The organism is Jannaschia sp. S6380 (assembly GCF_023015695.1).
Classification (GTDB): Bacteria; Pseudomonadota; Alphaproteobacteria; order Rhodobacterales; family Rhodobacteraceae; genus Jannaschia.
Genome location: NZ_JALKAS010000002.1, coordinates 279,781 through 333,871, shown reverse-complemented (window position 1 = coordinate 333,871; position 54,091 = coordinate 279,781). Strand labels below are relative to the sequence as shown.

At 69.3% G+C, this 54,091-nt stretch carries 61 protein-coding genes (2 of these 61 running past the window's edge); 27 read left to right on the top strand and 34 right to left on the bottom strand.

The window, feature by feature from the left end:
• On the bottom strand, positions 1–1,007 hold the 5' portion of the coding sequence (locus MWU52_RS14675) for an MFS transporter (RefSeq protein ID WP_246953545.1). The gene continues 328 nt to the left of window position 1, outside the view; only the first 1,007 of its 1,335 coding nucleotides appear in the window; it begins with the start codon at positions 1,005–1,007; its stop codon lies off the left edge, out of view.
• A gap of 78 nt (positions 1,008–1,085) precedes the next feature.
• A complete protein-coding gene (locus tag MWU52_RS14670; RefSeq protein WP_246953543.1) occupies positions 1,086–1,664 on the bottom strand; it encodes a thioesterase family protein in 579 nt (192 codons plus the stop codon).
• A gap of 109 nt (positions 1,665–1,773) precedes the next feature.
• On the opposite strand from MWU52_RS14670, the gene MWU52_RS14665 reads away from it, so the two are divergent.
• Positions 1,774–2,064 carry a YggT family protein gene (locus MWU52_RS14665; RefSeq protein ID WP_246953541.1) on the top strand — a complete coding sequence of 97 codons (291 nt, stop codon included), beginning with the start codon at positions 1,774–1,776 and terminating at the stop codon, positions 2,062–2,064.
• Here MWU52_RS14665 and MWU52_RS18060 read toward each other — a convergent pair.
• Entirely contained in the window at positions 2,061–2,192 is a 132-nt protein-coding gene (locus MWU52_RS18060; RefSeq protein WP_281494140.1) for a hypothetical protein, read from the bottom strand. The two genes, MWU52_RS14665 and MWU52_RS18060, sit on opposite strands and share 4 nt — an antisense overlap.
• Positions 2,193–2,270: 78 nt before the next feature.
• Here MWU52_RS18060 and MWU52_RS14660 point away from each other — a divergent pair, with 78 nt between their 5' ends.
• Positions 2,271–3,167: a D-amino acid aminotransferase gene (locus tag MWU52_RS14660; protein WP_246953539.1), complete on the top strand. Its 897-nt coding sequence runs from the start codon at positions 2,271–2,273 to the stop codon at positions 3,165–3,167.
• 13 nt (positions 3,168–3,180) lie between these two features.
• Here MWU52_RS14660 and MWU52_RS14655 read toward each other — a convergent pair whose 3' ends face one another.
• A complete protein-coding gene (locus tag MWU52_RS14655) occupies positions 3,181–3,420 on the bottom strand; it encodes a hypothetical protein (RefSeq protein WP_246953537.1) in 240 nt (79 codons plus the stop codon).
• A gap of 342 nt (positions 3,421–3,762) precedes the next feature.
• On the opposite strand from MWU52_RS14655, the gene MWU52_RS14650 reads away from it, so the two are divergent.
• Complete coding sequence (locus MWU52_RS14650) at positions 3,763–4,758, top strand: alcohol dehydrogenase catalytic domain-containing protein (protein WP_246953534.1); 996 nt, start codon at positions 3,763–3,765, stop codon at positions 4,756–4,758.
• Positions 4,759–4,969: 211 nt separating this feature from the next.
• Positions 4,970–5,677 carry an HAD family hydrolase gene (locus MWU52_RS14645; RefSeq protein WP_246953532.1) on the top strand — a complete coding sequence of 236 codons (708 nt, stop codon included), beginning with the start codon at positions 4,970–4,972 and terminating at the stop codon, positions 5,675–5,677.
• Here MWU52_RS14645 and MWU52_RS14640 read toward each other — a convergent pair.
• Positions 5,623–6,693 carry a glycosyltransferase family 4 protein gene (locus MWU52_RS14640; RefSeq protein WP_246953530.1) on the bottom strand — a complete coding sequence of 357 codons (1,071 nt, stop codon included), beginning with the start codon at positions 6,691–6,693 and terminating at the stop codon, positions 5,623–5,625. The genes MWU52_RS14645 and MWU52_RS14640 overlap by 55 nt on opposite strands.
• Positions 6,694–6,757: 64 nt before the next feature.
• On the opposite strand from MWU52_RS14640, the gene MWU52_RS14635 reads away from it, so the two are divergent.
• The 5 genes from MWU52_RS14635 to MWU52_RS14615 all read left to right on the top strand — a co-directional run bounded on the left by MWU52_RS14635 (position 6,758) and on the right by MWU52_RS14615 (position 11,756).
• The gene (locus MWU52_RS14635; RefSeq protein WP_246953528.1) at positions 6,758–7,147 is read left to right on the top strand and encodes a hypothetical protein; all 390 of its coding nucleotides are present in this window, start codon (positions 6,758–6,760) and stop codon (positions 7,145–7,147) included.
• Positions 7,148–7,151: 4 nt separating this feature from the next.
• Complete coding sequence (locus tag MWU52_RS14630; RefSeq protein WP_246953526.1) at positions 7,152–8,312, top strand: MFS transporter; 1,161 nt, start codon at positions 7,152–7,154, stop codon at positions 8,310–8,312.
• A 43-nt stretch (positions 8,313–8,355) separates the two neighbouring features.
• Positions 8,356–8,997 (top strand): aspartate-semialdehyde dehydrogenase, encoded by a 642-nt coding sequence (locus tag MWU52_RS14625; RefSeq protein ID WP_246953523.1) that lies wholly within the window; start codon positions 8,356–8,358, stop codon positions 8,995–8,997.
• 55 nt (positions 8,998–9,052) lie between these two features.
• Positions 9,053–10,075, top strand: coding sequence for an aspartate-semialdehyde dehydrogenase (locus tag MWU52_RS14620; RefSeq protein WP_246953521.1), 1,023 nt, complete (start codon positions 9,053–9,055; stop codon positions 10,073–10,075).
• Between the two features lie 76 nt (positions 10,076–10,151).
• Positions 10,152–11,756, top strand: a complete 1,605-nt coding sequence (locus MWU52_RS14615; RefSeq protein ID WP_246953519.1) for a mucoidy inhibitor MuiA family protein — start codon at positions 10,152–10,154, stop codon at positions 11,754–11,756.
• A 45-nt stretch (positions 11,757–11,801) separates the two neighbouring features.
• Here MWU52_RS14615 and MWU52_RS14610 read toward each other — a convergent pair whose 3' ends face one another.
• The 3 genes from MWU52_RS14610 to MWU52_RS14600 form a co-directional block, all read right to left on the bottom strand.
• Positions 11,802–12,113 carry a DUF3240 family protein gene (locus tag MWU52_RS14610; RefSeq protein WP_246953517.1) on the bottom strand — a complete coding sequence of 104 codons (312 nt, stop codon included), beginning with the start codon at positions 12,111–12,113 and terminating at the stop codon, positions 11,802–11,804.
• 1 nt (position 12,114) lies between these two features.
• Complete coding sequence (locus MWU52_RS14605) at positions 12,115–13,092, bottom strand: sodium-dependent bicarbonate transport family permease (protein ID WP_246953515.1); 978 nt, start codon at positions 13,090–13,092, stop codon at positions 12,115–12,117.
• A 61-nt stretch (positions 13,093–13,153) separates the two neighbouring features.
• On the bottom strand, positions 13,154–13,807 hold the full coding sequence (locus tag MWU52_RS14600; protein WP_246953513.1) for a carbonic anhydrase: 654 nt from the start codon (positions 13,805–13,807) through the stop codon (positions 13,154–13,156).
• 152 nt (positions 13,808–13,959) lie between these two features.
• Between MWU52_RS14600 and MWU52_RS14595 the strand changes: the two genes are divergently transcribed.
• The 3 genes from MWU52_RS14595 to MWU52_RS14585 all read left to right on the top strand — a co-directional run bounded on the left by MWU52_RS14595 (position 13,960) and on the right by MWU52_RS14585 (position 16,672).
• Positions 13,960–14,349 carry a hypothetical protein gene (locus tag MWU52_RS14595; RefSeq protein WP_246953511.1) on the top strand — a complete coding sequence of 130 codons (390 nt, stop codon included), beginning with the start codon at positions 13,960–13,962 and terminating at the stop codon, positions 14,347–14,349.
• A 77-nt stretch (positions 14,350–14,426) separates the two neighbouring features.
• On the top strand, positions 14,427–15,824 hold the full coding sequence (locus MWU52_RS14590) for a leucyl aminopeptidase family protein (protein ID WP_246953509.1): 1,398 nt from the start codon (positions 14,427–14,429) through the stop codon (positions 15,822–15,824).
• Between the two features lie 17 nt (positions 15,825–15,841).
• On the top strand, positions 15,842–16,672 hold the full coding sequence (locus tag MWU52_RS14585) for a C40 family peptidase (RefSeq protein ID WP_246953506.1): 831 nt from the start codon (positions 15,842–15,844) through the stop codon (positions 16,670–16,672).
• A gap of 7 nt (positions 16,673–16,679) precedes the next feature.
• Here the strand turns inward: MWU52_RS14585 and MWU52_RS14580 are convergent, their stop codons facing one another.
• Both MWU52_RS14580 and MWU52_RS14575 read right to left on the bottom strand, forming a co-directional pair.
• Complete coding sequence (locus MWU52_RS14580) at positions 16,680–17,009, bottom strand: DUF2794 domain-containing protein (protein ID WP_246953504.1); 330 nt, start codon at positions 17,007–17,009, stop codon at positions 16,680–16,682.
• A gap of 303 nt (positions 17,010–17,312) precedes the next feature.
• A complete protein-coding gene (locus MWU52_RS14575; protein WP_246954610.1) occupies positions 17,313–18,182 on the bottom strand; it encodes a branched-chain amino acid aminotransferase in 870 nt (289 codons plus the stop codon).
• A gap of 135 nt (positions 18,183–18,317) precedes the next feature.
• On the opposite strand from MWU52_RS14575, the gene MWU52_RS14570 reads away from it, so the two are divergent.
• The 6 genes from MWU52_RS14570 to dxs are packed head-to-tail and all read left to right on the top strand — an operon-like array spanning position 18,318 to position 23,472.
• Positions 18,318–18,806 (top strand): MarR family transcriptional regulator, encoded by a 489-nt coding sequence (locus MWU52_RS14570; RefSeq protein ID WP_246953502.1) that lies wholly within the window; start codon positions 18,318–18,320, stop codon positions 18,804–18,806.
• A gap of 3 nt (positions 18,807–18,809) precedes the next feature.
• Positions 18,810–19,520: a response regulator gene (locus MWU52_RS14565; protein ID WP_246953501.1), complete on the top strand. Its 711-nt coding sequence runs from the start codon at positions 18,810–18,812 to the stop codon at positions 19,518–19,520.
• 9 nt (positions 19,521–19,529) lie between these two features.
• Positions 19,530–20,456, top strand: a complete 927-nt coding sequence (locus tag MWU52_RS14560) for a histone deacetylase family protein (protein ID WP_246953499.1) — start codon at positions 19,530–19,532, stop codon at positions 20,454–20,456.
• Positions 20,449–20,685: an exodeoxyribonuclease VII small subunit gene (locus MWU52_RS14555; RefSeq protein ID WP_246953497.1), complete on the top strand. Its 237-nt coding sequence runs from the start codon at positions 20,449–20,451 to the stop codon at positions 20,683–20,685. The genes MWU52_RS14560 and MWU52_RS14555 overlap by 8 nt, the downstream gene beginning before the upstream one ends.
• Before the next feature lie 47 nt (positions 20,686–20,732).
• Complete coding sequence (locus MWU52_RS14550; protein WP_246954608.1) at positions 20,733–21,551, top strand: polyprenyl synthetase family protein; 819 nt, start codon at positions 20,733–20,735, stop codon at positions 21,549–21,551.
• Between the two features lie 7 nt (positions 21,552–21,558).
• On the top strand, positions 21,559–23,472 hold the full coding sequence (gene dxs, locus MWU52_RS14545; RefSeq protein WP_246953495.1) for a 1-deoxy-D-xylulose-5-phosphate synthase: 1,914 nt from the start codon (positions 21,559–21,561) through the stop codon (positions 23,470–23,472).
• An 80-nt stretch (positions 23,473–23,552) separates the two neighbouring features.
• On the opposite strand, the gene MWU52_RS14540 is transcribed toward dxs, so the two are convergent.
• The 3 genes from MWU52_RS14540 to MWU52_RS14530 form a co-directional block, all read right to left on the bottom strand.
• The gene (locus MWU52_RS14540; protein WP_246953493.1) at positions 23,553–23,828 is read right to left on the bottom strand and encodes a hypothetical protein; all 276 of its coding nucleotides are present in this window, start codon (positions 23,826–23,828) and stop codon (positions 23,553–23,555) included.
• Between the two features lie 146 nt (positions 23,829–23,974).
• A complete protein-coding gene (locus tag MWU52_RS14535; RefSeq protein ID WP_246953491.1) occupies positions 23,975–24,634 on the bottom strand; it encodes a YjbF family lipoprotein in 660 nt (219 codons plus the stop codon).
• Positions 24,635–24,636: 2 nt separating this feature from the next.
• A complete protein-coding gene (locus tag MWU52_RS14530; protein WP_246953489.1) occupies positions 24,637–26,784 on the bottom strand; it encodes a YjbH domain-containing protein in 2,148 nt (715 codons plus the stop codon).
• A 161-nt stretch (positions 26,785–26,945) separates the two neighbouring features.
• Between MWU52_RS14530 and MWU52_RS14525 the strand changes: the two genes are divergently transcribed.
• Together MWU52_RS14525 and MWU52_RS14520 are read left to right on the top strand one after the other, a co-directional pair.
• Positions 26,946–27,746, top strand: a complete 801-nt coding sequence (locus MWU52_RS14525) for an NAD-dependent epimerase/dehydratase family protein (RefSeq protein ID WP_246953487.1) — start codon at positions 26,946–26,948, stop codon at positions 27,744–27,746.
• Positions 27,743–28,384, top strand: a complete 642-nt coding sequence (locus MWU52_RS14520) for a sugar transferase (protein WP_246953485.1) — start codon at positions 27,743–27,745, stop codon at positions 28,382–28,384. Before MWU52_RS14525 ends, MWU52_RS14520 begins: the two co-directional genes overlap by 4 nt.
• Here the strand turns inward: MWU52_RS14520 and MWU52_RS14515 are convergent.
• Genes MWU52_RS14515 through MWU52_RS14480 form a run of 8 tightly spaced genes read right to left on the bottom strand, consistent with a single transcriptional unit; the run spans position 28,381 to position 37,473 of the window.
• Positions 28,381–29,148 carry an ion transporter gene (locus MWU52_RS14515; protein WP_246953483.1) on the bottom strand — a complete coding sequence of 256 codons (768 nt, stop codon included), beginning with the start codon at positions 29,146–29,148 and terminating at the stop codon, positions 28,381–28,383. The genes MWU52_RS14520 and MWU52_RS14515 overlap by 4 nt on opposite strands.
• Entirely contained in the window at positions 29,145–30,377 is a 1,233-nt protein-coding gene (locus MWU52_RS14510) for a class I SAM-dependent RNA methyltransferase (protein WP_246953481.1), read from the bottom strand. The genes MWU52_RS14515 and MWU52_RS14510 overlap by 4 nt, the downstream gene beginning before the upstream one ends.
• A gap of 32 nt (positions 30,378–30,409) precedes the next feature.
• A complete protein-coding gene (locus MWU52_RS14505) occupies positions 30,410–32,260 on the bottom strand; it encodes an ABC transporter ATP-binding protein (protein WP_246953479.1) in 1,851 nt (616 codons plus the stop codon).
• Positions 32,257–34,113: an ABC transporter ATP-binding protein gene (locus tag MWU52_RS14500; protein WP_246953477.1), complete on the bottom strand. Its 1,857-nt coding sequence runs from the start codon at positions 34,111–34,113 to the stop codon at positions 32,257–32,259. Before MWU52_RS14500 ends, MWU52_RS14505 begins: the two co-directional genes overlap by 4 nt.
• A 38-nt stretch (positions 34,114–34,151) precedes the next feature.
• Positions 34,152–34,733, bottom strand: a complete 582-nt coding sequence (locus MWU52_RS14495) for a LysE family translocator (protein ID WP_246953475.1) — start codon at positions 34,731–34,733, stop codon at positions 34,152–34,154.
• A complete protein-coding gene (locus tag MWU52_RS14490) occupies positions 34,730–35,887 on the bottom strand; it encodes a CCA tRNA nucleotidyltransferase (protein ID WP_246953473.1) in 1,158 nt (385 codons plus the stop codon). Before MWU52_RS14490 ends, MWU52_RS14495 begins: the two co-directional genes overlap by 4 nt.
• Positions 35,871–36,464, bottom strand: a complete 594-nt coding sequence (locus MWU52_RS14485; RefSeq protein ID WP_246953471.1) for a CoA pyrophosphatase — start codon at positions 36,462–36,464, stop codon at positions 35,871–35,873. Before MWU52_RS14485 ends, MWU52_RS14490 begins: the two co-directional genes overlap by 17 nt.
• A complete protein-coding gene (locus tag MWU52_RS14480; RefSeq protein WP_246953469.1) occupies positions 36,454–37,473 on the bottom strand; it encodes an Hsp33 family molecular chaperone HslO in 1,020 nt (339 codons plus the stop codon). Before MWU52_RS14480 ends, MWU52_RS14485 begins: the two co-directional genes overlap by 11 nt.
• A 105-nt stretch (positions 37,474–37,578) precedes the next feature.
• Here MWU52_RS14480 and MWU52_RS14475 point away from each other — a divergent pair, with 105 nt between their 5' ends.
• On the top strand, positions 37,579–38,031 hold the full coding sequence (locus MWU52_RS14475; RefSeq protein WP_246953467.1) for an NUDIX hydrolase: 453 nt from the start codon (positions 37,579–37,581) through the stop codon (positions 38,029–38,031).
• Positions 38,032–38,202: 171 nt separating this feature from the next.
• On the opposite strand, the gene MWU52_RS14470 is transcribed toward MWU52_RS14475, so the two are convergent.
• Entirely contained in the window at positions 38,203–39,423 is a 1,221-nt protein-coding gene (locus tag MWU52_RS14470) for a fused response regulator/phosphatase (protein WP_246953465.1), read from the bottom strand.
• A 186-nt stretch (positions 39,424–39,609) separates the two neighbouring features.
• On the opposite strand from MWU52_RS14470, the gene MWU52_RS14465 reads away from it, so the two are divergent.
• Positions 39,610–39,915 carry a hypothetical protein gene (locus MWU52_RS14465; RefSeq protein WP_246953463.1) on the top strand — a complete coding sequence of 102 codons (306 nt, stop codon included), beginning with the start codon at positions 39,610–39,612 and terminating at the stop codon, positions 39,913–39,915.
• Here MWU52_RS14465 and ilvA read toward each other — a convergent pair.
• Both ilvA and MWU52_RS14455 read right to left on the bottom strand, forming a co-directional pair.
• Positions 39,912–41,144: a threonine ammonia-lyase IlvA gene (gene ilvA, locus MWU52_RS14460; protein WP_246953461.1), complete on the bottom strand. Its 1,233-nt coding sequence runs from the start codon at positions 41,142–41,144 to the stop codon at positions 39,912–39,914. The two genes, MWU52_RS14465 and ilvA, sit on opposite strands and share 4 nt — an antisense overlap.
• Complete coding sequence (locus MWU52_RS14455) at positions 41,137–41,904, bottom strand: hypothetical protein (protein ID WP_246953459.1); 768 nt, start codon at positions 41,902–41,904, stop codon at positions 41,137–41,139. Before MWU52_RS14455 ends, ilvA begins: the two co-directional genes overlap by 8 nt.
• Before the next feature lie 136 nt (positions 41,905–42,040).
• On the opposite strand from MWU52_RS14455, the gene MWU52_RS14450 reads away from it, so the two are divergent.
• From MWU52_RS14450 to MWU52_RS14440, 3 genes are all read left to right on the top strand, one after another.
• Entirely contained in the window at positions 42,041–42,484 is a 444-nt protein-coding gene (locus MWU52_RS14450; protein WP_246953458.1) for a PRC-barrel domain-containing protein, read from the top strand.
• Between the two features lie 93 nt (positions 42,485–42,577).
• The gene (locus tag MWU52_RS14445) at positions 42,578–43,798 is read left to right on the top strand and encodes an argininosuccinate synthase (RefSeq protein ID WP_246953456.1); all 1,221 of its coding nucleotides are present in this window, start codon (positions 42,578–42,580) and stop codon (positions 43,796–43,798) included.
• A gap of 73 nt (positions 43,799–43,871) precedes the next feature.
• Positions 43,872–44,843: an AbrB family transcriptional regulator gene (locus MWU52_RS14440; RefSeq protein ID WP_246953454.1), complete on the top strand. Its 972-nt coding sequence runs from the start codon at positions 43,872–43,874 to the stop codon at positions 44,841–44,843.
• Between the two features lie 24 nt (positions 44,844–44,867).
• Here MWU52_RS14440 and MWU52_RS18055 read toward each other — a convergent pair whose 3' ends face one another.
• Both MWU52_RS18055 and MWU52_RS18050 read right to left on the bottom strand, forming a co-directional pair.
• A complete protein-coding gene (locus tag MWU52_RS18055) occupies positions 44,868–45,452 on the bottom strand; it encodes a Hint domain-containing protein (RefSeq protein ID WP_281494186.1) in 585 nt (194 codons plus the stop codon).
• Positions 45,401–46,063, bottom strand: coding sequence for a Hint domain-containing protein (locus MWU52_RS18050; RefSeq protein ID WP_281494135.1), 663 nt, complete (start codon positions 46,061–46,063; stop codon positions 45,401–45,403). Before MWU52_RS18050 ends, MWU52_RS18055 begins: the two co-directional genes overlap by 52 nt.
• Before the next feature lie 183 nt (positions 46,064–46,246).
• Here MWU52_RS18050 and msrA point away from each other — a divergent pair, with 183 nt between their 5' ends.
• The gene (gene msrA, locus MWU52_RS14430) at positions 46,247–46,873 is read left to right on the top strand and encodes a peptide-methionine (S)-S-oxide reductase MsrA (protein ID WP_246953452.1); all 627 of its coding nucleotides are present in this window, start codon (positions 46,247–46,249) and stop codon (positions 46,871–46,873) included.
• A gap of 10 nt (positions 46,874–46,883) precedes the next feature.
• On the opposite strand, the gene MWU52_RS14425 is transcribed toward msrA, so the two are convergent.
• Positions 46,884–47,204 (bottom strand): HNH endonuclease, encoded by a 321-nt coding sequence (locus MWU52_RS14425; RefSeq protein WP_246953450.1) that lies wholly within the window; start codon positions 47,202–47,204, stop codon positions 46,884–46,886.
• 10 nt (positions 47,205–47,214) lie between these two features.
• Between MWU52_RS14425 and MWU52_RS14420 the strand changes: the two genes are divergently transcribed.
• The gene (locus MWU52_RS14420) at positions 47,215–48,360 is read left to right on the top strand and encodes a TIGR03862 family flavoprotein (protein WP_246953448.1); all 1,146 of its coding nucleotides are present in this window, start codon (positions 47,215–47,217) and stop codon (positions 48,358–48,360) included.
• On the opposite strand, the gene MWU52_RS14415 is transcribed toward MWU52_RS14420, so the two are convergent.
• The 7 genes in view from MWU52_RS14415 to leuS are tightly spaced (at most 35 nt apart) and all read right to left on the bottom strand, a layout consistent with a single transcriptional unit that may run on beyond the window.
• Positions 48,351–49,094, bottom strand: a complete 744-nt coding sequence (locus tag MWU52_RS14415; protein ID WP_246953446.1) for a TIM barrel protein — start codon at positions 49,092–49,094, stop codon at positions 48,351–48,353. The genes MWU52_RS14420 and MWU52_RS14415 overlap by 10 nt on opposite strands.
• Entirely contained in the window at positions 49,091–49,738 is a 648-nt protein-coding gene (locus MWU52_RS14410; protein ID WP_246953444.1) for an aldolase, read from the bottom strand. The genes MWU52_RS14415 and MWU52_RS14410 overlap by 4 nt, the downstream gene beginning before the upstream one ends.
• Entirely contained in the window at positions 49,735–50,592 is an 858-nt protein-coding gene (locus MWU52_RS14405; RefSeq protein WP_246953443.1) for an NAD(P)-dependent oxidoreductase, read from the bottom strand. The genes MWU52_RS14410 and MWU52_RS14405 overlap by 4 nt, the downstream gene beginning before the upstream one ends.
• A complete protein-coding gene (locus MWU52_RS14400; RefSeq protein ID WP_281494134.1) occupies positions 50,589–51,182 on the bottom strand; it encodes a glutathione S-transferase in 594 nt (197 codons plus the stop codon). The genes MWU52_RS14405 and MWU52_RS14400 overlap by 4 nt, the downstream gene beginning before the upstream one ends.
• Positions 51,183–51,217: 35 nt before the next feature.
• A complete protein-coding gene (holA, locus tag MWU52_RS14395; protein WP_246953439.1) occupies positions 51,218–52,216 on the bottom strand; it encodes a DNA polymerase III subunit delta in 999 nt (332 codons plus the stop codon).
• On the bottom strand, positions 52,213–52,683 hold the full coding sequence (lptE, locus tag MWU52_RS14390; protein WP_246953437.1) for an LPS assembly lipoprotein LptE: 471 nt from the start codon (positions 52,681–52,683) through the stop codon (positions 52,213–52,215). The genes holA and lptE overlap by 4 nt, the downstream gene beginning before the upstream one ends.
• Positions 52,684–52,687: 4 nt before the next feature.
• On the bottom strand, positions 52,688–54,091 hold the 3' portion of the coding sequence (gene leuS / locus MWU52_RS14385) for a leucine--tRNA ligase (RefSeq protein ID WP_246953435.1). It continues 1,143 nt past the right edge of the window; the window shows 1,404 of its 2,547 coding nt (coding positions 1,144–2,547); the start codon falls outside the window, past its right edge — the gene reads right to left on this strand; the stop codon is at positions 52,688–52,690.

Sequence of the window (54,091 nt, the reverse complement as noted above, 5' to 3'; positions counted from 1 at the left end):
GTGTCGCGCGTGACCGTGACCACCAGCACCGTCACCACCAGCAATGTGACGATGCAGAACGTGATGACCGGCTTTGGCCCCCTTGCGGTGTCGGCGCGCCCCCCGATCCAGGCGAAGATCGCGCCCGTCACCGCCGCCAGGATGCCGAAGACGCCGATATCGACCACCGACCAGCCCAGCACCCCGGCGGTGTAGATCCCCCCGAAGGTGTAGAGGCCGTTCAACCCGTCGCGGTACAGCATCGACGCGCCCAGATAGCTTGCGAAGCTGCGCCGCGCCGGCAGCGCCCGGACCGTGCCCCAGAGCCCGCGCAGCGCCGGTCCCAGCGGCAGCGCCACACCGACCGGTCGCGCCACGGGGCGGACCCAAAGGAAGAACGGAACCATGAAGACCACGAACCAGAGCGCCGTGAACGGGCCCACGAAACGCGTTCCCTCGCGCATGTCCGGATCCAGCCCGAGGATCGGGGCGATGCCGATCAACGTCACGCCGTCCGCATTCTCGGCAAACAGGGTCAGCATCAGGATCAACGCGATCACCCCGCCGACATAACCCAGCGCCCAGCCCGAGCCGGAAATGCGCCCCAGGTCGTCGCGCGCGCCCAGGCCCGGCAGCATTGCGTTGGTGAAGATCGTCGCGAACTCCATCCCGATCAGGCCGAGGCAGAAGACCAGCAGCACGGGCCAGACCACCTCCGCGCCCGGCACGGCGAACCACAGCGCGCCCGAGCCCAGGACATAAAGACCCGAGAACAGCCAGATCCACCCCAGATGCCGCCCCGATGCATCCGCCAGCGCGCCCAGCACCGGCGCCAGCAGCGCGATGGCCAGTCCCGCGAAGCCGATCGCGAAGCCCCAGGCCGATTGCGCGGCGACGGGGTCCTCCATCACCGCGCTGGCGAAATAGGGGCCGAAGATGAACGTCAGCAGCAGCGTGTTGTAGGGCTGCGACGCGAAGTCGAACATCATCCAGCCACGCACCCGGCGCCCAAGCGCGATGTCGGTCATGCCCGTCCTCCCCCCTGTCCCACGGCGGACCTTGGGGGCGAAACCCGACCTGTGCAACCGCGCGGTGGCGATCGTGCGTCAGGGTGCGGGCGGGATGTGCCCTTCGGGCAGCGTGGCCCCTGCGTCCAGGTCAACGGGCGGCCAGGGCCGCGTCCCCTCGGCCGCGATCCAGGCGGCAACCCAGTCGGGCAGGTCCGGCGCATCACCCGTCCAGCCGATCTCGTCCACGACGTCGGCGGCGGGCACGGCGCGGCCCCGCGCGACGACGGCCGTTCGCAGCAGGGCCTGCGAACAGCAGGCGCCGTCGACCCACATCGACTGCAACACATAGAAGAACCGCGCATCCCAACCCGCGATCCGGGTCCGCATCTCGATCCTCTGCATCGCCGTGATCCGCCTGCGATAGCGGATGCTGGCCCCCGCCACGGCCAGACCCCAGCGCCGCCGTCGCAACGCCGCCAGGAGCCCGATGCGCACGCCCGACGTGAACCGACCCAGATCGTAGAGCGTCAGGACGCGTCCGTTGTTCAGCTCGCCGAAACCGTCCAGGTCCCAGGGCAGGCACAGGTGATGCGACACGTGCGTGTCCAGCGGCGAGATCGGCGGCAGGCGCCGCGCGCGGAACATCTGCCAGCCCAGGCGGAAAAACGGATACATGCGCCGCGCCTGACCCGGCGGGCCGCGCGCGTCAAGGCGGACACGGCGTCAGCTTGCGGCCGTGCCACCCCCGCCCTAGATGGGAAACAGCACAATCCGAAGGCCGCCCATGACCACGCTGATCGATATCGCCCTGCTGCTGCTCAATGTCGCGTGGTTCTTCGCCATCGCGCATATCATCATGTCGTGGCTGATCAACTTCGGCGTTCTGAACCTGCATCAGCCGATCGTGGCGCAGCTCTGGGACGGGCTGAACCGGATACTGGAGCCGGCCTATGCCCGCATCCGGTCGATCCTGCCGGCCACCGGCGCGCTGGACCTGGCGCCGCTGGTCTTCATCCTTGGCATCATCATCCTGCAGATGATACTGGCCGACGCGCGCGCCTCTCTGATGTTCTAGGCGCCGTCGACGACCGCGGCGCAGGTGTCGCAGGTCGCCACCGCGTGGCCGTCCGCCGCCTGCAGCCCCAGCCCCACGAGGATCGCCAGCGCCAGCAGGGCCAGCCGGATATCGTGTCGTCTGTCCATCGCACCCTCCATCCACCCGATCCTGCGCGCGGGTCTTGCCCCTTGCAAATCACGGCCCCGTGACGGCACCAATCCGCCATGGACAAGATCAGCACCCACGAGGCCGAGGAAGACGCCCGCAATGCCGACATCCTAATCTGGGTGAACGGCAAGCTGACGCCCCGGGCCGAGGCGACCGTCTCCGTGTATGACAGCGGCTTCATGCTGGGCGACGGCGTGTGGGAGGGGCTGCGCCTCTATGACGGGCGCTGGACCTTCGCGGACGAACACATGGCCCGTCTGTTTGAGGCGGCCAAGGCCATCGACCTGCAGCTCGGCATGACCCCCGACCAGGTCCTCGCCGCGCTGGAGGAGACGCGCGCCGCCAACGGCATGACCACCGACGCCCATGCCCGCCTGATGGTCACGCGCGGGGTCAAGCGCCTGCCGTTCCAGCATCCGCGCCTATCCACCCAGGGCCCGACCATGGTCATCATCATGGAACATTCGCGCCCCCGCATCCCACGCCCCGTGACGCTCGCCACGGTACCGCATCTGCGCGGCCTGCCGATGACGCAGGATCCGAAGCTCAACTCGCATTCCAAGCTCAACTGCATCCTCGCCTGCATCGCTGCCGAAAAGGCCGGCGCGGACGAGGCGCTGATGCTCGACATCCACGGCTTCGTGAATACGACCAACGCCTGCAATTTCTTCATCGTCCGACGGGGCGAGGTTTGGACCTCCACCGGCGACTACTGCATGAACGGCATCACGCGGCAGAAGGTCATCGACCTCTGCCAGGCGAACGGCATTCCGGTCTTCGAGCGGAATTTCTCCCTCGTCGATGCCTATTCCGCCGACGAGGCGTTCCTGACCGGCACATTCGGCGCCCAGACCCCGGTGGGCATGATCGACGGCCGGGTCATCGGCACCGGCGAACCGGGCCCGACGACGGCGCGGCTACGCGCGCTCTATCGCGAACTGGTCGCGGGTTGATCCGGCGCGGCATTCAGCCGTGGCTGACGACATGTCCAACAAGATTTCCGCGCAGGGTATAGCTCCGTCCGGCGGCCCAGCCATGCGCCGCGGCCGCCGCGCGCACCTGGTCGCTGCCGACGAACTTGTCGCGGGAGTTCCGGTCGCAGGTCACCACCATCACGCTTTGCGTCCCGTCGGCGTTCTTCGCCAGCCAGGTCCGGAGCTCCTGCTCGGAGGAGACCTTCACACGTTTCAGCCTTGGCACGGTCATCCGATCTCCTTCCCCTTGCCACGAGGATAGCGCATGCGGTGCCGGCAATCAAAGCCGGGACCCGGTCAGTCGCCCCGCCCGCCCCGCGCCGCACGCTGCTGCGACTGCCGCGCGCGCCCGGACAGCGGCAAAGCGCGACCAGCGCCTCCAGATACGTCGGGCCCTTGCCGAAGCGGGCCCTCGCCTCCGACAGGTCCGGGGGTGCGATACGGTCGAGATCGGCCAGATGTTTCGCGAGTTCGGCCCTCATCGCCCCGATCCTCGATGCCCGGCGCACGGTGGCACGGCCCCGCACGATGTCCTACACCGAAAGCGGACGGACCGGCGGAGAGGAAACACCGCATGCAGGCGATCACCTTCCCCGAACGTGGACGCGTCGCGTTCGGCCCCCGCGACCGGCGCGTTGCGGGCGACGGCGAGGCCGTGATCCGCGTGATGGCCAGCGGGCTTTGCCATACCGATTTCGAGGTGCTGAAGGCCAATTACGGAACCGGTGCCTTTCCCGTGACCCCGGGACACGAATTCGCCGGCATCGTTACCCAGGTCGGCCCCGGCGTCGACGGGCTGACCGAGGGCGACCGGGTCGTCGTCGACCCGAACATCGAATGCGGCCGGTGCCGCGCCTGCCGCCGCGGCCACGCGCATCTCTGCGAAACGCTTGGCGCGTATGGCGTGACCCGCGACGGCGGTTTCGCCGAGTTCTGCATCCTGCGGGCCGGTGCGCTGCACCCGATCGGCGACCTTCCCTTCGGACGCGCCGCGCTGGCCGAGCCGATGGGATGCGTCTTGAACGCGCTGGGTGCCGTCCATGACGCCAAGGTCGAGCGGGCGCTGATCTTCGGGGCCGGGCCGATGGGTCTGCTGATGGCCTTGGCGATGCATATGCGCGGGACGGCCGACATCACCTTCGTCGATACCGACGAAGCCCGCGTGGAGCTGGCCCGCGGCTTCGGCTTCGCGGCCCTTGCCGCCGATGCGGGCGAATTGACCGCCCATCGGCGCGCCGCCGACCTGGCCATCGACGCGACCGGCGTGCCGGCGGTGGCGGCCGGGCTGACCGATTACGTGGCCGATGGCGGCGGGGCGCTCTATTTCGGCATCTGCCCGGTCGAAGGCCGGATCGAGATCTCTCCATTCGAGGTCTTCCGCCGTCAGTTGACGCTGGCCGGGACCCATTCGCTCAACCACAACATCCCCGATGCGCTGCGGGCGATCGACGCCTGCGGGGAACCGCTCGACCGGATCGTGTCGCACCGGTTGCCGCTGGCGGAGATGCACCCGATCCTCTCGGGCGGGCCGCCCCGCGGCAGCCTCAAGATCCAAGCCGTGGCCGACTAAGCGCGGGCGCGCGCGTCGCGCCGCCGGGTACGGGAGCATGCCCAGGACCCATGGCACATCCACCCGCAGCCGCATGGCGGATGTGGTCCGCGGTCTGTCCCCGATACGGGATGCTCGGGGCGATTTGGCCAATCGTCCCGAAAATCTTCCTTGACCCTGCGCCCGGTGGCGTCAGACGTGCATTATCCGGCTTACATCTACGGAATTCGACATGCGCATCATCGCCTGGTCCGGCCCTCGCAACCTGTCCACCGCGATGATGTACTCCTTCGGCAACCGTCCGGATTTCGAAGTCATGGACGAACCGTTCTACGCCGCCTACCTGGCCGCCACCGGCCTCGACCATCCGATGCGCGACGCCGTCCTGGCCAGCCAGCCGACCGATCCCGCCGCGGTCGCGGACGGATGCCGGCGCGGGGGAAACCCCCATCTCTACCAAAAGCAGATGGCCCATCACATGCTGCCGTCCTTCCCGCTCGGTTGGGCCGAGGGCGCGGTGCACCTGCATCTTATCCGCCATCCTGCCCGGGTCATCGCCAGCTACGGCGCCAAGCGCGAAACGGCGACCGAGGCCGATATCGGCTTCGCCGCGCAGGCCACGCTCTATGACCGCTTCGGCGGCGTCGTCCTCGATACCGCCGACATCCGAAATAACCCACGGGGAATGCTCGGAAAACTCTGCGCCGAAATTGGACTGGACTGGTCGAACGCGATGCTGGAATGGCCCGCGGGCGGTCATGCCTCCGACGGGGTCTGGGCCGCGCATTGGTACGGCGCGGTCCACAGATCCACGGGCTTCGCCGGCCCCGAAGGCCCCTTGCCGCAGGTCGATCGCGACGACCTGCTGGCCGCCGCGCTGCCCTTCTACGACGCGCTGAAGTCCCGCGCGCTCCGGCCCTCCGACCAGAGCGCCTCGTAGACGCCGGCGATCCCCGCCGCCTCCGCCTCGATCGAATGCACCGCCACCGCTTTCGCGCGTGCCGCCACCGACATCGCCTCCAGCCGCGCGGCATCCGACAACAGCGCGTCGACGGCCGCCGCCGCGTCCGCGACCAGGTTCGCCTCCTCGACCACGATCCCGGCACCGCCTTCGGAGAACGTGCGGAAATCCCCGGTCGGCGATCCCACGAACGGCACGCCCGAGGCCATCCCCTCAAGCGGCGTGACGCCATAGGGCTCGTATCGCGGCAGCGGCACCGTCAACGAACACGCCCGGATCAGGGCGGGCATCGCGTCCGGTCCGACCTCGCCCGGGAACAGGAGGCGGTCCGCCAACCCCGCCGCATGCGCCTTCGCCTTCAACGAGTCCAGCCAGGCCTCGTCCTTCGGCCGCGCCAGACCCAGCACGAGCGCGGTCACGTCGGGATGTTTCGGCAGCACCCGCAGCATCGTCTCGACGAAGCGATCCGTTCCCTTCGACATCCGCACCCGCCCCACGGCCGCCACCCCGCGGCGCCCCGGAAACCCGGTCGCGGCCCAGGCGGCGGCGCGGTCCGCGGCCGGATGCCAGACGGTGCAATCCACCCCGTGGGGCACGACGGCGCGGACATGCGGCTTGCCTTCGGCCGCTGCCGGGATCGTCGCGATCAGCGCATCCATCCGCCGCATCAGCCAGCGGGGAAAGGCCGAGTGCCGATGCGTCCCGGCGGTCGTGAACACGATCCGGATTGGCAGGCGTAGCACGTCCCGTGCCCAGAGCGCCGCGCGCATCTCGTTGTTGCGGCGCACGTGCCAGATCGCGAAGGGCCGGCCCGGCGGCGGTACCCGCGTCAGGCGGCGCGCCTCAGCCAGGGTGACGGGCAGCGGGCATCCCGGCAGGGCATGGCCCGCGAGCGCCACTTCGTAGTCGCGCGCCTGGACCGGGATCAGCCGCGCCGCCGTCGACGACACGCCGGTATAGCGCGGGTTCATGTTGGTGACGACGATCTCGGTCATGCGACGACCCCTCGATGGCCCGTGCCAGCTAGCCCGGGCACGCGCGTGCGGGCAAGATGCGCCGATGGATTACATCCCGGGATATGCGGACGACAGCTTCTTCACCTTGACCGCATCGGGACAGGTGGGGCTGGCCGTCCTGTCGCTCGGGCTGGCCTGCCTGATGGGCCTGGCCGCCCTACGCCTGCATCGCGTCCTGTGGGCGCTGGCGCTGTTCGGGGCGTTCGTCTGGCTCTCGCCGCAGGTCTACTATCTCTACTACGTGGCCATCATCGACGGGTTGCCCTGGCAGATCGTCGTCGGGCGCCCGCCCGGTCCGGGCACCCTGCTGCGGCTTCTGACCTTCACGGGCGATGCCAACCTGTCCGATCACGGCAAGGGGGTGCTCGGCTGGGCGATGATCGCGCTTGCCGCCGGGTCGGCCGTCATGCGACGTGGCCGGCAAACGGGGTAGGTTCATGAAAATCGGCATCGCCATCCTCACGCTGGGCTACGTGCTCAGCCAGTTCTATCGCGCGTTCCTCGCCGTGCTGGCGCCGGACCTGCAGGCCGAGCTGGGCGTGACGCCCGCCGAGCTCAGCCGCGCGTCGGGCATCTGGTTCCTGACCTTCGCGGCGATGCAGTTGCCCATCGGCTGGGCGCTCGACCGGGTCGGGCCGCGGCGAACGGCCTCGGCGCTTCTGGGCCTTGCGGGCGGCGGCGGGGCCGCGCTTTTCGCAGTGGCGCAGGCCGGCTGGCAGATCGAGGTCGCGATGGCCTTGATCGGCGCGGGTTGCGCGCCCGTCCTGATGGCCAGCTATTACATCTTCGCGCGGGTCTATCGCCCCGCCGTTTTCGCCACGCTGGCCGCCGTGCTGGTCGGCGTCGGGTCCATCGGCAACATCGCGGCCTCGGTCCCGCTGGGCTGGGCGGCCGACGCGATCGGCTGGCGCGGCGCGATGTGGGCGTTGTCGGCGATCACGGTGGCGACGGCGGCCGGCTGCTGGATCCTGATCCGCGACCCCGAGGCCTTGGGCGGCGACGGGCGCGGCTCGCTCCTCGACATCCTGCGCATCCCGGCGATCTGGTTCATCGGGCCGATGATGCTGGTCAACTACGCGCCCGCGGCCGGCCTGCGCGGGCTTTGGGCCGGGCCCTATATCGCAGAATTCCACGGCGTGGCGCATGTCGGCACGGTCACCCTGCTGATGGCGCTGGCGATGATCGTCGGCAATTTCGTCTACGGCCCGCTCGACCGGGTCCTGGGCACGCGGAAATGGGTCGTGCTCATGGGCAACCTTCTGGGGGCGGCGGCCTGCGCGACGCTCTGGTGGATGCCGGTGCCCGGGCTTCTGGCCGCGACGCTCCTTTTCGCGGCGATCGGGGCGCTCGGCTCCAGCTACGCGGTGGGGATCGCGCATGGGCGCGCGTTCTTCCCGCCGCATCTGATCGGCCGGGGGGTGACGCTTCTGAACCTGATGTCGATCGGCGGCGTCGGACTGATGCAGTTCGCGACCGGCCCGCTGTTCGAACGCGCGGGGGGCGGCGTCGCCGGCTATCAGACGCTTTTCGGCGTCTTCGCGCTGGCGCTGCTGGCGGGCTGCGCGATCTATGCCTTCGCGCCCGACAAGACCGACTGAACCGATCGCCACCCGAACGGTTTCCCCTGGGAAGGAGGCCGACATGCCAGATGCGAAGCGAACCGATCCCGACCTGTGGGAGAAGGTGAAGGAGGAGATCACCGCCGGCGACAAGGGCGGCGACCCGGGCCAGTGGTCCGCGCGCAAGGCGCAGATGGCGGTGCAGGAATACAAGCGGCGCGGCGGCGGCTATGACGAGGATGGCCCGTCGCAGGAGGACACCCACCTGCACGACTGGACCGAGGCCGATTGGGGCACCAGGTCCGGCGACGAATCCGGCGAGACGGGCGAACGCTACCTGCCGCGGCGCGTCCGCATGCTGCTGACCGAGGATGAATACGCCCGCTCGACAAGAGCCAAGCGGGACGGCGACGAACAATTCGTGGATCAGCCCGAGGACGTGCGCGACAAGGTCGCCGCAATCCGTGCGGACGGCCCCACGAAGGACATGCTGGAGGAGCGTGCCCGCGACCTCGGGATCGACGGCCGCAGCACGATGACGAAGGCGGAGCTTCTGGACGCCATCGACGCGGCGACGGACGAGAACGGGCGCGGCAAGGGCGCGGCCGCGTCGCTCGCCGTGATGACGAAGGACGACTTGATGGAGAGGGCGCGGGATCGGGACCTGCAGGGGCGTTCCGACATGACCAAGAATAAGCTGGTCGAAGCGCTCGCGCAGGGTTGACCTTTACGCGGACGGCGACGGCGGCTAGGTCCCGCGCGTCCCTACGGAGGTCATCATGGGTTACAAGGTCGTCGTCTGCGGCGCCACGGGGAACGTGGGCCGCGAAATGCTGAACATCCTGGCCGAGCGCCAGTTCCCCGTCGACGAGATCACGGCGCTCGCCTCGCGCCGCTCGCTCGGGACCGAGGTCAGCTTCGGCGACAAGACCCTGAAGACGAAGGACCTGGAGCAATTCGATTTCACCGGCTGGGACATCGCGTTCTTCGCAATCGGCTCGGACGCGACGAAGAAATACGCCCCCGTGGCGGCCAAGGCCGGGTGCGTCGTGATCGATAACTCGTCGCTCTATCGCTACGACCCGGACGTGCCGCTGGTCGTCCCCGAGGTGAACCCCGAGGCGGTCGAGGGCTACGCCAAGAAGAACATCATCGCGAACCCCAACTGCTCGACCGCGCAGATGGTCGTGGCGCTCAAGCCGCTGCACGACCGGGCGCGGATCAAGCGGGTCGTGGTCAGCACCTACCAATCGGTCAGCGGCTCCGGAAAGGGTGGCATGGACGAGCTGTGGGACCAGACCAAGGCGGTCTACAACCCCACGTCCGAGGTCGCGCCCGACGTCTATACCAAGCAGATCGCCTTCAACGTGATCCCGCATATCGACAGCTTCATGGAAGACGGCTCCACCAAGGAAGAGTGGAAGATGGTCGCCGAAACCAAGAAGATCGTGGACCCGAAAATCAAGGTCACCGCGACCTGCGTCCGTGTGCCTGTCTTCGTCGGCCATTCCGAGGCCGTGAACATCGAGTTCGAGGATTTCCTGGACGAGGATGAGGCCCGCGACATCCTGCGCACCGCGCCCGGCGTCCTGGTCGTCGACAAGCGCGAGGATGGGGGCTACGTCACGCCGGTCGAATGCGTGGGCGACTTCGCCACTTTCATCAGCCGGATCCGTCAGGACAGCACCATCGACAACGGCCTCAACCTCTGGGTCGTCAGCGACAACCTGCGAAAGGGCGCCGCGCTGAACGCCGTGCAGATCGCCGAGACGCTGGGCGCGCGCGTGCTGAAGAAGGGTTGATATCGGATACGGGCTGACACCGCCCTGCCGGCACGACAAGATGGCCCCCGGACATATCCGTTCGGGGGCCTTTTCCATGCGATACGCGATCCTACTCACCTGCCTGCCGGGCCTCGCCCTGGCCGAGGACGTGCGCCTCGTGGCCCCGCCGGCCGAGGCGGTGATCTATGCCTCCGGCGCGACGATCACGCGGCGGGGTTCGGTGGACCTGCCGGCGGGGTCGCATCGCGTGCTCGTCCCGGTGCTGCCCGGTGCGGACGGCCCGCCCCGGATCGAGGTCGCGGGCGCGGCGCTCGGGGCGCAGGAGACGCTGGTCGGCGGCCTGATCGACGGGCGCGACCTGTTCACCCCCGCGCAGCAGACCGCCTACGACGCCTGGCAGGCCGCGCGCGAGGCGGAGGCGCGGGCCGAGGATGCCCGGCTCGCCGCCGCAGCCGCGCACGAGGCGGCCGGCGCACGCCTCGCATTCCTGCGATCCATCTCGGGCCAGGAACTCGCCGGGTTCGACGCGGCCGCGATCGCGGCAACGGCCACAGCCTTGGGCGACGGCGTACGCCGCGCCCAGCAGGACCTGTCGGAGGCCCGCGCCGCCCTTCGCGCCGCCGAACGCGAAGCCGAGGACGCAGCGCAGGACCGCGCCCAGGCGAAGCGGGACTTCGACGCGACCGGCGCCGATCTTGGGCCGGTGACGTTGTTGGCCGTGGCCGTGCGGCTGGACGCGCCGGGATCGGTGGATCTGACGCTGCAGGATTTCTCGCCGCAGGCCGGATGGACGCCCCTCTACGATGCGCGCCTTTCCGAGGAGAGCGGGCAGGTCACGCTCGACCGCAAGGTCCAGCTGTTCCAGTCCACAGGCCTGCCGCTGCAGGACGTCGTACTGCGGCTGTCGACGGCCGACCCGTTCGCGCAGGTCGCGCCGCGCCCGGTCGCGCCCGACTTGGTGACGACGCGGCCCGATGCGCCGATCGCGACGCGGGAGATGGCGGCCGCGGACATAGTCGAGATGCGGATGGCCCCCGCCGCGGCGGAGCCGATCCGCGGCCAGGTCGACGCCGACGGGCCGGTCGTGACCTACGATTTCCCGGTCCCGGTCGATATTCCGATGGATGGCGGTCGGGTCACGCTGGCGCTCGACACGCTGACCTTCGAGGCCCGCGTCTTCAACCGGGCCGCGCCCCGGACCGACCGCACGGCGTTCCTCATGGCGGAGCTGACCAACGATACGGCCGAGCCTATGCTCGCCGGCCCGATGGCGCTTTTCCGCGACGACGCCAAGATCGGCGAGGGGTTCCTGCCGCCGCTTCCTGCCGGCGACGAGGTCGAGATCGCCTTCGGCCCGCAGGAGCATCTGCAGCTGGAATTCCGGCTTCTGGACAACGAGACCGGGGATCGGGGGCTCATCTTCACGTCGGGCACGCGCGCGCAGGACATGGTGCTGCGGGTGCGCAACCTGTCCTCCGAGGTAGAGACGGTCGAGACGCGGTTCGCCCTGCCCTATTCCGAGGAAGAGGACCTGGACGTCACCATCGCGGCAGATCCCGCGCCCGATCTGCGCGATGTGGAGGAGCGGCGCGGCGTGGCGCAGTGGAACCTGAACGTCCCGGCCCGCGACGAGGCCGAAATCCGGCTTGGCGTGCGGATCGAATGGCCCGAGGGGGAGACGCTGAACTGGCAGCCCTGATGCCGCCGCGCCCGGCGTCGCCGCCAAGGGCAGCGTACGCGCGCCTCAAAAGCGTTCGGCCCGCAGGACCCCGCAATCGGTGACGCAGACGACGCCGATATGCTGCTCGACCACCGTGAAGGCGGCATCGAGGAGTTCGTCCAGCCGCTCGGGCCGCACGATGCAGACGACGGCCACCATTCCGCCGGCCCGACTGACCTGACCGGCGCGGCTCCACCTGCCCGACCGGCCGGACCCACCCTTGACGGGCAGGATCGTGAAGCCGGTCACGTCGGCGCCATGCAGGGCCTCGGTCAGGCGCCGCTCCATCATCTCCTCGATGATGATCTCGACGCGCTTGGCGGGGTGGGTCTGCATCTCAGCCTCCGGTGATCATGCGGGACACGGCCAGATAGATCGGCAGGCCCAGGGTCAGGTTGAAGGGGAAGGTAACCCCCAGCGATAGCGTCAGATAGATCGACGGGTTCGCCTGCGGCAGCGCCACGCGCATCGCCGCCGGCACCGCGATGTAGCTGGCCGAGGCCCCCAGCACCATGAAGAGCATCACGCTGCCCGTGCCCAGACCCAGCAGAAGACCGGCCACCGCGCCCGCCGCCGACCCGATCAGCGGCATGATGATGCCGAAGGCCAGCAGGCCCGGCCGGATCAGACCGCCCGCGCCACGCAGGCCCCGCCCCGCGACCAGCCCCATGTCCAGCAGGAACAGGCACAGCACGCCCTGGAACGGCGAGACGATGAAGCTCTCGATCCGGGCCAGGCCCTCGGCCCCGGTGATCCAACCGATGGCGAAACTGCCCAGCAGCAGGACAATCGACCCGTTGAGGAGGATTTCGCGCCAGAGGTCCGCATCGACCGTGCGCCCCTCGCCGGACCGGGCCACGAGCCACAGCGCCGAGAGGATCGCCGGTGCCTCCATCGCGGCGGCCACCGCAACCATCCAGCCATCCGAGGCGATGCCCGCGCTGTCGAGGACGCTGGTGCCCGCCACGAAGGTCACGATCGAGATGGAGCCGTAATGCGCCGCGACCGCCGCCGCGTCGAGGCGACTGAGCCCGGTCATCGCGCGCAGCAAGGCGAAGGCGATGAACGGCAGCGCGAAGGACAGCACCACGCCGGCCAGCAGCGCGCCGATCAACGTCGGCCCCAGGCCGGCCGCGTCCACCGCGACGCCGCCCTTGAAGCCGATCGCGAACAGCAGGTAGATCGACATCCCCTTGGCGACCGCCTCGGGGATCGACAGGTCCGACCGGGCGAGCGCCGCGAACAGACCCAGCGCGAAGCTGAGGATGATCGGTGAGAGCAGGTTGGCCAAGGCCAGGTCGAGCAGTTCGGTCATGTCGGCCCATCCGTTAAATGAACGGTCGTTCAATTAACGGATGCCGACGCCTTCCGCAAGGTCAGACCGCGACGAAGCGGTCCAGCTCGGCGTCGTAGACCTCCAGCGCGCCGGTGGTGATGTCGTTCCACATGCCGTGCAGCGCCAGGTCGTCGGCCTTCACCGCCTCGGCCACGAAGGGGAACGTCATCAGGTTGTCGAGCGACGTCAGGACCGCGCGCTGCTCCAGGGCGAGGGTCCGCGCGTCCGGGTCGGTGATGTCCTTCAGGTCTTCCCAGGCGGGGCGAAGCAGGTCCATCCAGCGGCCGACGAAACTGTCCGGCGCCTCGAGCTCGGGGGCGTTGCCCGAGCACATCGCATCGCAGCCCCTGACACCGCCGCATTGGGAATGGCCCAGCACCATGATCTGCGCCACCTTCAGTTCGGTCACCGCGTATTCGATGGCCGCCGAGGTGCCGTGGCGCAGGCCGTCGGGCTCATAAGGCGGCACCAGGTTGGCGATATTGCGGTGGATGAAGAACTCGCCCTGTTCCGCCCCGAAGATCGAGGTGACATGCACGCGGCTGTCGCAGCAGCTGATGACCATGGCGCGGGGGCGCTGACCCTCCTGCGCCAGACGGCGATACCAGGCGGCGTTCTCGGCGAAGGTCGTCGCCTTCCAGCCATGATATCGCTGCACGAGCGATCCGGGCAGGGGCCTTGCAGGTCTCGTCATCGGGATCTCCGGTCTGGTGACTGGCATCTACCCCCAAGCTTGATCGAAATTCGAGGGATTTCTCGCCTTCGATGCCGGTTCGGCGTCACGGTTTCGCCCCGGTTCGCCGAAAGGTTGGCGCCAAATCGAGTGCCTGCCGACAAGGAAACGAAATGACGACCGCGATCCCCGCCCTGCGCCCCATCGAGGCGATGACGTTCGACCAGCGAAAGCTGGCCCGGATCTGCGACGAGCGGGCCGAGGGCGCCGAGGCCTTCCTGACGGAGGTCCTGACCGAGATCGAGATGTTGATCCGCACCGCGCGCCACCAATGCGACGACCGTCGGGGGCTGTCGCGCAGTTGCCGCCGAATCGTCGAACTGACCGATACGATCGGGATGGAGACGATGCACCGCGCCGCCGCGTCCGTCATGGACTGCCTCGCCGCCCATGACGCGCGGGCACTCCCGGCCTGTCACGCGCGACTGATGCGCCTGGGCGACCCGCGGGCGCCGCGGGCCTGGGCGTCAGGCCCGTCACGCCGACCGGACGGCGCCGCCTGACGCGCCTCGGCAGACCTTGCGGCGGGGGGCATCGCCGCTAGAGTGGCCGGCGCCGCCGATTGCGCCGCCGAGGACCGATGTATTTGCAAGACCCGCCCGGATTCGCCGCCCCCGACACCCGGGCCATCCCGCTTCGTATCGTGTCGAAATCCGCGCTGGAGGATTGGCTGGCGGGACAGGACGCACCGGTGCGGGACTGGGTCGCGGCCAGCGGGTTCCGCGCCGGACCGGGCGAGATCCTGCGCCTGCCGGCCCCCGACATGTCGGTGGCGCGGGTCCTGGTCGGATGGGGCGATGCGAAGGACCGCCAGCGGCTGCGCTTCGTCATCGGGCGCGCGGCCGCCGCATTGGGGTCGGGCACTTATGCGCTGGACGGCGATCTGACCGCGAACCAGCTGGAGGAGGCGGCACTCGGCTGGCTCCTGTCCTCCTACCGCTTCACGCGCTATGCCGGCCGGGCACGGGACGCGGCCCGCCTGCGCCCGCCACGCGGCATCGACGCCGCCCGGATCGAGGCGATCGCGGCGGGCGAATTCCTGACCCGCGACCTGATCAACACCCCAGCCGAAGACATGGGTCCCGACGAACTGGAGGCCGCCGCGCGTCACCTGGCCGAACGCCACGGCGCCACGGTTTCGGTCACCGCCGGCGACGACCTGCTGGCCGCCAATCTGCCGATGATCCACGCGGTGGGGCGCGCCGCAGCCCGGGCCCCGCGCCTGATCGACGTGACCTGGGGCGAAACCGGACCGGCGCTGACGCTGGTCGGCAAGGGCGTCTGCTTCGACACCGGGGGGCTGAACCTGAAACCGGGTGCCTCGATGGGGATCATGAAGAAGGACATGGGCGGTGCCGCGACCGTCCTCGGCCTCGCGTCCATGATCATGGCGACCGGGACGGAGCTGCGCCTGCGCATCCTCGTCCCCGCGGTCGAGAACGCCGTCGCGGGCAACGCCTTCCGCCCCGGCGACATCCTGACGGCGCGCAACGGCCTGACCGTCGAGATCAACAACACCGACGCCGAGGGGCGGCTGGTGCTGGCCGACGCCCTCGCCCTGGCCGACGAGACGCCGCCCGATCTGATGATCTGCATGGCCACGCTGACGGGTGCGGCGCGGGTGGCGCTGGGGCCCGACATCTCGCCCTACTACACCGATGACGACGCGCTCGCGATGGCGCTGGCCCATGCTGGGCACCGCGTGCGCGATCCGCTCTGGCGGATGCCACTCCACCGACCCTACGAGCCGATGATCGAACCGGGCATCGCCGATCTGGACAACGCCCCCGCCGGGGCCTTCGCCGGCAGCATCACCGCGGCATTGTTTATTGATCGTTTCGTGCGCCGGACGCCGCGCTTCGCGCATTTCGACATCTACGGCTGGAACCCCAAACCCGCGCCCGCGCGGCCCAAGGGCGGCGTCGGCATGGGGGCACGCGCGATCTTCGACGCCCTGCCGGGCGTGCTGGCGTCATGACCGGCTTCGATTCGCGCATGACCCCGGCGAACGGCCATGCCGCCGCGCATGAGTTGCGCGGCGTGGTCGAGGCGACGCGCTACGTCAAGGGCACGATCCGCACGGTCCAGCAACCGCTCGTCAACCTCAGCGACGCGCCGCGGGGCGACCGGGCCAGCCAGCTGCTGTTCGGCGAGGCGTTTCGCGTCATCGACGAACGCGACGGCTTCGCCTTCGGCCAATCCCTCCGCGACGGCTATTGCGGCTATGTCATCTCGGGCGCGTTGACGCGGCAGGAGGCGGCGACGCACTGGATTGCCGCGCCGGCCACGCATCTCTATCCGCGCGCGCGTCTGAAGGCCCCGCCCGAAGTGGCGATCTTCTTCGGCAGCCATGTCCGCGTCACGTCGGACCTGGGCGATTTCAAAAAGGTCTCGACCGGGCATTTCGTCCCCTCGGGGCATCTTCAGCCGCTGCGCGCCCGGTTCAGCGATCCGGTCGGCGTGGCCGACATGTTTCTCGGCACGCCGTATCTCTGGGGGGGATCGTCGCGCTGGGGCGTGGACTGCTCGGGCCTGGTCCAGCAGGCGCTGATCGCCTGCGGCCTCGACTGCCCGCGCGACAGCGACCAGCAGCGGGGCGTGGGGCGCGAGTTGCATGCGGACGCGCCGTTGCAGCGGGGCGACCTGATCTTCTGGGATGGCCATGTCGGGATCATGTCCGACGCCGAAACTCTCTTGCACGCGAACGCGCACCACATGGCCGTCGCCTATGAGCCGCTGGCCGAGGCACGGGCACGCATCCAGGAGGGCGATCCGACGGGACGGGGGGACATCGTCACGCGCCGGCGGCCGGAGCTGCCGGGCTGACGACCCATCAGTCGACGGGACGGATCAGCTTGCGTTCCAGCACGCGCAGGACCGTGCGCAGGTCATGGCCGCGCCGCAGGATCCGCCCATCCATTCCGATCACGGTATAGGCGCCCTGTTTCGCCGCCATCTTGGGTCGCTTCTCGATCCGATACATCGGCTGTTCGGCGGTCCGTCGAAAGACCGAGAAGACCGCCACGTCGCGAAGCGCCGAAATTCCGTAATCACGCCATTCCCCGGCGGCGACCATCCGCCCGTAGAGCGACAGGATCACCGACAGTTCGGTGCGATGGAAGCTGACCGTTTCGGCATGGGGGAAAGGCGTGGGCGCGTTCATCCGCCCCAACGTGGCGCGACGCGCCCGCCAGTTCAAGCGCGGCGCGCAAGAGGCCGCATGGCATGTATGAAATTCAGCCACTGCCCCAATGCTGCCACGAAATGATCCGACGGGAACCGTTTCCAGACCCCGAAAATGTCCGACGGGATTGCCAAGACTGTCCTTGTAGGAGCGAAAGCTCGGCACTCCGGCGGCGTATCATTGCCCCCACCCAACGCGCCGTCGGAGCGCACTACCGGGCCGGTGTCCCCCCCGCCGTCCCCGACTGGATCGGCCCCGTCCCCTGACGGGGCCGTTTCCGCATCAGGCCCGCACGAGCTTCTCGTAACTGTCGGAAATGTCGCGCGTCATCGCGCCCACCTCGAAATTGTAGTCGCCGATCTGGCCCACGGGCGTCACTTCGGCCGCCGTGCCGGTCAGCCAGCATTGCTCGAACCCTTCCAGCTCCTCGGGCATGATATGGCGCTGGTGCACCTTGATCTGCCGCTCCTCCAGCATCCGCAGGACGGTCTGCCGGGTGATTCCGTTCAGGAAGCAATCGGGGTCGGGGGTGTGCACCTCGCCATCCTTGACGAAGAAGATGTTGGCCCCCGTCGCCTCGGCCACGTAGCCGCGATAGTCGAACATCATCGCATCCGAACAGCCCTTCGCTTCGGCCGCGTGCTTGGACATCGTGCAGATCATGTAAAGCCCGGCAGCCTTCGCATGGCTCGGTGCCGTCTCCGGGCTGGGCCGCTTCCACTTGGCGATGTCGAGCTTGGCGCCGCGCATTTTGGCGTCGCCGTAGTAATTGCCCCAGGCCCAGGTCGCGACCGCCATCCGCACCGGATTGCGCGCGGACGAGACGCCCATGTCCTCGCCCACGCCGCGCCAAGCCAGCACACGGATATAGGCATCGTCCAGACCGTTGGCGTTCATCGTCTCGTATTTCGCGGCCTCGATCTCGTCGACCGTCCAGGGGATTTCCATGTCCAGTTGCCGGCCGGAATAGATCAGGCGCTCCGAATGCTTGCGGCTCTCGAAAATCTTGCCGCCATAGGCGCGCTCGCCCTCGAACACGGCGCTGGCGTAGTGCATGGCATGCGTCAGCAGATGGACATTCGCATCCTTCCAGTCGATCAGCTTGCCATCCATCCAGATCCGGCCTTCGACATCGGCATAGGAACCCGCCATCATACCCTCCGCTTCATTCATGTCGCTGCTATGCCCGTTTCGGACATAATGTTGCGCAAAATCTGCCCGTGGGTAACAATGCGGTCTTGGAATGTCAACAAGGCTGACGTAGTTTCATCCTTGGGAGGACCGGCCATGGCCCAGGATCACAGCGAGAACCTTCTGTTCCTGACCGACGAACAGCTGCGCCGCGCCATCGAGGCCATGTTCTTCGCCTATCGCGGCTTCACCGCCGATCCCGACCGCATCCTGGCCGATTACGACTACGGCCGTGCCCATCACCGCGCCATCCATTTCATCCAGCGCACGCCCGGCACGACGGTCAACAACCTGCTGGCCATACTGGGCGTCACCAAGCAATCGCTGAACCGCGTCCTGCGCACCCTGGTCGAGGACGGGCTGGTCGAGAGCCGCGTCGGCACGCGCGACCGGCGCGAACGCCATCTGTACCTCACGCCCCGCGGCGCCGCGCTGGAGCAGGAACTGTCGGACGCGCAACGCGCGCGGATGCGGGCGGCCTTCCGCGCGGCGGGTCCGGTCGCGGTCGCTGGATTCCGCGAAGTCCTTGAACATATGATGGACCCCGAACTTAGGCGGCATTTCGCGGCCGTGAAGGAAGGGTAGCCGATGTCCGACGAAGGCCCGCCGAGCCACCAGGCCCATGTCCTCCTGGTGGACGACGACGAGCGGATCCGGGGATTGCTGCAGAAGTTCCTGACCCGGAACGGCTATCTGACCACTGCGGCACGCGATGCCGACCATGCTCGGCGCCTTCTGGCGGGGCTCGACTTCGACATGATGATCCTCGACGTGATGATGCCCGGCGACAATGGCTTCATCCTCTGCGCCGAAATCCGCGAGACGCGCGACACGCCGATCCTGCTGCTGACGGCGAAGGGCGACACTTCCGACCGGATCACCGGGCTGGAAGCGGGGGCCGACGACTATCTGCCCAAGCCGTTCGAACCCAAGGAACTGCTGCTGCGCCTCAAAGCCATCCTGCGACGGGCGCCGCAGGGGGGCGGGGCGATGCCCAAGATCCTGCATCTGGGCCATGTGCGCTACGACCTCGACCGGGGCGAACTCCTCAAGGGCGAAGACCCCGTCCGCCTGACCGTGACCGAGACGACTTTGATGCGCGTCCTGGCCGCCACGCCGCATGAGCCGGTCACGCGCGGCACGCTGGTCGAACGACTGGGCCGCGACGGCGAGGTCTCGGGCGAACGCGCGGTCGACGTCCAGATCACCCGCCTGCGCCGCAAGCTGGAGCAGGACCCGAAACAGCCCCGCTATCTGCAGACCGTGCGGGGCGAGGGCTACATGCTCGCCCCCGATTGACGGATCCCGATGACGCTCTTGCTGACCCATCCCGATGCCGACCGGCACGAGAATCCGCCCGGGCACCCCGAACAGGTCGCCCGCCTGGAGGCCGTGCGCGCCGCGCTGGACGGCATGGACCTGACCCGCGAGTCGCCCCAGGAGGCGCCCGACGCCGCCCTTCTGCGGTGCCATCCGCAACGCTACCTGGACGCGTTGGCCGCGGCCCAGCCGGCCGAGGGCTGGGCCCAGCTCGACGCCGATACGAGCCTTTCCCCCGGCAGCCTGCGCGCCGCGCGCCTGGCCGCCGGCGCGGCCTTGCGGGCCGTGGATGCCGTCGTCGAAGGCGACGCGCGGAACGCCTTCGTCGCCATGCGCCCCCCCGGGCACCATGCCGAGACCGAGACGCCGATGGGGTTCTGCCTGTTCGGAACGGTCGCAATCGCGGCGAAACACGCGCTCGACCATCACGGACTGGGCCGCGTCGCGGTCGTCGACTTCGACGTCCATCACGGCAACGGCACGCAGGACCTTCTCTGGGACGAGCCGCGCAGCCTGTTCGTCTCCACCCACCAGTCGCCGCTCTGGCCCGGCACCGGCGCCGCGGGTGAAACAGGCGCGCATGACAACGTCATGAACGTCCCCCTGCCCCCGAACTCCGACGGCCGCGTCTTCCGGGCCCGGATGCAGGATGACATCCTGCCAAGGCTCAACGCCTTCGCGCCCGATCTCGTCCTCGTCTCGGCGGGGTTCGACGCCCATGCCGACGATCCGCTGGCGCAGTTGACCTGGACGACGGAGGATTTCGTCTGGGTGACCGAACGGCTCTGCGATCTGGCCCACGCGCATGCGGGCGGACGGCTGGTGTCGTGCCTCGAGGGGGGCTATGACCTCGACGCGCTGGCCGATGCGGCCGGGGCCCATGTGGACGTTCTGCGGAGGCGGGAAAATGGCTGACGAGATCGAGACGATGAGTTTCGAGCAGGCGATCGCCGAGCTGGAGAAGGTGGTGAACCAGCTCGACCGTGGCGACGTCCCGCTGGAGGAGTCTATCCGCCTCTACGAGCGTGGCGCCGCGCTCAAGGCGCGCTGCGAGACCAAGCTGAAGGAAGCCGAGGAGAAGGTCGAGCAGATTACCCTCGACGCCGATGGCCGCCCGGTCGGAACGCGGCCCGCCGACCCGTGACATTCGACGAACGCCTGTGCCGCGCGCAGCAGGAAACCGGCGCGGCGCTGGACGCGCTGCTGGGCCCGTTCGAGGGCCCCGTGGGCGAGGCGATGCGCTACGCCACGCAGGGCGGCAAGCGGCTCCGCGCGTTCCTGGCGCTGGAATGCGCCGCGCTCTTCGACGTGCCGCGCGACTGTGCCCTCCGGGCCGCCGTGGCGATCGAGGCCCTGCACGCCTACTCCCTGATCCATGACGACCTGCCCTGCATGGACGATGACGACCTGCGCCGGGGCCAACCCACGGTGCACCGCCGCTGGGACGAGGCGACAGCGATCCTGGCCGGCGACGCGCTGCAGACATTCGCGTTCGAGGTCCTGGCCGATCCGGCGACGCATCCCGACGGAAGCGTGCGCGCCGATCTCGTCCTGACGCTCGCACGGGCGGCGGGCGGGGCGGGCATGGTGGCGGGGCAGGCCCGCGACATCGCCGCCGAAACGGCCGATGCCCCGCTGTCGCTGGACCGGATCACGGCGCTGCAACGGCTCAAGACCGGTCGCCTCCTGGAATGGCCCTGCCGCGCGGGCGCGATCCTCGGGGGGGCCGATCCCGAACCCCTGACCGAATACGCCGCGCGACTGGGCCTCGCCTTCCAGATCGCCGACGATCTGCTGGATGTCGAGGGCGACCCGGCCCGAATGGGCAAGGCCGCGCGCAAGGACGCGCGGGCCGGCAAGGCCACCTTCGTGTCCCATCTGGGGGTCGAAGGCGCCCGCGCACGGGCCACGGAACTGGTCGGGGCCGCGCAGGCCAGCCTTTTGCCCTTCGGCGACCGTGCTGATAGCCTTGTCCGGGTCGCACGTTATGTCGTGAACCGTGACAATTGAGGCTTCCATGGTCGCACCGAAAACCCCGCTGCTGGACGGCATCGCCGGATCCTCCGACCTGGCGCCGCTGTCGGACGGCGACCTGCGCAAGCTGGCCGACGAACTGCGCGCCGAGACGATCCACGCCGTCAGCCGGACGGGCGGGCATCTGGGTGCGGGGCTGGGCGTGGTCGAACTGACGGTGGCCTTGCATGCCGTCTTCGACACGCCGCGCGACAAGCTGATCTGGGACGTCAGCCACCAATGCTACCCCCACAAGATCCTGACCGGCCGCCGCCGGCGCATGGACACCTTGCGCCAGAAGGACGGGCTGTCGGGGTTCACCAAGCGGACCGAGTCGCCTTACGATCCGTTTGGCGCGGCGCACAGCTCCACCTCCATCTCCGCCGCGCTGGGCTTCGCGATGGCGCGCGAGCTGGGCGCGCCCGAGGTGGGCGACGCAATCGCGGTGATCGGCGACGGTGCGCTGACCGGCGGAATGGCCTACGAGGCGCTGAACCACGCGGGGCACCTGCAGAAGCGCCTGATCGTCGTTTTGAACGACAACGACATGTCGATCGCCCCACCGGTGGGCGCGATGTCGTCCTACCTGTCGCGCCTTTACGCCGGTGCGCCGTTCCAGGACCTCAAGGCCGCCGCCAAGGGGGCCGTCGGATTCCTTCCACCGCCGTTCCAGGAAGGCGCCCGCCGCGCCAAGGAGATGCTCAAGGGCATGACCGTCGGCGGCACGCTCTTCGAGGAGCTGGGCTTCAGCTATGTCGGCCCGATCAACGGCCATGATATGGAAAGCCTGCTGGGCGTGCTGCGCACGGTCAAGGCGCGTGCGACCGGGCCGATCCTGATCCATGCGATCACCAAGAAGGGCAAGGGTTTCCGCCCCGCCGAAAGCGCACGCGACGGCGGTCACGCGACATCGAAATTCGACGTGGCCACGGGCGAGCAGACCAAGGCGCCCTCGAACGCGCCCAGCTATACCAAGGTCTTCGCCGAAAGCCTGATCCGGGAGGCGGCGGAGGACGACCGCATCGTCGCCATCACCGCGGCCATGCCCGACGGAACCGGCCTGAACCTGTTCGCCGAACGCTTTCCGGCGCGATGCTTCGACGTGGGCATCGCCGAACAGCACGGCGTGACCTTCTGCGCGGGCCTCGCCGCGGCGGGGATGCGGCCCTTCGCGGCGATCTATTCGACCTTCCTGCAGCGCGGCTACGACCAGGTGGTGCACGACGTGGCGTTGCAGAACCTGCCTGTGCGCTTTGCCATCGACCGGGCCGGGCTGGTCGGGGCCGACGGCGCCACGCATGCCGGCAGCTTCGATATCGCCTATCTCTCCAACCTGCCCAACTTCACCGTCATGGCCGCCGCCGACGAGGCGGAGCTGCGGCACATGGTGGCTACCGCCGCAACGCACGATGCGGGCCCCATCGCCTTCCGTTTTCCCCGCGGCGAAGGCGTGGGCGTCGATATGCCCGAGCGCGGGACCCCGCTGGAGATCGGCCGTGGCCGCATGGTCCACGAGGGCGAGCGTGTCGCGATCCTGTCCTTCGGCGCCCGCCTGCCCGAGGTGGAGGCCGCGCGCGAGCGTCTGATGGCGCGTGGCATTCGCCCGACCGTGGCGGATGCGCGGTTTGCGAAGCCGCTGGACCGCGACCTGATCCTGCGGCTGGCCCGCGACCACGAGGCCCTGATCACGATCGAGGAGGGCGCGGTCGGCGGCTTCGGCAGCCATGTCGCGCAACTTCTGGCCGAGGCGGGCCTGTTCGACGAGGGGCTGCGGTTCCGGTCGATGGTGCTGCCGGACGCGTTCATCGATCAGGCCGGCCCCGCCGAGATGTACATCGAGGCCGGACTGACCGCCGCCGATATCGAGGCGAAGGTCCTGACGGTCCTGGACCTGGGCCAGATCGGCAAGCGCGCCTGATCCGGGACCCCGGGGCCATCGGAGACGAGAAAGGGGCGGACCGTCAGGCCCGCCCCTTCACTTTCGATAAGTCGAAAGGATCAGTCGGTCGTCGTGCTGGACGAGCCGTCGCTGCCATCCGCGATGGCGGCAACGATCAGCAGGCCGGCGGCGGCCAGGCCGACGGCGGCGGCGGTGCTGAGACCACCACCGGCCAGGACCGGGGCTTCGTTGACCACGATGGTGTCGGAACCGACGGCTTCGAGGTTGCCGGACGACTTGGTGGTGTTCAGCGTGCGGACCGACGAATCGGCCGAAGCGACGACCGGAGCCAGCGCGACGAGCGCGGCGGCGGCGGAAGCGATGAATTTCGTCATTGTTGCTCTCCTAGGAAACGTGCACAGCGCGAACCTAGGTCAGTCGAACGCCTCCATCAAGCGCATACATTCTTATCCGGCGCTTAGGCGCCGCTCCTCCGCTCGATCCAGGCCGTGCTGTTGCCGCAATGCCGCGCAAGGCGGCGTCACTGCACCAGCAGGCTCAGCTCGACATGGCCCGTTTCGGGGCTGACGCGCTCGACCGCGCGCCGGATGGTCCCGTCACCCTCGCGCCAATAGCGGTTCACGAAGGCGTCCCCCTCGCCCGTGCAGCTCTCCTCGAACACGGTCGTGCGGAAGTTCCGCCCATAGAACGTGAGCGTTTCGCCGCCGACCGGCCGCACGTCGCAGAAATAGCGCCGCACCTCGATCCGGTCGTCGCCGCGCAGATGGCGATTCACGCGCAGGACGTTGGTGCCGCCCCCCGCCCGAAGCGCGGCTGCCAAGGGCGCGACGTCGGCGGTCAGCAGATCGAAGCCCAGGCCCCGCGTCCCCACCAGGATCCCGTCCCGGCGCAGGATGCCGCCACCATTGGCGTCGATCCACTGTTCCGTGCCCCGGTTCACCGTAAGCGGGACGAGCGTCAGCCCCCGATCCGTCCTCTCCGTCACCAGCAGCATCACCGCCGTGGGCGAATTCGCCAGCATCTCAGGCGTCAGGACAGCACGGGCGTCGGGCACCGGCTCGCCCGGCAGAACGAGGCCGCCGACCGTGCGGGCCGCCGTGCCCAGGGGCGTATCCGGAAGATCGTCGCTGCCGCAGGCCGTGAGCGCCAGCATCAGCGCGCCGAGAAGTCCCAGTCGCATGCTCATCGCCAGAACCGCCCCCAATCGTCCGTCAGGTCCGGCGCGGTCTGATCGCGCACCGTGTCGTAGAGCCGGTTGCGAAGCCGCAGCCGCGCGCCCCCATCCCGAAGGATCGGCTGAAGCACGACGTCCGAGCTTTGGCGCGACGGACGCCCGGTCAGCCAGCCCAGCGGGATCTCCAGCCGGATGCCCTTGTCGAAGCTGCCTTCGCCGAACTCCTCGGAACTCACGTCGGTCTTGGTGGCATAGGCGCTGACGCGCCAGCCACTGGCGAATTCTCGGGCCAGCTCATAGGTCGCGCCCTGATCGCCGGCCAGGTACTGGCCGACATCCAACTGGCTGTGGAAGCCGTTGCCGTGGTTCCAGTAGCCGGTGACGAAGGCCGTCGTGGCATCGAGGTCGCGAAAGCCGAACCGCATGTCGAAATCGCGCTGCCGCACGCGGTTGACCTCGACACCCACGGCGAGCGGCGAGTAATCGGGCTTCCAAAGAAGCTCGGAAGACAGGCCGCCATATTGCGATTCCAGCAGGCCGGCGGAGACGCGACCGTAGAAGTCGGAGGCCGGACGGAACATGTAGTTCGCCGTCAGATACGGGATGAACGGCCCATCGGTGCGCGCGAACAGGTTCGAATCGGTGCGCACTCGCGGCAGCGCCGAGACCGAGAAGCGGGTCGACTCGTCGCGGTTGCCGATCACGCGCTGACGGATCGCCCCCTCAAGCAACACACCGCGCGCGGGTTGCACCTCGGCGGCCAGCTGGGCGCCCAGATCGACGCGCAGCGGGTTGTCGGGGTCGAAGGTGCTCAGCTCGACATAGGGTCCCAGCCGCCAGCTGAAGCGCGGATAGGCGTCCTCCTCGACCACCAGGCCCGCCCGGCCCAGCGAGGTCGCATCGACCAGCCCCGCCACGGCCAGGATCTCGTCGGCGCCGTCCGGCCGGTTCTCCAGCGCCTCGATATCGCTGCGCCGCAGGACGACGGCATCGCCCGCCAGACCGACCTCGTTCAGGGGGACCAGAACGAAAGTCTCGACCGAGGAGGGCAGGCTGGCGCTGGCCACCCGGGCGGCGCGCCCGACGGCCTGCGCCTGCGATTCGTAGGTGGGGTTGCGGAAACGGATCTCGGCCCGGTTCGCGTCGATCCGGCTGGCTTCCAGCCGCAGGCCCACGCCGTCCAGCGCCTCGTCCAGGTTCGACCGGACCGCCCGCGTGATCGTCGCGTCCTGCGTCCATGCGGTCGTCCAGAGTTGTGGCTGCTGCTCGGGCGACGGCCGCAGCGTCACCGGCGGCGGCGCCCCGTCGAGGCCGCTGCCCAGGGGCGCGCGCTTGGGGTTCAACGTGAACTGCATCGTCACGCCGATTTCGGCACCCTGCAACGCATAGGCGCCCAGCCGGACGCCCGGCCGAAGCGCGTAATCGATGCCGAAATTCAGCGGCGTCTTCGGGTCGATCAGATCGCGGGTCTGTTCAAGCCGGTAGTCGTCCGACGAATATTCCGCCTTCAGCGTCAGGCGATCGGTCCAGTCGTACTGCACCCCCGCGAACAGCGCCGCATCCCCCCGGAACAGCCGGTCGAGCGAGACGTCGCCCCCGGTGCCGAACTGCACGTTCGGGCGCGTGTCGAACCGGTCGTCCAGCGCGCCTAGCGGGTTGCCGAACCCGCCGCGCGCGGCAAGCCGCCCCCAGCCCAGGCCGCCCGTCACCGTCAGCCGGTCGCCGAACGACTTGGTGGCGACCAGGTACTCCGCCGAATAGAGGCCCGTCCCGCCGATATCCTGCACGCCCACGGTGATCGCCGGGCGCCGCGCGCCTTCCTTCAGCAGTTGAAAGCGCAAATCGAAGCTGCGGTCGTAGGTCCGTTCGAACCCGTCGTCGCGCGGCAGGAAATCAGGCACGGTGGCATAGCGGAACACCGCCTGCAGGCGCGGGGCCAGCTGGAACGCGATCTGGGTGCGGCCGCTGTCGTTCGACAGCAGCGTCAGGCTGGTCGTCAGTTCGGCATCGGGCTGCATCTGCGCCGACGGCATGTCGATCAGCCCCGGCACGCCATAGGTGTTGATCGAGCGGACATCGGACAGCTGCGCCTGCGCCGTCGCGGCGAGCACCGCCAGGATCGACGCGGCGAAGGCGGGTCTGGTCCAGATCGGCATGCGGCGGCTCTCGCTGGGTTTTCCTGACCATATTCATGCGGCTTTCGCGGCCTCGCCGAAAGCCTCGGCACACGCATCGGCAGGATCACGCGGCGGAGTGTCTTGAAATTGCAACTGCGACGGGTATGGCCCTTGGGGGTGCAGCGAGGCCCCGTGATATCGTGACGACACCCCCCCTTTCCATCACCGTGACCGGCGCGACCGGTCGCCTGGGCCGGCTGCTTCGGCATCCGTGGCGGGGGCGCGGCGTCGCCTGGCATGGCCGCGCCGACGGCGCGCTGGTGCCCGTGCTGCAGGCCCGGCGCTGTCTGGTCTGCCTGGCCGGCGTCGTCCGTGGCAGCCGGGCCGATCTGGCCGCGAACGCGCGGATTGCAGTTGCCGCGCTCGATGCGGCCGCAATAGCCGGTGTCCCCCGCGTGCTCCTCTTCTCATCCTCGGCGGTCTATGGCCGCGCGCATGGTCCGCTGGGCGAAAACCGTGCAATCACGCCCGCCACCGAATACGGCCGCGCCAAGCTGGACATGGAACGCGCTGTCGCCGACTGGTCGGCCGCCCGTCCCGATGGGCCCCAGGCCGTCTGCCTGAGGCTGGGGAACGTCGCCGGGGCGGATGCGCTTCTGGGACGTCTCGGGACGGATGTGCCGCGGCTCGACATCTTCGACGACGGGCGTGGCCCGCGGCGGAACTATATCGGGCCGGTCACGCTGGCCCATGTGCTGGAACGGCTCGCGCTGGACGACATGCCGCTGCCGCCGGTCCTGAACCTCGGGACACCGGGCCTCGTCGACATGGCCGACCTGCTGCGCGCCGCCGGGCGCGACTGGATCGAAGTGCCCGCGCCGGACGACGCCCTGCCCGAAGTGGCGCTGGACACGACACGGTTGCAGCGGATGATTCCCCTCGACCCAGCCACGGCGCGGCCCGCACGCCTGGTCGCCGAATGGCGGGAGGCGGGCACATGACGCCCGGCAAACGCCTGTTCGATATCCTGTTCTCGCTCTATCTGATGGCGTTTCTGGCCCCGGTCATCGCGGTCGTGACGTGGAAGGTCTGGCGCCAGGGCGACGGGCCGATCCTCTACGGCTCGGAACGGATGAAGACGCCGACGCAGGGCTTCACGCTGTGGAAGTTCCGCACCATGGCACACGACCCGGGCGACCAGGGCGTGACGGGGGGGCACAAGTCGGGCCGCATCACGCCGCTGGGTGCCGCCCTGCGCAAGCGCCGCCTGGACGAACTGCCGCAGCTCTGGAACATCCTAAAGGGCGATGTCAGCTTCGTCGGCCCCCGCCCGCCGCTGCGCCGCTATGTCGAGATGTTTCCCGACCTCTACGGACTGGTGCTGCGGTCGCGCCCCGGCGTCACCGGCCTCGCCAGCCTGATCTACGCGCCGCACGAGGATCGCATCCTGTCGGCCTGCCGCACGCCCGAGGAGACGGAGCGCGCCTACGTCACCATCTGCATCCCGCGAAAGGCGCGGCTCGATCTGCTGTATCAGCGGCGGCGCACGTTCTGGATGGACGTCAAGCTGATCTCCTGGACGACGGCCAAGTTCTTCCCGCGCCGCATCCGGCCCAGGCGCAAGGGCCGGTTCGTCTAGCGTTCGCGCAGGCGCGCCTCGATCGCCTCCAACCGGGCCAGCACCTCGTCGCGATAGGCATCCGTGGCGGCCACTCCTTCGGCGGCATGGGCCTCCTGCATCGAGTTGACGATCAGGCCGACCAGCAGGTTCACGACCGCGAATGTCGTGATCATGATGAACGGCACGAAGAACATCCAAGCATAGGGATAGACGTCCATCACCGGGCGCACGATGCCCATGGACCAGCTTTCCAGTGTCATGATCTGGAACAGCGAATAGGCCGCGCGGGGCAGGTTGCCGAACCAGTCCGGGAAGGATGCGCCGAACAGCGTCGTGGCCATCACCGCGCCGATATAGAAGATCACCGCCATCAGGACGAACACGCTGCCCATGCCCGGCAGGGCGGTCACGAACCCCTCGACCACCCGGCGCAGGCGCGGAAAGACCGAGATCACGCGCAGAAGCCGCAGGATGCGCAGGGCCCGCAGCACCCCGAACGTGCCCGCCCCTGGGATCAGCGCGACCCCCACGATCGCGGTGTCGAACAGGTTCCAGCCGTCGCGCCAGAAACTGCGGCCCTGCGCGATCATCTTGGCGCCCAGTTCGACCACGAAGATCGCCAGGCACAGTGCATCGAGGATCAGGATCGCCTGGCCGAACCGGGCCATCACGGGGGGGATCGTCTCCAGCCCCAGAAGGACGGCGTTGAACAGGATCACGACGATGATGGCGGTGCGCGTCTCGGGACGGTCGAGGATGGCGTTCAGGCGAGCTCGGATCATCTGGCGGGGCTTTCGCGGTCGAAACGGGTAACGAGTTCGATATGGGGGGACCAGCGGAACTGATCCACCACCCGGACGGCCCCCATGCGCCATCCCGCCGAGACGAGCGTGGCGGCGTCGCGCGCGAAGGTCGCGGGGTTGCAGCTGACGAAGGCGATGGTGCGCAGATCCGACCGGGCCAGCATGGCCACCTGCGCGGCCGCGCCCGCCCGCGGCGGGTCGATGATCGCGGCATCGAAATCCGACAGTTCGCCTTCGTCCAGCGGGTCGCGGAACAGGTCGCGGCGCGCCGTCGTGATCGGTTTCAGGCCGGTGGCATGACGCGCACCCTCGGCCAATGCGGCCAGCAGGTCGCCATCGCCCTCGACCGCATGCACGGGTGCGGTTTCGGCCGCGGGAAAGGTGAAGGTGCCGCAGCCCGCGAACAGGTCCACGATCCGCGTGGCTTCCGTCAGCGTCGCGCCGACGACGCCCACCAGGGCCGCCTCGCCATGACGGGTGGCCTGCAGGAAGGCCCCGGGCGGCGGCACGACGCGGGCCCGTCCCATCGGCTGCGCCGGCGGCACCTGCTGGAGCGCCACTTCGCCGTTCCAGGCGATGCGCACGAAGTCCCGCCCCAGGGGGGCCAGTGCCTCCATCACGTCGCGGTCCATCGCCCCGGCGCCCCCAATGGACAGGTCCAGCCCCTCGGGGCCCTGCGTCACGTGCAGCGTCACCTCGGCGCCGCGCGGCGCGGCCAGACGGGTCACACGCTCCAGCGCCGGCAAGGCGGCGACGATCCCGGGCGCCAGGACCTTGCAGTCGGGGATCTCGACGATCTCGTGACCCCCGGCGACGTGGAACCCGACCTGCGCGCCCTTCTTCGTCTTGCGCCCGGCCAGCGCGGCCCGGCGCCGTGTTCCGGGCGGAGAGGTGGCGACACCGGCGATCCGAGCGGCGATGCCGGCCCGGCCCAGCGCCTCGATCACGCGTCCGGCCTTCCAGTCGGCCACGAACCCGTCCGATGCATGTTGCAGCGCACACGCGCCGCAGCGCCGGAAATGCCGGCAGGGCGGCGCCACGCGTTCGGGCACGGGCGTGACGACCCGCGGCGACGGGATACGGTCGCCTGCACGGTCGCCCTCGACGATCTCGCCGGGCAGGGTGCGGGGGACGTGGACGGTCGCGCCCAGTTCGTCACGGGCGACACCATCGCCATGCTGGCCGAGGCGCAGGATCTTCAGGGTCATGGCCCGCCTCTAGCCCAAGGCGCAGGCGGGCGCTATTCCGCCGCGACGTCCTCGACGCCGATGAAGCCGCCGGACTGGCGGTTCCAATAGCGCGCATAGATGCCCTCGCGCGCCAGAAGGTCGCGATGCGTTCCCTGTTCGACGATACGCCCGCCCTCCATCACCACGATCCGGTCCATGCGGGCGATGGTCGACAACCGGTGCGCGATGGCGATCACGGTCTTGTTCTCCATCACCCGGCGCAGGGCCGTCTGGATCGCCGCCTCCACCTCGCTGTCCAGCGCGCTCGTCGCCTCGTCCAGGACCAGGATCGGCGCGTCCTTCAGGATGGCGCGGGCCAGCGCGATCCGCTGTCGCTGACCGCCCGACAACTTGACGCCCCGCTCGCCCAGGAACGCGTCATAGCCGGTGTTGCCCTTGTGGTCGCGCAGGCCGGTGATGAACGTATGCGCCTCGGCACGGCGGGCGGCGTCGACGACCTCCGCCTCGGTCGCGTCCGGCCGACCGTAGAGAATGTTGTCCCGCGCCGTGCGGTTGAACATGGCGGTCTCTTGCGTGACCATCCCGATCTGGTGGCGCAGACTGTCCTGCGTGACCGCGCGGATGTCGTGGCCGTCCAGCGTCACCCGGCCCGCCTCCGCGTCGTAGAGGCGCAGCAGAAGGCTCACCAGAGTCGACTTGCCCGCCCCCGACGCGCCGACGATGCCCAGCTTTTCGCCCGGCGCGACGGACAGATCGAGACGGTGGATCCCCCCCTCCTCGCGGCCATAGGTGAAGGTGACCCCCTCGAAGGCGATGGCCCCCGCAACCGGCGGCAGGGTGCGCGCGTCCGGGGCGTCGGCCAGCGTCCAGCGCGGCGTCAGGGTGCGCATTCCGTCCTCGATCTCGCCCAGGTTGGCGTACATCGCCATCAGCGTGAAGCTGACCCAGCCGGTCATCTGGCTCAGCCGGAAGGAGATCGCCCCTGCGGTCGCGATGTCGCCCGCGCTGGCCGCGCCCGACCGCCACAGCAGAAGCGTGCCGCCGATCATCAGAATGGGCAGCAACCCCGCGCAGAACATCAGGCCGAACCGGAACGCGGTCGACACGCGCCCGAAGGCCAGCGCGCGGTGGCGCAGCGTGTCCATCGCGTCCAGCGCGGCGTGATCCTCATGCGCGGTGTGGCCGAACAGCTTGACCGTCTTGATGTTCGTGACGGTATCCACGACCTGGCCCGTCACCATCGCCCGTGCCGAAGCCCGCGCGCCCGACCGCGCCTTGATGCGCGGCATGAAGAACCGAAACAGCGACAGATACGCCACCAGCCAGACTGTCAGGGCCAGCGCGATCCGCCAGTCGATAGCCAGCATCAGGATCGCGGAGCCCAGCAGCGACGCCAGTGAGAATGCGACGACATTGATGAACTCGCCCGTCACGTCGGTGACGGCGCGGGCAGTCTGCATCTGCTTGCTGGCGATGCGCCCCGCGAAATCGTTGTCGAAGAAGGTGACCGCCTGCCCCAGCGTCCAGCGATGCAGCCGCGACTGCACCAGCGGATAGACGTTCGGGGCCACCGTGATGCCGTTGAACGCGGCCGAAGTCCCGAAGATCAGCGGTCGCACCACCAGGTAGAACCCCAGGAAAGACGCCAGCAGCAAGGCGTTCCGCGCCAGGTAGCCGGGCGCCGGTTCGGCCACGCTGTCGATGACCGCGCCCAGGAAGAAGGCGGTGGCGATCTCGGTCGCGCCGGCCAGGGCCGAGACGGCGAAGGCCGCGATCAGGACGGGCCAGGCCCCCGCGAGGCACCAGCCGAAGAACGCCATCAGCGTCCCCGGCGGTGGCCCCGCGGCGGGCGCGAAGGGCGGGATCAGCGCGGCGAACCGGTCGGCCAGCGGGCGGATCACTCGGCCGCCTCGGTCGGGGCGCCGCGCGTATCGATGAAGCCGCCGGACTGCCTGGCCCAGAACGACGCGTAGAGGCCGCCCTGCGCCAGCAGGTCCTCATGCGTGCCCTCCTCGGTGATGCGGCCGTCGTCGATGACCAGAATGCGGTCCATCGCCGCGATGGTCGACAGCCGGTGCGCGATGGCGATCACCGTCTTGCCTTCCATCATGCCGTAGAGCGTGTCCTGGATCGCCGCCTCCACCTCGCTGTCCAGCGCGCTCGTCGCCTCGTCCAGCACCAGGATCGGCGCATCCTTCAGGATCACGCGCGCCAGCGCGATCCGCTGCCGCTGGCCGCCCGAAAGCTTGACGCCGCGCTCGCCCACCTGCGCGGCATAGCCCGTCCGCCCCTCCTGGTCCTGCAGGTCGGCGATGAATTCCTCGGCCTGCGCCTTGCGCGCCGCGGCCCGGACCTCGTCGTCCGTCGCATCGGCCCGGCCATAGCGGATGTTGTCGGCGACCGAGCGGTGGAGAAGCGACGAATCCTGCTGCACCATCCCGACCGCGTGGCGCAGCGACGTCTGCGTGACCTGGCGGATGTCCTGGCCATCCAGCACGATGCGCCCCTGTTCGGGGTCGTAGAAGCGCAGCAGCAGCTTCACCAGGGTCGACTTGCCCGCGCCGGACCGGCCGATCACGCCGACCTTCTCGCCCGGCGCGATATGCAGCGTCAGGTCGGTCACGCCGCCCTTGGCCCCGCCATAGAGATGGGTGACCCCCTCGAACGCGATGGCGCCCCGCTCCAGCCGCAGCGGCGCGGCGCCGGGTGCGTCGGTCAGGTGGATGGGCTGGGCAATGGTCTCCATGCCCTCCTCGACCACGCCGAGCGAACGGAAGAACGACGTCAGCGCCCACATGATCCAGCCCGTCATCGCGTTCAGGCGCAACACCAGCGCCGTCGCCGCCGCCACGACGCCCACGGTCGCACTGCCCGACACCCAGAGCGCCACGCCCCAACCCACGACGCCGACGATCAGCAGACCATTCAGCATCACCAGTGCCACATCCATGATCGTGAAGATCCGCATCTCGCGGGCGAAGGTGCGCCGCGTCGTCTCGATCGCGTCGCGGGCATAGTCCAGCTCCTTGCCCTCGTGGGCGAAGAGCTTGACCGAATGGATGTTGGTATAGGCGTCCACCACCCGCCCCGTGGTCATCGACCGCGCGTCCGACGACGCCTTGGAGGCCGGCCCCACGCGCGCCACCGTCCAGCGGACCAGCACCCCGTAGAGCACGAACCAGATGGCCAGGGGGATCACCAGTCGCGGATCCGCGCCGAACAGCAGAACCGCCGCCCCCACCAGATAGGCCAGCGCGAAGGTGATCGCGTCGAACACCTGGAACACCGCCTCGCCGGCGGCGGGCGGGGCCTGCATGATGCGGTTGGCGATGCGTCCGGCGAAGTCGTTCTCGAACCAGCCCACCGACTGGCGCAACACATGCTTGTGCGCGCGCCAGCGCATCGCCGTGCCGTAGTTCGGCAGGATCGTGTTGTTCAGAAGCAGCACGTCCGCCGCCTGCAGGGCCGGGCGCACCAGCAGGATGAACAGCGCGACGGCCGCCATCTCCCACCCGTGTTCGGCCAGGAAAGCGGAGGGCGTGGTGTTCGACAGAAGGTCGACCAGCCGGCCCATGTAGAAGATCAGCCAGATCTCGACCGCCGCCACGACGACCGACATCGCGCCTGCCGCCACGAAGACGCCCGCGAAGGGCCGCGAGTAATCCCTCAGGAACGGCCAGAGCCGGGGGGGCGGGGTATCGTCCTCTGCCTGCGGGGCGTAGGGATCGACGAGCTCTTCGAAATAGCGGAACATATCTGGGCCTCATCGGGCTGCCCCCGCCATATAACCCGTCAGGCGAGGAAAACCATCAGCCCGGATGCCGCCAGCGCCGCCGCCATGACCGTCGTGAACACCCGCCACGCCATGGGCGTCGTCAGCAGATAGGTCAGCAGCGTCCCCGCGAAGGTCCAGAACAGGCAGACGAACAGGTTGATCCCGCTGAACGCGCTGCCGATCCGCGCGGCCTCCAGCCCGGCGGGCAGGTCGCTGGCATAGCCGCTCGCCGCCGCGAAGGCGATGATCCAGATCTTCGGGTTGACCCATTGGAAGAGCACCGCTTCCACAAAGGTAAAGGGACGCGCACGCGCATCCGCCCGGCCGCCCCGAGATCGCAACAACGTCCACGCCATCCACAGGATCCAGGCGACCGCGACCACCTGCAGCGCCAGTTTCAGGGCCGGCACCGCCAGCAGGAGCGCGCCGACCCCCAGCGCCGCCAGGGCCGAAGTGATGCCGACACCGATCGCCACACCGAAGATATGCGGGACCGTCGGCGCGAACCCGAAGCGCGCGCCCGATGCCGTCAGCAGGATGACATTCGGCCCTGGCGTGAACAGGCCGAGGAACACGAACTGGTAGAGCGGGTCGATCACCGCCCGGCATCGCCGCGCGCGGCGGCCAGCAGGGCCTCGCGGTCGATCTCGCCCTCATGCGCCAACCAAATGTCGCGCACCCGTGCCAGCGCGTCCCCGAGCGCGGGGCCGGTGAAGTCCGGCATCAGGTCCCGGGCGGTGACCGGCGGCTCGGCCCCCGCGCCGCGCAGGGCGGCCTCGATGTCACCGGGGGCCACGGCCTGCGCGTGCAGCGCGGCCCGGATGGTCAGCGCATCGCGCGCCCGGTCGCCACCCAGGGCATGGCCCAGCGCGAAGGGCCGCGCGTCGCCCCGTGCCCCTTGCGACAACGCCTCCAGTTCCCGCACCTCCGCCCGTGACAACCGCAGGCCCGTGACCTCCCCGCCCAACGCCGCCAGCCGCGCGATCCAGTCGCCCGGCAGCGCCTCCAGATGCACCAGTACCGGCAACGTCGCGGCCTCTGCCCCCGGAAGGATGCGCCACAGCACGCCTGCCTGCGCCATCGACGCGACGGCGGGTGCCGGGTCGGGCGCCGCCAGCAGCTTGCGCAATTCGTGGGTGACGCGCTCGGCGCTCAGCCGGTCGATCCCCTCGGCCAGGGCCGCGCAGGCCGCGAGCCCCTCGGCGTCGATCCCCAGCGCCGGGTCGCCGTAGAGCGCCGTGAACCGGAAGAAGCGCGGGATCCGCAGGTAATCCTCGGCGATCCGGGCATGTGGATCCCCGATGAACCGCACGCGACGGGCCCGCAGGTCGTCCAGCCCCCCCAGCGGGTCGACCACGCGGCCTTCGGCGTCGCAGTAAAGCGCATTCATCGTGAAATCGCGCCGCGCCGCGTCTTCGGCGGGATCGTCCGAGAAGGCGACGGTCGCATGGCGCCCGTCCGTGTCGATGTCGCGCCGGAAGGTGGTCACCTCATGCGCGACCCCGTCCGAGACGATGGTGACCGTTCCATGCGCGATGCCTGTGGGGACGGCCCTGAGGCCCGCCTTCTCCGCCAGGTGCAGCACGCGGTCCGGCACGGCATCCGTCGCCAGGTCGATATCTACGACCGGCACGCCCAGCAGCGCGTTGCGCACGCAACCGCCCACGGCCAGCGCCCGATGCCCGCCGGTCTGCAACATGCCGAAGACCGCCTGCGTGGCAGCGCCGGTCAACCAGTCATCCCCGATCCGCATGCACCCTGTCCGCCAGACCCCGCAATATCCGGGCCGTCGCGCCCCAGATGTAGTACGGACCATAGGGCACCACGTAGTAGCGGCGCCACTCCCCCCGCCAGCGCCGCGCCTCGACGGCGAAGCGGGACGGGTCCAGCACATGGACCAGCGGGACGGCGAACACCTCCTCGACCTCGCCCGGCTCGGGCACGGGATCGAACGGGGCTATATGGGCCAGGATCGGGGTGACGGTATATCCGGTCACCGTCTCATGCGCCGGCAGGACGCCAAGAACGCGGGCGCCGTCGCCCGGCAAGCCCACCTCCTCGGACGCTTCGCGCAGCGCCGCCTCAACCGGCCCTTCACCCCGGTCGATCTTGCCGCCGGGAAAGGCGATCTGGCCCGGGTGATGCCGCAGGCGAGAGCTGCGCTTCGTCAGCAGAAGGCGCAGGCCGTCCGCCCCCTCCAGGATCGGGACCAGAACCGCGGCGTCGCGCAGCAGCCGGCGCCCGGGCAGCACCACCTCGGGGTTCAGGTCGAAGTCAGACGAGGGCGCGGCCGGCCCCGCCAGCGCGCGCGTCAGGTCGTCAATCCGCATCGGGGGCGTCGCCCGGCGCGTCCGTCGCCTCGAACCCCAGCGTGGCGGGGTCGAACTCGTAATGCGCGCCGCAGAACTGGCAGTCGGCGGTGACGCGGCCATCCTCGGTGGTCATGTGCGCGATGTCCTTGGCGGAATAGATCGACAGGCTCTGGCGCACCTTGTCGGCCGAACACGAACAGCCGAAGCGCACCGGCTGCGGGTCGAAGACGCGCGGCCCCTCATCGTGGAACAGGCGCAAGAGCAGGTCGGTCGGCGCGACGCTGGGCCCGATCAGCTCCAGCTCCTCGGTCGTGTCGAGCAGGATGTTCGCACGGCGCCAGTTCTCGCCCGCATCCTCATCCAGGATGTCGGCCGCCGTCAGCAGCCCGCCCTCGCCCGTGGCGCCGTCCTTGGCGAAGGGCGAGGCCTTGGGCATGTGCTGCAGCATCACGCCGCCGGCGCGCCACCAGGTGTCGTCGCCGGGAGATTGCGACCGGCCATAGGCCAGCGCGAAGCGCGTCGGGATCTGCTCGGACTGCGCGAAATAGGTCTCGGCGCAGGCCGACAGGCTGCCACCGGCCAGCGGCGTGATGCCCTGATACGGCGTCATGCCCTTTCCCTGGTCGATCAGGATGGCAAAATACCCCTTGCCGACCAGGTCGAAGGGCTGCGCGCCGGCCTGCATCATCTCCTCCATGCGCGGCGCATCGAAACTGGCCCAGGCGCGGATGCGCGCGGGCTCCCCCTCGGCGGTTGGGCCGTAGTAGTCGGTCGCCAGCAGGCGGGCCGGTCCGTCGCCGCGCACCTGCAGCGACAGCTTCCAGCGCAGCTTGATCGTCTGTCCGATCAGCGCCGTCAGCAGCGCCATCTCGGCCACCAACGCCTCGATCTGCGCGGGGTAGTCATGCTGCGACAGGACGTCCTCCAGTACGCCATCCAGACGCGCCACGCGACCGCGGATGTCGCTGGCGTCGAGCTGGAAGGGCAGCACGGTGTCGTCCCAGAGATGGGTGGTGGCGTCGGTCATGGCGGGGTTCCTTCGCGTGGCCCGGCGGTCGTCGCGGCTTTCGATCCCGGTCCGGGGCTGGCATCAAGGCCCCCATATAGGCCCTGCCCCGCGAGGATAAACCCCATGACGCCCCGCTATGGCCGCCCGCCCCGGGCCGGCATCCGCTACCGACGCAGGCCGGGGGCCTACGCGATCCTGCTGCGAGGCGACGCGATCCTGCTGACGGTGCAGCAGAGCGGCGGGACGTCCGAAATCCAGCTCCCCGGGGGTGGCGTCGATGCCGGCGAGTCGCCGCGCCCCGCCCTGCTGCGCGAGATCAGGGAGGAGACGGGCCATTCCGCCGCCGTGATCCGCCGCCTGGGGGCGTTCCGCGATTTCACCTACATGCCCGAATACGACTGCCACGCCGAGAAGGTCTGCCATGTCTACCTGGCCCGACCCGGCCGCCGCCTGGGCCCCGCGACCGAGGCGGGGCACACGGCGCTCTGGCTGCCGGCCCGCGACGCGGTCGCGCAGCTGGTCAGCCCGGGCGCACGGCGGATGCTGGCCGGATACCTTCGCCGAAACGGGCGATGACCGGCGGATTGGTCGTCATGCGCGGCGGCCGACGCGCGCCTCCCGCAGGGGACCCCAAGGCCGGCGGGGCGCGATTGGCCGTCCGCCACGCCTCGGCCGCCACGGGCGCGGCCCCGATGGCGGATCGCGGGCGGGCCCGCGCAGATGCGCCCGGATGCAGAAGCCACCGGATCATGCTGCGCGGGCCCCGTCCGCATGGTCCACCCCGCCGTGCCGCAAGAGCAGCATGGAGATGTCGTCCTCGAACCCGTTGATGCCGGAATGGGCCTGCAGGGCCGCCTCGATCGAGTCGACCGCCGCCTCGGTCTCGGCGGGCATGTCGGAGACGAGCGCCATCAGCCCCTCTTCCTCCAGCATGTCGCCCCAGGTATCGGCGCATTCCGTCAGGCCGTCGGAATAGGCCAGGAACGCGTCCCCCGGCGCCAGCAGCGTCTCGACGCAGTCGAACCGGATGTCGGGCAGCAGGCCGACGGGCGGCCCGCCGTCGCCGACGCGTTCGACCCGGCCCGTGGTGCGGCGAACCAGCGGGTGCGGATGCCCCGCCTGGCAGAACCGCACCCGCCCCGTCCGCGTGTCGGCATAGGCCAGAACGGCGGTGAAATAGATGTCCGACGTCATCTCCTCCAGCATCAGGGCATTCAGGCGGGCCATCACCTCCTCGGGACCATGGACGCCGCGACCGTCGCGGCGGAATGCGATGTTGGCGCGCCGCGAGGTCCAGCTGAACAGGCCGGCCAGCCGCCCCGTCAGCAGCGCCGACGCGATCCCGTGGCCGGAGACGTCCAGCGAGTAGAGGCCGATCTCGTCGTCGGAGATTGGAAAATAGCCCACCAGGTCGCCCCCGATTTGGCCCGAGGTGATCAGCCGCAGCGACAGCTCCGACGCCCCCATCCAGCGATGCGGTTCCGGAAGGAAGGCGCGCTGCAGCTTTCGCGCCTCCGCCAGGTCGCGGTCGGTCGCGTCCTGGATCGCGCGCAGGTCGTCCAGCGTCGTGCGCACCTCGTGGTTGCGGTGCTGCAACGCCTCCTGCATGTCGAGGATCCGGCGACCAGTGTTGATCCGGGCGCGCAGCTCCGTCAGGTCGATGGGCCGGGTGACGAAGTCGTCGGCCCCGGCCTCCAGTCCGCGGGCCTTGGCGCCGCGGTCCGTCTCCGACGTCATCAGGATGATATAGGCATAGTCGTCGCGCGCGAGCTTGCGGAAGCTGCGACAGAAATCGGGTCCGTCCATGCCGGGCATCTGCCAATCGCTCAGGATCAGGCGTATGTCCGCGCCGTCATCCATCATGCAAATGAAAAGCGCCTGCGCCGCGTCGGACACCGTCACCACGTCCAGCCCCATCCGCGTCAGCAGCGCCGTCAGCAGATCGCGCTGCGCGGCGCTGTCATCCACCACCAGCGCGCGAAGTCGGGCGCGCGGCGATGGAAGGGTTGTGTCATCTACTGGTATCATCGAAGCCCGGACCGGTGGTTACCGCGTACAATCCCCGCCGGACCTTAAGTTTCGGTGAAGACGCCACTTTTTCCCGATCCGTCCGCATCAACGAAGTCTTTACCCCTGCCGTGGCAACAGGGTGCCATGATCGACCGCGACCGCATCGCCGAGCTGGAGGGGGAGATCGGGGCCGATGACCTGGCCCTGATCGCCCGGACCTATTTCGCCGAGGCCGAGGCGGCAATCGCCACCCTCGACGGAGATACGCCCCGGGAAAAGCGGCACCGCATCCTGCATTTCCTGCGCAGCGGCGCGCTCAACATCGGCTTCCGCGGAATGGCGGACGCGGCGGCGGGGGCGCGTTCCACGGGCGGGGCCGACATGCCGACCCATCTGCGCGCCGCCCTTTCCCGAACCCGGGCGGCGTTCCCGCCGGACCCTGACGCCTAGATCACCAGCTCGCCCAGAAGCGGGTCGCCCGTCAGGTCGCGCCAGGCGATGCCCAGCGCGTCCATGCGCCCCTCCAGCGCGGCGAAGCTGCCGGGCGGTCGCGTCTCGATCCCGATCAGGACGCTGCCGAAATTGCGTGCCGACTTCTTGAGGTACTCGAACCGGGCGATGTCGTCCTCGGGGCCCAGGATCTCCAAGAAATCGCGCAACGCGCCGGGGCGCTGCGGCATCCGCAGGACATAGTACTTCTTCAGCCCGGCAAAACGCAGCGCCCGTTCCTTTACGTCGGGCAGGCGTTCGAAATCGAAATTGCCGCCGGTGGTGACGCAGACCACGCGCCGCCCCTCGATCTCGGGGCCGAGGTCGCGCAGTGCATCCACCGACAGCGCGCCCGCCGGCTCCAGGACGATCCCCTCGGTGTTCAGCATCTCCTGAATGGTGACGCAGAGCCGGTCCTCGGGCAGGCGCAGCACATGTTGCGGGGGCACGTGGCGCAGGATGTCGAAGGGCCGGTCCCCGACCCGGGCCACGGCCGCCCCGTCCACGAAGCTGTCCAGCCGGTCCAGCGTGACGGGCTGCCCCGCCGCCAGCGCCGCCGTCAGGCTGGCGCCGCCCGCCGGCTCGACATAACGCATCTCGGGCACCGTGCCGCGCGCCCGGAAATAGGCCAGCATCCCCGCCGACAGGCCGCCCCCGCCCACCGGCACCACGATCAGGTCCGGCGCGGTCGACATCTGGGTCCGCATCTCGACCGCGACGGAGGCCTGCCCCTCGATCACGTCGGCGTCGTCGAAGGGCGACAGGAACTGCGCCCCGGCCTCGGCGCAGAAGGCCTTGGCCGCCGCGAGCGTGGCGTCGAAGAAGTCGCCCACCAGCCGGATCTCGACCCGGTCGCCGCCGAACAGGCGCGTCTTGTCGATCTTCTGCCCCGGCGTCGTGACCGGCATGAAGATCACCCCGTCCACGCCCAGGTGCCGGCACATCCAGGCCACCCCCTGGGCATGATTGCCGGCGCTGGCGCAAGCGACGCGGCCGCCATCCATCTTGCGCATCGCGTTGAACGCGCCGCGCAGCTTGTAGGAGCGGACGGGCGTCAGATCCTCGCGCTTGAGCCAGACATCGGCGCCGAACCGGTCCGACAGCCAGTCGTTGCGGGTGAGCGGCGTCTCGGCGAACACGTCGCGCATGGCCGCGGTCGCCGCCTCGGCCCGGGCGGCGAAGTCAGTCAAGGGGGCGTTTCTCGACAAAATGCCCATAGAGCGTCGACAGCACGCTGACCCCCAGCATCAGCAGCATCCAGCCAACGACCAGGCCATAGACCACGCCGATCACGCCCGTCCCCGCGACCCCGGTGCCGGCCCCGTCCAAGAGCGCGGGGATCTGCAGCAGGAACGAGATCACCCAGGTCATCACCGCAAGCAGGACGACCGTGCCCGAATGGCCCTTGGTGGCGTGCCAGGCCTCGCTCATCGTCATCGGCGCGCCGATGGCGCCGGCCGGCAGGATCAGGCCCAGCCGATACCCCACGACGATGGCCAGGATCGCGATGATCGGCGGGGCCAGCACCGGCAGGACCGGCACCAGCAGCACCGAGATCGCGACGGCGATGGCCAGGATCAGCAACCCCAGCAGGATCGAACGGCCGAGATAGCCCAGCATCAGCCCGCCCTGCGGCGGCGGAACCCAACCGTCGCTCCCTTCTGCCAGGAGGACATAGCGATGCCACGCGACCGCGATCCAAAGATAGACGAGGAGCTGGACCAGCCCGGAAATCAGGAAGGCGGACCAGAACCCCTCGGGCAGGTCCGGCACCTGGTCGGGGTTCGCCACCGGATCGAACGCCGCCAGTTGGGCCAGATCGACCGTCCCCACGAAGTAGATCGAGACGACCGCCAGCAACCCGTACGGCACGGCCGTCAGGCGCAGGGCCGCGCCCAGATTGTCGACGATCAGCGTGACCGCGCGTTTCAGAATGTTCCAGCTCAGCATGATCTTCGGGTCCCAACCTGTCTTGCGCCCGTGGTTAGGCCCAGCCCCCGCACACGTCAACGGCACCGGTGGGAACCGGCCTCCGCGCGCGTCGGTTGAACGGTTGGACATCAACCCGGCAACCGAAGGACACAAGATGCTGCGCAATTCCCTTCTCCTCTCCGCCGCCTGCCTCGGCCTGGCCGGCACCGCACTGGCCGACGCCCATGAGGGCCCCTTCGCCTCGGGCGAACTGGAATACGGCGAGGCGTATCTGGCCACCACGCTCCTGGGCACCCGCGTCCATGTCGCCGAGAAGGAGATCGCCCCCGGCGTGGCGCTCGCCGCCGGCACCGTCGACGAATGGGACGACATCGGCGAGATCGGCGACCTGATCATCGGGGTCGACGGCAACCTGCAATCGGTCGTGGTCGATGTGGGCGGCTTCCTTGGGATCGGGGAGCGCGAGGTCGCCATCAACTGGTCCGCCCTGCGCCCCGTCTATGAGGAGGACAACCTGCAGGAGTATTTCCTAGGCCTCAACGTCACCCGCGAAGAGCTGGAGGCCGCGCCCGAGGTCGAACGCATTCCCGCCGACTGACCTTGCAAGGGGGCCGGGCACCCGATGTCCGGCCCGTCTTGCGACGCATGCGGCAATGGCCTAGGCCCTCTGCCGAGATATCGGAGAGACCGCATGGACGCCCCCAAGAAAGTCGTGCTCGCCTATTCCGGCGGCCTGGACACCTCGATCATCCTGAAATGGCTGCAGACGGAATACGGGTGCGAGGTCGTCACCTTCACCGCCGATCTGGGCCAGGGCGAGGAGTTGGAGCCCGCGCGCAGGAAGGCCGAGATGATGGGCGCGACCTCCATCCACATCGAGGATCTGCGCGAGGAATTCACCCGCGACTTCGTCTTTCCGATGTTCCGTGCCAACGCGCTCTACGAAGGGCTTTACCTGCTGGGCACGTCCATCGCGCGGCCCCTCATTTCCAGGCGCCTGGTCGAGATCGCGGCCGAGGAAGGCGCCGATGCCGTCGCCCACGGCGCCACCGGCAAGGGCAACGACCAGGTCCGGTTCGAGCTGGCCGCCTATGCGCTCAACCCCGACATCAAGGTCATCGCGCCCTGGCGCCTCTGGGACCTGTCGAGCCGCACGAAGCTCATCGACTTCGCCGAGAAGCACCAGATCCCGATCGCCAAGGACAAGCGCGGCGAAGCGCCGTTCAGCGTCGACGCGAACCTCCTGCACACCTCTTCCGAGGGCAAGGTGCTGGAGGATCCGTCACAAGAGGCGCCCGATTACGTCCTGCAACGCACCACCCGCCCCGAAGACGCACCCGACACGCCGCAGACGGTCGAGATCACCTTCGAGCGCGGCGATGCCGTGGCCATCGATGGCGAGGCCATGTCCCCGGCCGCGATCCTGACGAAGCTGAACGAACTGGGCGGCAAGCACGGCATCGGCATCCTGGACCTGGTCGAGAACCGCTTCGTCGGCATGAAGTCGCGTGGCATCTACGAGACCCCCGGCGGCACGATCCTGCTGGAGGCGCATCGCGGAATCGAGCAGATCACGCTCGATGCGGGCGCGGGGCACCTGAAGGACTCGATCATGCCGCGCTATGCGGAACTCATCTACAACGGCTTCTGGTTCTCGCCCGAACGCGAGATGCTCCAGGCACTGATCGACAAGTCGCAGGAGCACGTCTCCGGCACCGTCCGCCTCAAGCTCTACAAGGGCAGTGCCCGCACCGTCGCCCGCTGGTCCGACCACTCGCTCTATTCCGAGGCGCATGTGACCTTCGAGGAGGATGCCGGCGCCTACGACCAGGCCGACGCGAAAGGGTTCATCCACCTCAACGCCTTGCGCCTGAAGCTGGTCGCGAACCGCAACAAGCGGGTCGGGGGATGAATTCGGCCGCAAAGGGGCGCATGCGCTGAGCCTTCCGCGCCTCGCCGTCACCTTCGCGATCTGCGTCGCGGGGGTGCTCCTGTTCCGCCTTGCCTCCCTGCCGCTGCCGTTTCTGCTCGGCCCGCTCTTCGCCTGTCTCGCCGCCGCCCTGGCGGGCCTGCGCATGGCAAGCTGGGCGCCGCTGACGGACACGATGCGCACGGTCCTCGGAGTCGCGGTCGGCGCCTCGCTCACCCCCGCCCTGATCGGCGCGCTGCCCGCCATGGCGCTCAGCCTGATGCTCGCGCCGCTCTTTTTGCTGGCGGCGGGCGCGGCGGGCTATCCCTACCTGCGCCGTATCTGCGGCTTCGACCGGGCCACCGCCTTCTACGCCGCGATGCCCGGCGGGCTGCAGGATATGCTCCTCTTCGGGGAGGAGGCCGGCGGCGACCCCCGCGCCCTTTCCCTCCTCCACGCGACCCGGGTACTGCTGATCGTCACCGTGGTGCCCGCGATCCTGGTACTGGCCTACGGCATCGACCTGACCGGCGCGCCCGGCGCGCCCGCCCGCGACATCGCCCCGTCGCAGATGGCGATCATGGTGGCCGCGGGCCTCGTCGGCTGGCGCGTGGCCAAACATGTCGGCCTGTTCGGCGCCTCCATCCTCGGGCCGATGATCGCGGCGGGCGCGCTCTCGCTCGCCGGCGTGATCCAGACCCGGCCCCCGGCCGAGGCCATCCAGGCCGCGCAGTTCTTCATCGGCCTCGTCGTCGGCGTGAAATATTCCGGCATCACCTGGGCCGAGGTGCGCCGCATCTTCGTCTCGGGCCTCGGCCATGGCCTGATCCTCGCCGCCATCGCCGCGATCTTCGCCGAGATCGTCGTCCTCGCCGACCTCGCCCCCCCGCTGGACGCGATCCTCGCCTTCTCTCCCGGCGGCCAGGCCGAGATGGCGATCATGGCTATCGTCGCCGGCGCGGACGTGGCCTATGTCATCGTCCACCATGTCACCCGCATCGTGATCGTCATCACCTGCGCGCCGCTGGTATTCCGGTGGCTGCGATAGGGTCGGGTTGGGGCGACGGCGTGCCTAATGCGGGCGGACGACAGCCCCGCGAGAGCCGGGGATGACGATCGAATTGATGCGACCAAGACCTGTTTGCGAACCGGTTGCGCGCGGATATCCCGAGACGTCCGGACTGGACGGCGGACGAAGACAGAGCCGACCCGTCGCGATCGCCTGTCGCAGTTCGCGCCTGTTCATCACTTCGCGCGCCGGCGGACCGTAAGCTCTCTCGATCTCGGAGGCCGTTCTCGCCCCCAGCAACCGTTGGTGCTGCGCCCGGATCGGCGGCGCGAGATCGAGGCCGGGCACCTTCTTGGTTTCCGGTCCGGGATAAAGGCTCTCGACCTGGGCCCCTTCCGCGAGAATGACTTCGTGGCGATCCAGAAACAGATTGAAGAACTCGACCTTGCGGATCCCTTCGGCGGACCGGATTGTTCCGCCATACTCTTCCGCGAGGTGTTTGGCCGACACGAAGACGTCCCGTCGAGCGGCTCCGGCCTTCACACGCACGACGACGCGATGCTGGGGTGAGAGCCGGATCCTTCGGTGGTTTCCTATCACCCCGGGATCGATATGGACCGGATGGAGCCCCCCCCCTTTCCGGGGCATGCGTGCGATGAACGCATGATCCAACGGATCGTCTGCGCGCCATGATCGACGGTCTCGACCGCATCGCCGACCGACAGGTCCTCGATCCGGTGGTAGCCTGACGAGGTCAGAATGCGGGTGCCACGCGCGATGCAGACGACCTGACCATATTCGAACGGCGTATCGCGGCTGTTCTGCACCGATGTGGTATAGGTCACCCCGTCGACGAGCGGCGCGCTGAAGGCGTAGACGTCGATATCGTCCTGGTTCTCGACTTCGTAGATGAAGATCGTCGAGCCGTCGCTGCCGGACAATTCACCCCATCGATCGGCGGCGACCCGGCCCGTCGATCCGACTGCGTTGCCGTCGGGATCGAAGAGCGTACCTGTTTCCCCGTCCGACCCTTCGTTGTCGGCGTTTGCCCCGCCGTCGCTGTTGGCGGAGTTGGTATCGGCGGACAGCGTGGTGGTATCGGCACCGTTGTCGACGACCTGCATCGTATACCAGGGCATCGTGGCCGCATCGTATGTGAACGTGCTTCCGGTGGTCGCGAATGTCCCGTTCGATCCAACCGTTCCACCGCCGGCAAGCAAATCGGCCTCGGTCAGGACCTGGATGTCATATATCGGCATGCTCGCAATTGCCCCCGCGTGATGCGCCAGTGATGCAAGCTCGGTATCGTCAGGGAGACCTGAATATCGGGTCAAACCGGGCCCTTGGCGATCGCAGAAAACACCCCGTCCATGGGCCCGCCTGACGTCCCCGTGATGAAACGTCATTGGCGCCCCCGGCGTTGCTTCGGCAAAGGAGATCCCATGTCCAAGCTACGCACCTTCCCCCTCCTCGCCCTTCCCCTATTCGCGTTCGCCGCGCCCGCGCAGGCCGAGACCGCCACCGTGGCCGGCGGCTGCTTCTGGTGCGTCGAGGCGGATTTCGAGAGCGTCGCCGGTGTCGGCGACGCCGTGTCGGGCTTCACCGGCGGGACCACGCCCGACCCCGAATATCGCGCCTCGGGAGATCATATCGAGGCGGTCCGGATCCCCTTCGACGAGGACGTGATCGATTATCGCCGGATCCTCGACCTGTTCTTCCGGTCGATCGACCCGCTGGACGCCGGCGGGCAATTCTGCGACCGGGGCCGGGAATACACGACCGCCATCTTCGTCGACGGGCCCGAACAGCGCGCCGTGGCCGAGGCCGCCAAGGCCGATGCCGAGGCTACGCTGGGTCGCGAGGTGGTCACGCCGATCCTCGATGCGGGCGAATTCTATCCCGTGGGCGACTATCACCAGGACTACTACAAGTCCAACGAGCGGCTGGCCTTCTCCTCCGTCGGCCTCGCCGTGCCCAAGAAGATCGCCTACAAGCGTTACCGCGAAGGCTGCGGCCGTGACGCGCGGGTCCGCCAGATCTGGGGCGACGCGGCACCGTTCGCCAAGTGAGGCACGCGCCCTAGCGCCGCTTCCACCCGCGCCGCGCACCCGGCGTCTTTGAATGGAAATCGGCCGGCCGCTTGCGGATCCAGGCGATGAACCTCGCCAGGCGCGGATGCGTGCGCAGCTTCTCGGGCGTGTTCCAGAGGCGCGCCAGCTCGGCCTCGGATGCGCTGGCATGGATCTCGTTGTGGCAGATCTGGTGGACCAGCACGACCGGCCCGCCCTTGCCGCCGCGCAGCTTCGGGATCAGGTGATGCAGGCTCTGCGGCGTTCCCGGCAGCACGGGCCGCTCGCACAGGGCGCAAGGGGGGTGTTCGGCATCGTCCCGGTCTGACATGGGATCGAGGATGGACCGGAGCGACCGCAAGGCAAGGATCGCCGTGATCGGCGCGGGCCCCGCCGGCCTGATGGCGGCCGAGATGGCCGCGGACGTTGCCGAGGTGCATGTGTTCGACCGCATGCCCAGCCCGGCGCGCAAGTTCCTGATGGCCGGCAAGTCCGGCCTGAACATCACCAAGCTCGAAACCGGCTTCGCCAATCGCCTGCCATCGGCACTTGCGCCGATGATCGAGGCGTTCGGGCCGGACGACATTCGCGACTGGATGCGGGGGTTGGGGCAGTCCTCCTTCGTCGGCTCCACCGGGCGGGTCTTTCCCGACGCGATGAAGGCGTCCCCGCTGCTGCGTGCATGGCTTTCGCGACTGGCGGAACAGGGCGTCACGCTTCACCGCCGCATCCGCTGGACGGGGTGGCAAGGGGACGCGCTGACCTTCGACGGGCATCCGTCCGAACGGTTCGATGCTACCGTGCTGGCCCTGGGCGGTGCGAGCTGGCGGCGGCTGGGATCGGACGGCGCATGGGCCGAGTGGGTGCCCGACACCGCGCCCTTCGCGCCCTCGAACGTGGGCTTTCGCGTTGACTGGTCTCCGCATATGGCGCGCCATTTCGGGGCCGCGGTCAAGAATGTGGGCCTGCGGGTCGGGGGCGAAACCCATCGCGGCGAATTCGTCGTCACCCGCACGGGGATCGAGGGTGGTGGCCTCTACCCCCTGACCCCGCAGTTGCGGGAGGGCGCGCCGCTGACACTGGACCTGAAGCCCGATCTGGCCATGGAGGAAATCCGCGCCCGGCTGTCGCGCGGCGGCAAGGACAGCCTGTCGAACCGGCTGCGCAAGGCCCTGCGTCTCGACCCGGTGCAGATCGCGCTTCTGCAGGAATTCGGCCGCCCGTTTCCCGACGATCTCGCGCCCCGGATCAAGGCGCTGCCGGTCCCGCTCCGGGGGCCGCACCCGCTGGACGAGGCGATCTCGACGGCCGGCGGCCTGCGCTTCGACGCGCTGGACGACACGCTGATGCTGCGGCGACGTCCGGGCACCTTCGCGGCCGGCGAGATGCTGGATTGGGAGGCGCCGACGGGCGGCTACCTGCTGACCGCCTGCCTGGCCACGGGGCGCTGGGCCGGACGCGCGGCGGCCGCCTGGGTTCAGCGATAGCGATCCATCCAGCCCAGGCTAGCATCGGTATCGCCATCGGGCTTGTATTCCGCGCCCAGGGGCTCGTCCCAGCCCAGCCGCGCGATCTCGGCGAAGACATGATCGTAGGCCAGTTCGCCCGCGTCCGGTCCGCCGCGCGCGGGCACGCCGGCGAACTGGATGTGGCCGATCACCGGCAGGCAGTCGCGCAGCTGCCGTGTCAGGTCGCCGCCCATGATCTGCAAATGGTAGCAATCGAACATCAACTTGACGTTCGGGCGGTCCGCGGCGGCAATGATTTCGCGCGCCTGGCCGGAGGTCGAAAGGAAATAGCCGGGCGCGTCGTGACGGTTCAGCGGCTCGATCAACACCGTCAGCTCCGGCGCCCGATCGCAGGCAAACCGCAGGTTGCGCAGGAACGCTTCCTGCGCCGCGACGCCCTCGGCGAAGCCGGCCATGACATGGACGGCACCGGCGCCAATGTCACGCGCGTAATCCACGGCCTGGACGATCGCCGCGCGCGCCTCCTCCTCGCGTCCCGGCAGGGCGGACAGGCCGTTGCCCTCGCCCTTGACGGTGTTCACGCCCAGGGCCGGCAGGCCGGTCTCCTCCAGTGCGGCGCGCAGGTCGGCAGCGGGCGTGTCGTAGGGCCAGTGAAACTCCACCGCGTCGAAACCCGCCGCCGCGGCCGCCCGCACCGCATCGGGCAGCGACCGGTCGGTCCAGAGAAACCCGAGATTTGCCGAGAACTTCATGCGTCCCACTCCACATCGAACCGGTCAACCACGTCGCGCACCTGGCCGCCGGTCAGGGCCCGGGGCGACAGGCCACGCGTCAGCAGCGCGAGGCGCGCCGTGGCCTCCAACTCCTCGATGGCGTTGCAGGCCGCCTCGACATCGCGGCCGGCCACGACCGGGCCGTGATTGGCCAGCATCACCGCCGATCGCTTGCCCGCCAGTCCCCGCACCGCCGCGCCCATGGCCGGATCGCCCGGCAGGAAGAACGGCAAAAGCGGGACCCGCCCCAGCAGCATGATCGCATAAGGCGTGTGCGGCGGCAGGAAGTCCTCGCCCGGATCCTCCAGCAGCGACAGCGCGACGGAATGGCACGAATGCAGGTGCACCACGGCCCCCGCCGTCGACCGCGTCTCGTAGAAGGCCGCATGCAACGGCATCTCCTTGGTCGGACGGTCGCCGCCCAGATGCCGTCCCTCTGCGTCGAACCGCGCCAGGCGCGCCGGGTCCAGCCGCCCGAAACTCGTCCCCGTAGGTGAAACCAGCAGCCCGCCATCCTCGCATCGGGCCGAGATGTTGCCGGTGGAGCCATGCGTCAGACCCCGCAGGTAGAGGGACTCGGCCAGTCGGCACATGGTCTCGCGCAGCCGAGCCTCGGCCGTCACGACGCCTCGCCCGGCAGCGCGACACCCGCCTGCGCGGCATAGACCTTGGCGATGGCCGCATCGTCTTCGCCGCCCAAGCCCATCTCGACGGCGCGGCGGAATCCGTCCAGCGCCGCCTGCATCATCGGCAGATCGATACCTGCCGGCGCCGCGATATCGGCCGCGATGCCCAGATCCTTGATCCAGATGTCGACGGCCGAGCGGGGCGTATAGTCGCCATCGCGGACATGCGGACCCCGATTTTCCAGCATCCAGGACGTGCCCCCGCATTGCGGGATGACTTCCAGGAACCTCTCGGGGTCGATGCCCTGCGTCATTCCGAACACCATCGCCTCGGCCATGGTGGCGATATGGGTGCCGGCCAGCACCTGGTGCACCGCTTTCATCGCGCTGCCGGCCCCGACCGCATCGCCCATTTCGAAGACGGTCCGGGCCATCGCGTCCAGGGCAGGGCGCGCCGCGGCGAAGGCCGCCGCCGACCCGCTCGCCATTATGCTCAGGTCACCGGCTGCGGCCCGTGCCGCCCCGCCCGAAATCGGCGCATCCAGGTAATGCACCCCCCGCGCCGCGCAGTCATCGGCCATCGCTCGCGCGAAGTCCGGTGGTACGGTTGCGCAGGCGACGACCACGGCGCCCTGGGTCAGCTGGGGCAGGATCTCGGCCAGGACGGCCTCGGTCTGCGCGGCATTCAGGACGACGACGATCGCCGCCTCCATCTCGGACGGGACCAGGTCGGCTGCCCCGTCCAGCGTCACCCCGCGCGGGTCGAACCCCGCCACGGAATGCCCGGTACGGATCAGCGATTGCGCCATCCCCGAACCCATCGAGCCCAGGCCCCAGACACCGAGTTTCATTGCGTCTCCTCCCACCGCATGGCGCGGGCGAAGGCGGGCCGGTCCCGCATCCGCCGCAGGTGATCCAGGATCGCGGGCGCCAGGTCCAGCTTCAGGCCCCGCGCCCAACCGGCGCAATGGGCCAGCAGGATATCCACGACCGTGGGGGCATCCCCGACCGCGAACGCGCCATCCATCAGCCGCGCCAGCGCGCCCGAATTCTCGCTCACCTGCCATTTGAAGGTGGGCTTCGCCGCTTCGACGCGTCGATCCTCCGGCAAGCCGAAGCTATGTTGCGCGATTGCCCAGAGCGGGGCGTCCAGCATCTCCAGCACCGCGTTGGCGAAGGCGTCCTGCCGCGCGCGGTCCAGCGTGCCGGGGGCATGGGTGAAGGCCGCGTGCCGATCCGACAGATAGGCCATCTGCGCCACCGAATCGAGAATGACACCGCCCTCCGCCTCGAGGATCGGGACCTTGGCCAGCGGGCTGAGCGCGGATGCCTCGGGCGAGCGCGGCATGACCGAGACATAGTCGTAGGGAACGCCCAGTTCCTCCAGCAGCCAAAGGGGGCGCATGGTCCGGCTTCGGACGCGGCCGTGAAGTCTGTACATCCTGGTCTCCCGCATGTGCACGCCCGCCGGGGGCGTCAGGTGCGGGCCATCATCGCCAGCCGGATCAGCGCCCGCTCCGTCACCGCCATCTGAGGCGCCCGCGACGCGGAACGCAAGGTCAGGTCGGTCTCCATCAACACGTCGAGCGCCGCCTCCAGCCGCCGTGCGCCCCAACCCCGGGCCTGCCGCTCCATCGCATCGCGCCGCGGCCCGAAGACCGGCGGGCGCAGGCCGCCGACCCCGCCGCCGACCGCCGCCGCATGCAACTGCTGGAAATGGCGCGTGGCGAAGATGATCAGCGTGACCGCCGCGACGCCCTGCCCGCCCAACCGCTGCATCAGCGGGCCAATCGCGGCGGCGCGCCCGTCGGCGGCGGCGGCGATGACCTCGTCCGTCTCGGCGTCGATCGTGGCCGGCGCCATCAGGGCGACCGCTTCAGGCGTCACCGCTTCGTCGCCGGCATAGAGCGCGATCTTGGTCAGCGTCTGCCGGAAATCGCCGGGATCCAGCGTGCGGGCCAGCGCCTCGACATCCTGCCTGGCCTCCTGCGTCAAGGTCAGGCCCTCGGCGGCGATGGCGGCCTCGATCTCCTCGCGCCCCATCGGCTCGTCATAGAGCGCGACGGCCACGGCCTTCGCATGCCCCTCGAACGCACGGCGAAGCTTCGACGTCTTCTTCAACGCGCCCGCGGTGACGACCAGCGCCGCGTCGCCTTCCGACCACGCCTCCAGCGCCGCCACGAGAGGCGCCGACTGCGCCTCGGTCACGCCGTCGACGAAGACGACGCGAGGCCCCGGAAAGAACCCTATCGCCCTGAGCGCGTCGATCGCGGCGGTCGGGTCGGCCTTGGCCTCGGCCCCCGTCATCCGGGTCAGGCGCATCTCCTCCTCGGCCTGCGGGCCGGCCAGCGCGGCGATCAGCTCCTGCCGGCGCAGCGCCACGCGCATCGCGTCGGCCCCGTAGATCAGCGCGCCGGCCGTGCCGGGGTCGGGCCGGGCGAAGAACTTCGCCGCCGCGGCACCCTTCAGGTTCATCGCGTTAGCGCGGGCGCATCCGCCAGAAGGCGCGTCACCACCTTGTCGGCCAGGATGGTGGCCAGCCGCCGCTGCGCATCACGCTCCGATTCCTGCGTCGAGATCGTGGAGCCGGTGGCCGAGTAGGACACGAACGACGTCTCCTGCCCCCGCAGCGCGACGGCATCGCTGCCGGCCGGCGCCAGGGTCCAGTCGATCACGCCCTCGATGCTGAAGCGGGTGATGTTGTTCGACCCGTCGATGGCCAGCCCCTCCTCGACGGTGGCGATGCTGTAATCCAGGTCGAACCGGGTCGCGGCGGGCTTGCCCAACCGGTCCTCGATCTGGCGGACGAAGGCGTAGGCCAGGTCAGTGTCCGGCGCGGTCGCGCGGACGGCACCCCTGAGCGGCAACGCCTCGCCCTGCGGCCCGTAGACCGGCGTGAACCCGCAGCCACCAAGCAGCACAAGCGCCGCCAGAACGGACAAGGCCCTAGACCACCACATTTACGATCCGCCCCGGCACCACGATCAGCTTGCGCGGCGCACCACCGTCCAGCGCCCGCAGCACGACCGTATCCGCCATCACCTGCGCCTCCACGCCGGCCCGATCCAAGTCCTTGGGAACGGTGATCTCGGACCGCTTCTTGCCGTTGATCTGAATGGGCAGGGTGACGCTGTCCTCGACCAGCAGGGCCGGATCGGCCTCGGGCCAGGGCGCGAGCAGCACGAAACCCTCGCCGCCCATCATCGACCATACCTCCTCGGCCAGATGCGGCGTCATCGGGGCCATCAGCTGCGCCAGAACCTTCATCGCGTCGCGCCGCGCATCCGCGCCCGCGTCCGAGCGGTGGAGCGTGTTCGTGAATTCATAGAGCTTGGCCACGGATTTGTTGAACGCGAACCCGTCGATGCCCTCGGTCACCTCGGCGATGGCACGGGCCGCGGCGCGCGCCAGGTCGGCATCGGCGCCGTTCGCCGGGCGGTCGGCGCGGGCGATGTCCTCGGCCAGGCGGTGGACGCGGCGCAGGTGCTTGTGCGTGGCGTCGGCCCCGGCGGCGGTCCATTCGACATCGCGTTCGGGCGGGCTGTCGGACAGGACGAACCATCGCGCCGTGTCGGCGCCGTATTGGGCGATGATGTCCTGCGGATCGACGACGTTCTTCTTCGACTTGGACATCTTGGCCGAGGGGATGACCTCGACCGCCGTTCCGTCCTTCAGCGTCCGCACACCGTCGGGTTTCAGGACCGTCTCCTCCGGCAGGTGATAGACCGGGCGGCCGCGATCGTCCCGCGTCTGATAGATGGCATGCGTCACCATGCCTTGCGTGAAGAGCGCGTTGAACGGCTCCTCGGTGCCCTGTGGCAGGTGGCCGGTGCGGACCATCGCGCGGGCGAAGAAACGGCTGTAGAGCAGGTGCAGGATCGCGTGCTCGACCCCGCCGATATACTGGTCGACGTTCATCCAGTAGGCGGCGTCGTCCAGCTTCGTCGGCGTGTCCGCATCGGGCGCGGTGAAACGCGCGAAGTACCACGAGGAATCCACGAAGGTGTCCATCGTGTCGGTCTCACGCCGGGCCGGGCCGCCGCATTTCGGACAGGTCGTGTCGGCCCAGGTCGGGTGGCGGTCCAGCGGGTTGCCCGGCACGTCGAAGCTGACATCGTCGGGCAGGCGGACGGGCAGGTTCTCCTTGGCCTCGGGGACCACGCCGCAGGCGTTGCAATGGACGACGGGGATGGGACAACCCCAATAGCGCTGACGGGAAAGGCCCCAGTCGCGCAGGCGGTACTGGGTCTTGCCGGTGCCGATGCCCTGGCTCTCGGCCCAGTCGATCGTGGCGTCGATGGCCTCCTGGCCGGTGGCATCGGTCACGCCGGCGGGCTGATCGAGCCAGCG

Coding starts and splice junctions, on each gene's coding strand:
- MWU52_RS14670 (WP_246953543.1), bottom strand. CDS start 1,664: ATGTATCCGTTTTTCCGCCTGGGCTGGCAGATGTTCCGCGCGCGGCGC.
- MWU52_RS14665 (WP_246953541.1), top strand. CDS start 1,774: ATGACCACGCTGATCGATATCGCCCTGCTGCTGCTCAATGTCGCGTGG.
- MWU52_RS18060 (WP_281494140.1), bottom strand. CDS start 2,192: ATGGACAGACGACACGATATCCGGCTGGCCCTGCTGGCGCTGGCGATC.
- MWU52_RS14660 (WP_246953539.1), top strand. CDS start 2,271: ATGGACAAGATCAGCACCCACGAGGCCGAGGAAGACGCCCGCAATGCC.
- MWU52_RS14655 (WP_246953537.1), bottom strand. CDS start 3,420: ATGACCGTGCCAAGGCTGAAACGTGTGAAGGTCTCCTCCGAGCAGGAG.
- MWU52_RS14650 (WP_246953534.1), top strand. CDS start 3,763: ATGCAGGCGATCACCTTCCCCGAACGTGGACGCGTCGCGTTCGGCCCC.
- MWU52_RS14645 (WP_246953532.1), top strand. CDS start 4,970: ATGCGCATCATCGCCTGGTCCGGCCCTCGCAACCTGTCCACCGCGATG.
- MWU52_RS14640 (WP_246953530.1), bottom strand. CDS start 6,693: ATGACCGAGATCGTCGTCACCAACATGAACCCGCGCTATACCGGCGTG.
- MWU52_RS14635 (WP_246953528.1), top strand. CDS start 6,758: ATGGATTACATCCCGGGATATGCGGACGACAGCTTCTTCACCTTGACC.
- MWU52_RS14630 (WP_246953526.1), top strand. CDS start 7,152: ATGAAAATCGGCATCGCCATCCTCACGCTGGGCTACGTGCTCAGCCAG.
- MWU52_RS14625 (WP_246953523.1), top strand. CDS start 8,356: ATGCCAGATGCGAAGCGAACCGATCCCGACCTGTGGGAGAAGGTGAAG.
- MWU52_RS14620 (WP_246953521.1), top strand. CDS start 9,053: ATGGGTTACAAGGTCGTCGTCTGCGGCGCCACGGGGAACGTGGGCCGC.
- MWU52_RS14615 (WP_246953519.1), top strand. CDS start 10,152: ATGCGATACGCGATCCTACTCACCTGCCTGCCGGGCCTCGCCCTGGCC.
- MWU52_RS14610 (WP_246953517.1), bottom strand. CDS start 12,113: ATGCAGACCCACCCCGCCAAGCGCGTCGAGATCATCATCGAGGAGATG.
- MWU52_RS14605 (WP_246953515.1), bottom strand. CDS start 13,092: ATGACCGAACTGCTCGACCTGGCCTTGGCCAACCTGCTCTCACCGATC.
- MWU52_RS14600 (WP_246953513.1), bottom strand. CDS start 13,807: ATGACGAGACCTGCAAGGCCCCTGCCCGGATCGCTCGTGCAGCGATAT.
- MWU52_RS14595 (WP_246953511.1), top strand. CDS start 13,960: ATGACGACCGCGATCCCCGCCCTGCGCCCCATCGAGGCGATGACGTTC.
- MWU52_RS14590 (WP_246953509.1), top strand. CDS start 14,427: ATGTATTTGCAAGACCCGCCCGGATTCGCCGCCCCCGACACCCGGGCC.
- MWU52_RS14585 (WP_246953506.1), top strand. CDS start 15,842: ATGACCCCGGCGAACGGCCATGCCGCCGCGCATGAGTTGCGCGGCGTG.
- MWU52_RS14580 (WP_246953504.1), bottom strand. CDS start 17,009: ATGAACGCGCCCACGCCTTTCCCCCATGCCGAAACGGTCAGCTTCCAT.
- MWU52_RS14575 (WP_246954610.1), bottom strand. CDS start 18,182: ATGGCGGGTTCCTATGCCGATGTCGAAGGCCGGATCTGGATGGATGGC.
- MWU52_RS14570 (WP_246953502.1), top strand. CDS start 18,318: ATGGCCCAGGATCACAGCGAGAACCTTCTGTTCCTGACCGACGAACAG.
- MWU52_RS14565 (WP_246953501.1), top strand. CDS start 18,810: ATGTCCGACGAAGGCCCGCCGAGCCACCAGGCCCATGTCCTCCTGGTG.
- MWU52_RS14560 (WP_246953499.1), top strand. CDS start 19,530: ATGACGCTCTTGCTGACCCATCCCGATGCCGACCGGCACGAGAATCCG.
- MWU52_RS14555 (WP_246953497.1), top strand. CDS start 20,449: ATGGCTGACGAGATCGAGACGATGAGTTTCGAGCAGGCGATCGCCGAG.
- dxs (WP_246953495.1), top strand. CDS start 21,559: ATGGTCGCACCGAAAACCCCGCTGCTGGACGGCATCGCCGGATCCTCC.
- MWU52_RS14540 (WP_246953493.1), bottom strand. CDS start 23,828: ATGACGAAATTCATCGCTTCCGCCGCCGCCGCGCTCGTCGCGCTGGCT.
- MWU52_RS14535 (WP_246953491.1), bottom strand. CDS start 24,634: ATGCGACTGGGACTTCTCGGCGCGCTGATGCTGGCGCTCACGGCCTGC.
- MWU52_RS14530 (WP_246953489.1), bottom strand. CDS start 26,784: ATGCCGATCTGGACCAGACCCGCCTTCGCCGCGTCGATCCTGGCGGTG.
- MWU52_RS14520 (WP_246953485.1), top strand. CDS start 27,743: ATGACGCCCGGCAAACGCCTGTTCGATATCCTGTTCTCGCTCTATCTG.
- MWU52_RS14515 (WP_246953483.1), bottom strand. CDS start 29,148: ATGATCCGAGCTCGCCTGAACGCCATCCTCGACCGTCCCGAGACGCGC.
- MWU52_RS14510 (WP_246953481.1), bottom strand. CDS start 30,377: ATGACCCTGAAGATCCTGCGCCTCGGCCAGCATGGCGATGGTGTCGCC.
- MWU52_RS14500 (WP_246953477.1), bottom strand. CDS start 34,113: ATGTTCCGCTATTTCGAAGAGCTCGTCGATCCCTACGCCCCGCAGGCA.
- MWU52_RS14490 (WP_246953473.1), bottom strand. CDS start 35,887: ATGCGGATCGGGGATGACTGGTTGACCGGCGCTGCCACGCAGGCGGTC.
- MWU52_RS14485 (WP_246953471.1), bottom strand. CDS start 36,464: ATGCGGATTGACGACCTGACGCGCGCGCTGGCGGGGCCGGCCGCGCCC.
- MWU52_RS14480 (WP_246953469.1), bottom strand. CDS start 37,473: ATGACCGACGCCACCACCCATCTCTGGGACGACACCGTGCTGCCCTTC.
- MWU52_RS14475 (WP_246953467.1), top strand. CDS start 37,579: ATGACGCCCCGCTATGGCCGCCCGCCCCGGGCCGGCATCCGCTACCGA.
- MWU52_RS14465 (WP_246953463.1), top strand. CDS start 39,610: ATGATCGACCGCGACCGCATCGCCGAGCTGGAGGGGGAGATCGGGGCC.
- MWU52_RS14455 (WP_246953459.1), bottom strand. CDS start 41,904: ATGCTGAGCTGGAACATTCTGAAACGCGCGGTCACGCTGATCGTCGAC.
- MWU52_RS14450 (WP_246953458.1), top strand. CDS start 42,041: ATGCTGCGCAATTCCCTTCTCCTCTCCGCCGCCTGCCTCGGCCTGGCC.
- MWU52_RS14445 (WP_246953456.1), top strand. CDS start 42,578: ATGGACGCCCCCAAGAAAGTCGTGCTCGCCTATTCCGGCGGCCTGGAC.
- MWU52_RS18055 (WP_281494186.1), bottom strand. CDS start 45,452: ATGCCCCGGAAAGGGGGGGGGCTCCATCCGGTCCATATCGATCCCGGG.
- MWU52_RS18050 (WP_281494135.1), bottom strand. CDS start 46,063: ATGCCGATATATGACATCCAGGTCCTGACCGAGGCCGATTTGCTTGCC.
- msrA (WP_246953452.1), top strand. CDS start 46,247: ATGTCCAAGCTACGCACCTTCCCCCTCCTCGCCCTTCCCCTATTCGCG.
- MWU52_RS14425 (WP_246953450.1), bottom strand. CDS start 47,204: ATGTCAGACCGGGACGATGCCGAACACCCCCCTTGCGCCCTGTGCGAG.
- MWU52_RS14420 (WP_246953448.1), top strand. CDS start 47,215: ATGGACCGGAGCGACCGCAAGGCAAGGATCGCCGTGATCGGCGCGGGC.
- MWU52_RS14415 (WP_246953446.1), bottom strand. CDS start 49,094: ATGAAGTTCTCGGCAAATCTCGGGTTTCTCTGGACCGACCGGTCGCTG.
- MWU52_RS14405 (WP_246953443.1), bottom strand. CDS start 50,592: ATGAAACTCGGTGTCTGGGGCCTGGGCTCGATGGGTTCGGGGATGGCG.
- MWU52_RS14400 (WP_281494134.1), bottom strand. CDS start 51,182: ATGTACAGACTTCACGGCCGCGTCCGAAGCCGGACCATGCGCCCCCTT.
- holA (WP_246953439.1), bottom strand. CDS start 52,216: ATGAACCTGAAGGGTGCCGCGGCGGCGAAGTTCTTCGCCCGGCCCGAC.